This is a genomic window from Sorangium sp. So ce590, from assembly GCF_051521365.1.
Taxonomy (GTDB): Bacteria; Myxococcota_A; Polyangia; order Polyangiales; family Polyangiaceae; genus Sorangium.
Map to the genome: position 1 here is coordinate 2,478,853 of NZ_CP150346.1, position 57,671 is coordinate 2,536,523.

Genomic DNA, 57,671 nt, shown 5'->3' on the forward strand with positions numbered 1-57,671 from the left:
TGCTTCGTCTCGCCATCTCCTGGTCAGGGCGAAGCCGCCTGGCTCACCTGTTACGGCTTGGTCACCTCGAAGGAGGCGACGTTCACCGATCCGCCCAGAGACTGCGTGGCGTAGTTGAAGATGCCAAAACGATAACCAAGGAAATACTGCCAGTCCTTGTTCATGTTGAGCGTGTTGCCCAGGCTGGTGAATCGGCTGCCATCCGTGCTGTAGGAGAAGCGCGCTTGCGCGCCGCCGGCATCCGTGCGGACGTTGGCCTCCACGCGCAGCCAGATCTTGTCGCCGGACACGTCGGCGCCGGCGACCTCGGTGCCCGTGCTCGTCGTGGTCCAGGAGGTGTTCATGTTGACACCATTGGTCATCACGACGCGTGTCGCCCCGTTCGCTCTCTTGACCCCGATCCACGCCGACGCGTCACGCAGGGCAGCGAGGCCGGCTACATCGCCGTTCTGCATTTTGCTATGGTCGAGCTCGATCGTCGCGATCGAGACCGGTCCCTCGATGCGGCGCGTCAGCGTGTTTCGAGCCGCATAGAGATCGCTGGTCACCGTCGCCGTTCGCAGGGTGAGCCCGGCACCGGAGGACCACTTTGTGTTGTCGGGGTTGTGGTTCCACTCCCACTCGTGGCCCAGGGTCTCCTCGGTGAAGGCCTCCTTGCTCGCAGGCGGCTTCACTCGATTCGAGCCGCAAGGCAGGTCCGGGAAGGGGTACGTTCCACCCCATTTGCCGTCCACCAGGGTGACCGAGGGCCAGCCGTTGGTCCAGGTCATCGGGGCCATGACCGGCAGGCGGCCGCCTGGGAACGAGTCGTTGAACGCGAGGTAGTACCAGTCGCCGTTTTGCGTCTGGACGATGCCGCCTTGATGCGGGCTTCCACCGGAGCCCGCAGCGCCAGCGTAGGGCAGCTTGACCGCGAAGGGGCGCAGCTCGTAGGGACCGAAGGGGCCGTTCGTCGATCGCAGCACATACTCGCCATTCGCGTATTGCGTGACGAAAATGTAGTAGTCCCCATTGATCTTGTAGAAGCGAGAGCCCTCCAGCGGTCCGGAGATGTTATCCGGCGTCCGGAATACGGCCTGATTCTTGACTTGGCTGAAGCCATCTGCGCTCAGCTGGGCCACGCTGATCGTGCCGTTTCCGTAAGCCACGTACATGGTGTCGTCGTCGTCGACCAGCAGCCCCATGTCGTAGTAGCAGCCGCCTTTGTGCTTTTCCCACGGACCTTCGGGGGACTTGGCGGTAAAGACCCAGCCGCCGCCCACGTTGTGCATGCAGCCCATCCAGTAGAAGGTCTCGTTGCTCTTCCGATACTGGAGCGTGGACGCCCAGATGCCGTTTACATAGGATCTACCCCGGCTCAGGTCGTACGACGCGTCGAAGTCCAGCTGGGGAACGGAGTGTGAGAGGTATTCCCAATGGACCAGATCGTAGGAGCGGAGGAGGGGCGCTCCAGGCGAATGGTGGAACGTGGACGCCGTATAGTAGTAGGTGTCGTCGACGCGAAAGACCTCCACATCGGGGAGGTCTTCCCAGATGAGAGGATTGGAGTAGGTCTCAGGGCAGACGGCAGGGGCGCCTCCACCCGAGCCACCGTCACCGCCGCCGCCGCCGCCCGCGCCGCCGCTGCCGGTCGCCCCGCTGCTGGTCGCCCCGCTGCTGGTCGCCCCGCTGCTGGTCGCCCCGCTGCTGGTCGTTCCGTCGCCGCCCGTGCCCCCCGCTCCTGCCCCGGACGAGGTGCTCCCCGTTCCCGGGGAGGGCTCTGTATCCGACGAGCCGCACCCGATCAGGCTCAATCCAGCGAGAACAACGATTTGTGCTGCGTATGAACGCACATCAGCCTCCGCGAGGTTGGTTGTGGTCGGGCGAGGTGAGAATGACCCCGATACGCGCACGGGTCCCAGGTGAGACCTCGCGTCCAGCGCGGTACGACGCGAGCGCGGCCCAAGAAAAGATACCCCGAGAGGCCAATGTGAGCGTTCACATGGCCGGTGTCAACAAAATTGACCGGCGAGCGACCGTCCTCGGGCTCGGCGGGGGCCGGGCCGGCGGGCCTACGCCGGAGGCTCGAGTGGGCTCATCGGTCCCGGCGGAGCGCGGCGGTGCTCCTGCGCAGGACCAGCTTTGTCTCGACGACGACGCGCGAGCCGGTGCGCTCGCCGCTCTCGATCAGCCCGAGCAGCAGGTGGAGGCACCTTCGGCCGAGCTCGGAGAAGTCCTGGTTGACGGTGGTGAGCGGCGGCGTGAAGTAGGCCGCCTCCGGGATGTCGTCGAAGCCGACGATGCTGAGGTCCCGCGGCACCTCGTGCCCGATCTCGTGGAGGCAGCGGAGCAGGCCGAGCGCCATCTGGTCGTTGGCCACGAACACGGCGGTGACGCCCGGCGTGCGCGCCAGCTGCGGGGCGAGCTCGTAGCCGGAGCGCGCGCTCCAGTCGCCGCGCAGGAGAGGCGGCGGCTCGACGCCGGCGGCCTCCAGCGCCGAGCGCCAACCGTCGATGCGCTGATCGGCCTCGAGCCAATCGAGCGGACCGGCGATGTGCCACACCGTCCGATGGCCCAGGTCGAGGAGATGGCGGGTCGCGGCCGCCGCGCCGCCGTACTGGTCGACGGCGACCACCGGGACCGAATCGTCCGGCCCACCCTCGACAGCGACAAGCGGCACGTTGGAGGTGACGTGGCGGAGCGCGTCCACCGCCGACCGCTGCGGGGCGATGACCACGATGCCGTCGGCGCCGTGATCGCACAGCCACTTCACCGCATCCACCACCGGCGCGCGGTTGAGCGACTTCACGCTGGCGATGCTGACGCCGTACCCGGCGTCGTGCGCCGCCTGCTCGAGCCCGTGGAGCGTCGACGCCGGGCCGTAGAGCGTCGTGTCGAAGCTGACCACCCCCAGCGTCCGCGAGCGCCCAGTGACGAGCGCCTGCGCCACGGAGCTCGGGCGGTAGTCGAGCTGGCGGATCGCCTCGAGCACGCGCTCCCGCGTGTCGCTGTGCACGTGGGGGCTGTCGTGCAGGACCCGCGAGACGGTCTGGTGCGAGACGCCGGCAAGCTTGGCCACATCGACCATGACCGCGGCGCGGCGCCCGCCTCGCTTGACGCGCCGCTCCGGGGGAGACTTCTCTGCCATCAGGGGGCGAGCTTAGTCGCGAACGGGCGGATTGGAATCCACATTACCCATGATCGCGGCGCGGCGCCCGCCTCGCTCGACGCACCGCTCCAGAGGCGACGCGCCAGCCGCCTGGCCCCCCGAGCTCAGCAGCGGCGGATCGATCCGCGTCGACGTCATCCGTGTGAGCGTTCACAATCTGGCCTCACGCCGGTGAAGAGCTGCACGAGCGACGGCTGCGCCCCCTCTGGCGCAACCGCCCCAGGCTCCCCGAGCTCGACATCCGGCCGCACGCCCGTCGCGTGGATCGTCTCTCCGCCCGGCAGGACCATCATCGCCGCCGGCGCGAGCACCGGCGCGCGCTCCTCCGGATCCTCCACCACCTTCAGCGCCGTCCCCTTGCCGTACGTCCGCTCCCCCGCGACGACCGCCCGTCCGTGCCACTGCAGGCAGCCGGCGAAGAGCTCCGCCGCCGACGCCGTCCCGCGGTCCACGAGGATCCACAGCGGCGCGCGGCACGGGTTCCGGTGGCTCGACCGGTACACGGTCTCGTCGCCGTCCGCGTCGATCGCCCGCGCGAGGACGCTCCCCGGCTCCAGGAAGTCGCCCGCGAGCTCGAGGAACGCCGTGAGCTCCCCTCCGGGGTTGTCGCGCAGATCGAGCACGAGCGTCTCCAGCCCTTCCGCCTCGAGCGCGCTCACCGCCGTGTGGACCCGGGCGGGGACGTCCAGCGAGAAGCGGCGAATCCGCAGGTAGCCGATCCCCGGCCCGATCCAGGCGCTCTCGACGGGCGACGCGCTCCCGCAGGGATGGAGCGAAGCGACGAGCGCATCGAGGTCCGCCAGCACCGGGGCGCCGGCGGGACGGGCGCCGCCCGCGCTCTCCGCGTTGTAGGCGTAGAACACGTTGGTCCGGCTCGGCAACACCTGCAGGCCGAGGAAGCAGTTGAAGTTGTTACCGACCCTCGCGGACAGGAGCATCGTCCCCGGAAGGAAGTTGATGCGGATCGGGAAATAACCGAGTATGTGCCGCGCTGGCCCCATGAACGTCGGGTGCAGCGTGCCCGCCTGATCGCCCGTCGTGAGAGGGCTGGTCGACGCCTGGTTCACGGCGGGCGCCATCGATAACCACACGTTGAACGAGAACGGGAACAGCGTCCCGTTCGGGTTGATGTTGGGGAAGGGGAACAGGCCCAGCACCGGCGACAGGCACACGTCCGGAAAACCGGCGCTCATGCCGACGGCCTTGTTGTTCGCAGTGAGCATCGCGCGGCCTCCTAACCCAGCAGGATCTGCTTGCCGTTCACCGTGACCGTCTCCTCGGTCAGGATCGTGGCGTTCTTCGCCTTCGTGAACGAGGTCTTCTCCACCACCGTGTGCGACTCGCTGGCCTGGACGCTCAGGAGCGCGCTCACCCGCTGGTAGACCGACGTGAACTTCTGGACCATGGCGTCGGCCACCATCCGGATCTTGCCGGCCTGCACATCGAGCTCCGGCCCCCGGATCTCGACGCCCTTGTCGCCGCACAGCGAGAGCGCGCCCTCCCGCGCGTGCACCGCCACGTCGCCCTGGAGCGACAGGACCGACCGCCCCCGCCCGTGGAGCACGCCGATGGCGTAGTAGCCCTCGTCCCTGCCGATGACGAGCAGCGTGTCGTCCAGGGCAGGCTCGTACGGCAGCGCGAGCGCCATCTGGACCGCGACCGGCTGGCCGCCCGGCAGCTCCACCGCGATGGCGCCCGCCTCCGCCGAGGTGACCCGCGCCGGCCCCAGGTACTCCCGCGGCAGCGCCGCGGCCCTGCCCGGGCCCGCCTCGTCCGCAGCCGGAACGCCGGCCCGCGCCAGGCCGATCCTGGGCACCTCCGCGCCGCGCGCGTGCTCCTCGCCCCTCGGCCCATCCACCCGCACGGCCGCCGCGCGATCGCTCTCCTTCATGGCTCCCATCGACATGGCTCCTCCTCTACGAGCGCCGCTCGGGCGGCATCCAGGCCTCGGCCTCAAGCCGGTCCACGTCCGTGCGCCTCGCCGTGGCGAGGTTCGCGTCGAGATAGCGTGTCTTCTCGTCGCGGATGTGGTGCAGGTTCGCCCACGTCAGGTCCGCGCCGGTGAAGTCGGCGCCGGAGATGTCCGCGTGCGAGAGATCGGCGTAATGCGCCTTGACCCCCACGAACAGCGCCCCGGCCGCGCGGGCCTCGGTGAACACCGTCTCGCGGACATCGGACCCCGCGAGGTTCGCCCCCGTGAGATCGGCCTTCACGAAGATCGCGCTGCGGAGCATCGCCTGCGTCATCACGGCGCCGGCGAGGACGCTCTCGCCGAAGAAGGCGGCCTTGGCCATCGCGCCCGACAGGATGGCGTGCCGCAGGTTCGCCTCCTTGAAGTTCGCGTTGGCTAGGATGGCGCCCTCGAGGCGGGTGCGCTCCAGGTTGCACTGCGTGAAATCGCAGTTCGACAGGTTGCACCCCGAGAGGTCCATCCCCGAGAGGTTGCCGAGCGCGAAGAAGCACCGCGAGATGGTCAGTCCCGAGAGGGACGTACGGGTCAGGTCCACCCCGGAGAAGTCCACGCAATCGAAGATCGCCTTCTCGAAGAGGATGCCCTCCACGCGCGCGGTCCGCAGCGACGTCTGCGAGACGAGCGCGCGGGTCAGGTCCGCGCCTGCGAGGTTCGCCCCCTCCAGGATGCAGCGCACGAGCCGCGACCCGGACAGGTTCGCGCCGGAGAGGTCGGCCTCGGTGAAGACCACCATCTCGAGGTCCTTGCCCGACAGGTCCGCGCCCGGCAGCTGCGCCCTGTACAGCATGCACGACCTCAGCGTCGCGCCCCGGAAGTCCGCGCCGGTGAGATCGCAGTTCGCGAGCGTCGTCTGGTCGAGCGTCGCCCCCCGGAAGCTCGCGCCCCGGAGGTTCGTGCCCTGGAGCGACGACAGCGTGAGGTTCGCGTTCTCGAAGCTCACCCCGGCGAAGTCCATCTCCTCCAGCGCCGCGCCCGCGAGGTCCGCCCCGGAGAGGTCCAGCTGGCCGAGGCGCGCGCCGTCGAACACCGTCTTCGTGAGCTTCTTCGGGAGCACGGCCTCGCGGAGATCGGCCTTCAGGAACACCACCGTGTCGAGCTCGGCGCCCGAGAAATCGGCCCGCGCCAGGTTGGCCTCGGCGAACGACGAGCCCTCGATGCGCGCCTGCGAGAGCGAGGCGCCCGAGAGGTCCGCCCTCGTGAACGAGCTGTGCGAGACGGTCGCGCCGTCGAGCGCCGCGCCCGACAGGTCGGCGAGGTCGAGCCGCGCGTTCGACAGGGTCGCCCTCGATAGCTCCGCCCCCGCGAGCCTCGACTCGGCCAGGTTCGCCCCCTGGATCCGCGCGCCGCTCAGGTTCGCCCCGCCGAGCTGGCCCCGCACCAGGCTGACCCCCGTGAGGTTCGCGCCGGACAGGTTCGCGCCCGAGAGATCGCTCTGGGCGATGGCCGCCCCCTCCAGATCGGCGCCCGACAGGTCCGCGCCGCCGAGCGCGCACCAGGCGATCCTGGCGCCGCGGAGGTCGGCCCCCGAGAGGTCCGCGCCGCCGAGCTGCAGCCAGCCGAGCTTCGCGCCGCGCAGCCGCGCCTTGCGGAGGTCGGCGCCCCGCAGATCCATCTGGCCGAGCGTCCTGCCGTCGAGCGGCTCGCCCGCCTGGACCAGCGCCTTCAGCTCGTCCGGCGTCATCGATCCCGCTCCAGGGTCGACTTCTTCAGGTTCGCCCCCCTGAAATCGCAGCCGGAGCCCGCGGTCTGGTAGAATTTTGCATCGTAGAGGTTCGCGTCGACGAACTTCGCCTCCGGGACCCTCGCCTTGAGCAGGTCGGCCTCGAAGAGGTTCGCCCGCGTGAAGTCGGCGCGCGTGAGGTCGGCCCGGTCGAACCGGGAGCCTCGCACGTTGGCGCCGAAGAAGTTCGCCCCTTCGGCGGTGGCCTCCGAGAAGTGGGCGCTCGTCAGCACGGCGAGGCTGAGATCCGCGCCGGTGAGGGTCGCGCCCAACCACACGCTCCCTTCGCCCCGCGCGCCCGTGAAGACCGCCCGGGTCAGGTCCGAGCCGGAGAAGCTCGTGCCGGTGAGGGTGGCGCCGGCGAACGTGGCGGAGGCCGCCTTGACCTTCGACACGAACGATCGCGTGAGCGAGGCCTGCGACAGGTCCGCGCGCTCGAGCACGGTGTCCTCCAGGAACGCCACGGCCCACGTCGCCCCTCTCGCGGTGGCCCCGGTCATGTCCGCCCGCGAGAGCACGAGCTGCGTCCCCCGCGTGCCCGACAGATCGGCCTCCATGAGCCGCGCGCCGTCGAACGAGGTGCCCTCCAGCGTGGCGCCGCGGAAGACGGCGCGCTCGGCCCAGGCGCTCTGCAGGGTCGCGCCGCTCAGGTCCGCTTCGGTGAAGTCCGCCTCCCTCACGTCGGCGTCGAACAGCACGGCGTGCTTCAGCGTCGCGCGCACGAGCTTGGCGCCCCGGAGGTTGGCCCCCGTGAGGAGGGCGCCGGAGAGGTTCGCGCCGGTGAGGTCGCGGCCGCTCAGGTCCTTGTCGCTCAGGTCCTGGTCCGAGAGGTCGCTCCCCGGCCCGATCTCCCCCGGAATGCGCGGCGGGTCCGTCGAGAGGCCCATCGACGCGAGCTTCGGATCGCCGACGAGCTTGTCCCACGCCGCGAGCGCCGGGACCGGCGCTCCGCGCGCGGCCGCCAGCGACTTCGCCTCTTCCACGGCCCGCGCGACCCTCCGGAAGGCCGTCCGGAGCGCCGCGTCCGTCACCATCGGCGCCGCTTCGGCGAGCGGCGGCGGAAGCGCCTGGGAAGCCTTCGGCAGGTGGCGCAGCGCCTCCGCGATGACGCCGCCGAGGACCTTCCCCCCCGGCACCGCGACGCCCGCGAGCGCGGCCATCGCCCGGCGAATCTTGTCCTGCTGCGGCCTGGCCACGTCGCCGAGCCGCGCCTTGAGCATCGCCGACAGCGGGTCGAGCCCCGACGCGTCCGGCGGCGTCGCCGCCTCGTCGCCCTTCCGTTGCAGCGCTTGCAGCGCCTTCCACTCCTCCTTGAGCTCCGGCGAGATCTGCGCCTCGATCTCGAGCGGATCGGCCTCGAACCGCGCGAGGATCTCCCGGTAGTGCGCCTCGGGCAGCGGCGGCGCGTCGAGCGGCTCGGAGGCGACGAGCGTCGTGACGGGCGACAGGTCGTCGTCGGCCACCTCCGTGAGGCCTCGCCAGGTGAGGAACAGGGCCTCTCTGTCCAGGTCGGCGAGGAGCGTGTCGAGGTGCATCGGCACCTCGCGGAACCCGCGCTCCGCGTCGTTCGCGAAGGCGCGGATCCGGAGCCCCGGCAGCCGCGACCGGAACACCTCCGCGTCCGGGTGGAGGTTCTGGAACAGGAGCTCCTCGTCGCCGCGCAGGTAGGGGAGCTGCTGGTCTGGCCGGGCTGCGTTGAAGTAGGTCCAGTCGAGGTCGTCGGCGTAGTACGGCGCGCGCTTCTCGCGGTACGCCTTGCCGTAGTTCTTCCCGACCTTCGCGCGCCGGTCGGGGCGGTTCGGGGACAGGGGCCCGAAGCCCGCGGGCGCCGGCCGATCCGAGCGCGACAGCAGGAGATCGTCCGCGCCCTCGACGTTGGGGAGCTCGCGCGTCCCGTGGCCCTTGCCCACCGGGTTCAGCGGGTGTCCGGGCCCCCCGAAGCTGTGCCGGTCGCCGAGCGGCATCCGCTCGAACGGCACCGGATCGCTCATGGCCGGCCCGAGCAGGCCATCCATCCACACGCGCTCGCCGACCACGCGCAGGATCTTCGACCAGGACCCGACGCCGAACCGCACAGGACACTCGGTCACGCGCGCCTTGCCCGGCGTGTGGCACGTGCCGAGCAAGAGCACGTCGGCGTGAGGCTTGTAGTCCGCGAGATCGCTCGGATAGAGGCACTCGCCGGTCTGGTCGTGATCGTCGTCGTCGAACACGTTGCCCCGCAGCGTCTCCTGCGCGAGCACCGGGTGGCCCTCGGGCAGGGAGAGCGGCGCTCCGGGCCTGAGCGTGAATTTCGCCCGGACGATCAGGGTCATCTCCGGCTGGGGCGGCCTCCGCGAGGTGACCTTGCTGCCGAAGAGGAAGGGGGTGAGGTTCTTGTTCGCCATTCGTGGGCTCGCCGCTCCTCGGGCATCACACGATGAGGTGGGCCGCCGAGATATTCGTGCGGACGGGCGCGGCCTTGCTCCGGTCCAGGGACACCTTCTCCCGCGCCGGCCCCATCGAGAGCTTGGGGCCGACGCTGGCCTCGAGGGTCGCGGTCACGCTGATGGACGCCTTCAGCCCGAACGTCGCGTCGACCGTGGCCCCGATCGACAGCGTGGCCTCCCCGCCGAGCGTCGCCTCGATCATCGCCCCGAGGACGACCTCGTTCACCACGCCGAGGTTGATCGTTGTCTCGATCCCGTCGACGACGGTCTTGCTGTTGCCCTGCGTGTACGAGTCGGCGTTTCCATACATCTCGTCCTCGGTGTCGGCGCGCGTCTCGGAGATGATCTTGTCCGCCGTTGTCTTGTTCCTGATGGTCCCGGCCTTGGTGGTATCCGAGAGGGTCTGTTCGACCGTGGTGGTGGACGTGATCGACCCGGCCTTCATGGCCTCTTTCGACGGTCCCTTGACGGTCGTCTCGTCGGTCATCGTCTTGACGTGGGTCGTCGACTCCATCGTCTCGGCCCAGGTCTCTTCCTTGATCGAGGGCACGGGCAGCTTCGCCGAGCCGGTATAGGACGAGATGCTCTTCGCCCACGTCCTGGCGATCATCGTGGGGTTCTCCGTCATCACCGACGGGTAATCCTCGATCGGGGTCGGCGTGTCCTCGTGGCCGGTGCGGCTCACCAGCTTGGGGCCGTAATGGTACTCGAAGGAGTCGCCGTGGTAGGTCGAGTGCACCTCGCCCTTCACGGTCGTCTCGCGGATCTTCCTCTGGCCGCGGGCGCCCTTCACGAACTCGATATCGCTCCGCCCCTGGAAGGTGATGCCGCCCTCCTTGATCCGCCCCTCCTCCACCTCCGTGGTGGCCTTGAAGGCCCGGCGGCCGAGGACCTTCATCGAGTAGGTGCCCCCGATGACCTCGATCTTGTCGCCCCGGGTGGTCGTGATCCGGTTGCCGTCGGTCTCGTCCCGCCAGGTGTTGTCGTCGTCCGGGGTCGCGCCGACGCGGAGGTACGACGACATGCCGTCGCCGAAATCGGGGACATGGAGGATACCGTACTTGCCATCGCCGGCCATGGGAGCTCCGTCATCCGGTGGGCGCGTGGAGCGTCGTGCTCGCCGCTCGCGCCCTCAGAAAAAGAGGTTGAACGGCGAGATGACCTTGTTCGTGAGCGAGACCTCCGTCTTGCTGAGGTGGAGCTCCACCCCGGTGGTCCCCAGCTCGCGCTTGGGACCGACAGAGAAGTCGACGCTCGCGGTCATGCTGAGCTCCACCTTGGCGCCGACGGTCACGTCGAGGGAGCCCCCGGCCGTGAACGTCACCTCCCCGCCGAGCGTCGTCTCGATCATCGCCCCGAGGACGACCTCGTTCACCACGCCGAGGTTGATCGTCGTCTCGATCCCATCGACGACGGTCTTGCTGTTGCCCTGCGTGTACGAGTCGGCGTCGCCGTACATATCGTCCTCGGTGTCGGCGCGGGTCTCGGAGATGATCTTGTCCGCCGTTGTCTTGTTCCTGATCGTCTTCGCCTGGGTCGTGTCCTCCATGGTCCCGTCGACCGTGGTGGAGGACGTGATCGACTCGGCCTTCATGGTGGAGATCGACGCTTCCTTGACGGTCGTCTCGTCGGTCATCGACGTGGCGTTCGTCGTCGAGACCATCACCTCCGCCCAGGTCTCGTTCGTGATCGTGGGCACCGGCAGCTTCTCCGAGCCGGTATAGGACGAGATGCTCTTCGCCCACGTCTTGTCGATGATCTCGGGGTTCTCCGTGGGGATCGCCTGGGGCGAGGGCGGGTTCGTGTCGTCGAGGTAGTCGTCGGCGACCTGCAGCGTGGGGAACGTGTCCGTGCCGGTCTGGCTCTGCTTGAGCTTGCCGTAATACGTGTCGTAGACATCGCCGTGGTAGGTGGTGTGCACCTCGCCCTTGATGGTCGTCTCGACCACCTTCCACGTCCCGCCGTAGTTCTGCACCCACTCGATGGTGGTGCCGCCGCCGAAGGTCTCGCTCACCTCGGTGAGGTGCCCTCCCGAGATGTCCCAGCCGGCCTGGGTCTTCCCGTCGCCGTGGCCGAGGATGAGCAGGCGGTAATTCCCCCCGATCACCTCGACCTTGTCGCCCCGGGTCGTCGAGATCCGGTTGCCGTCCGAGTGGTCGCGCCAGCCGCCCTTCGTGTGCAGCTTCGCCGTCTCGGCCTGGCGCTCGCCTTCGGGCACGAAGTCGGGCGAGCCGTCGCGCTTTCGCGTGTCGTCGGTGAAGGTCTGAATCCGCTCCGCGAGGTCGTCGCCCGCGCTCTCGCCGAGCGGCGCGGCCGCCCCGAGGCGCAGGTACGACGGCTGTCCGCCATTCAGATCCGGTACTTCGAGGAGAGCGAACTTGCCTCCGGGCACTGGAGCCTCCGTGTCGAGCGTGATGAACGGCGCATGGCGTCGCCCCGTCGCGAGCGCCCTATCCTAGGTCACGGTGAGCCGGCCGTCCATGCCGAACCGCTCGCCGCGCCCTCCCGCACGGCGCGCGGTCGGTCGCCATGCGCCATGCGGATGCCACGCGGCTCAGGAGGCCGCGGCGGCGCGCTCGGCGATCGACTCGGCTGCTTGGTGCACGACGGCCCACGCGAACTCGGGGAGGAGCGCGAGCGAGTGCGGGTCCTGCGTGACGCCGATCAGGCCGCTGATGAACTCCATGCGGTGCGCGCGGCGGCCCCGGTCGACGAAGCGCAGCTGGGCGCTCGTCAGGCCGGGCGGCAGCTCGGAGAGCCCGGGCCCCTGCGGGTTGCCCAGCCGCCCGAGCGCGTCGCTGCGGGCCTCCGCCTTCAGCCATCGCTCGTGCCAGGCCTCGATATAGGGGTTCGGGGCGAAGTAGTCGTTGGGCCAGGCGCGCAGGTAGGGAAACAGCACGTGGATCCACCCGGTGATCTCGTCCGCCGGGTTCTCGTACCTGAAGAAGGCGCGCCAGAACGCCCTGTCGGCGCGCCCCTCCGAGGAGGCGGCGATCTGGTCGAGCACGGGCAGGAGGGCGCGCGTCCAGCGCTCCTGCCCGACGGCGCCGAGCATCGCCACGCGCTGGCGCACCCAGCGCCAGTCATCGGAGGTGCCGAGCAGGTACACGCGCGGGATGCCGCGCTGCGGGCGCGCGAGATCGCCCGGAAACGGCGGCTCCCAGTCGAAGTGCGGCGCGAGCGGGGTCGCCACCGTGAGCTCCGACGACACCCGCTCGACAGGACCCGTGGTGGAGAAATTGCCTGCCACGAGATCCCGCAGCGGGCCGACCCGCGCCGAAACCTGCCTGGAGAAGTCCGGAAACAATGCGGGCCACGGGTTCACCTCGCCGAGGGTGAAGTCCGGCCGCTCGACGACGAGCTCGAAAGGGTGATCTTCTGCGAGGAAGCGGCGCCGTTGCTCGTTGTTCGCGGCGAGGTGGAGCGTGAAGCCGCGCGCCAGGCAGAACCAGATCACGTCGGGCGAGATCACGAGGGGATAGCGCCGGGTGAAGGCGGTATAGGCCGCCTGGACGAGCGGGTGCAGATCCGTGCGTCCCACGAGCGGCAGCCGGTGACGGTAGGTGGCCTCGATCGGCGAGACCAGCAGGCTTTGCACGGCAGCTTCGCTCTCGAACCCCGGCAAGGGCGCCGTCGCTGGCTCGACCTCCGCGACGGCGATCGTCGTAACGTTCATGACCCCTCGTCCTCCTGGCCCGGCGCGACGCCGTCGTGATCTGGCGCTGTCCTTTGTCCTTCCGTACACGAGCGTGCTGCGCGCGACAACCTGACGGGTCGAGCGGCCCACGTCGTCGGCGCAGCATGAAACCAAGGCGAAGCGTCCCCGGAGGCCCGTGATGCGAAGGCCGCGCGATGGCCGGTGGTTTCGCGGACCCGACACCCCGCCGGGGCGCCCCTCGGGCGAGGTCCTCCTCGGGCCCGCGGCGCGCCGTTCACGCCCCGCCGCCGCCCGCGCCGCGCGGATAGGTAGGTGGTAGGTGGGTGGGCAGCGCGTCAGGGGGTGTGATTTTTCGTGGATGGCGGACATTTTTGGGGCCGCGCCGCGGCGGTGTTGCGCGTCCGTGGCGAATGGTGCACGACTAGACGATCGCGCAGCCGCGGCGATCAACTTGAAGGAGGAGCGCAGCAGATGAGTTCACGCCAGGCGGGGTCGTACGTGGCCGGGGCACCGGCCAACCCGAAAGCGGCGCTGCGGATCGACTTCCTCAAGAAGGTGTATGGGCTCTTCACTGCGAGCCTGGTCGTGTCCTCGCTGGGCGCCATGTGCGCGCTGTACATCGGGGCGCCGGACGCGGACGAGGCGGCCCCGGGGGGCGCGATGCCGCCGGTGATCGAGCTCTTCGCGGCTCACCCGATCCTGTCGATGGGCGTCGTGTTCGGCGTGATGTTCGGCGCCCGCGCCGTGCGCCGCGTCCCCGGCGTCAACGTCCTCGCGCTCTTCGGGATGGCGGCCATCCTCGGCGTCACCATGGCGCCTGCGCTCTACATGGCCCAGGTCGCCGCGGGCCTCGGCGGCACCCTGTCGTCGGCCCCGGTGCGGGACACCTTCATCCTGACGGTCCTCACGTTCGGCAGCCTCACGCTCGGTGTCTTCCTCTCGAAGGAGGATCTGTCGTTCCTGGCCAGCGGGCTGGTGATGGGCGCCATGGTCGTCCTCGGCGCCATGCTGCTCAACGTCCTGCTCGGGAGCACGCTCCTCGGACTGGCGATCGCCAGCGTGTCGGTCCTCGTGTTCGGGGGATATGTACTCTACAACACGTCGCGTCTGCTCCACTCGGACGACGAGGACCCTGTCGGCGGCGCGCTCGACCTCTACCTCAACTTCATCAACCTGTTCTCGTCGATTCTGCAGATCCTCTCGGGCCGCCACGTCTGACCGGCCGTTGCCGCGGCGCGCCCGCCTGCGCCTTTTCGTGCGTGCCCGGGGCCCGGGCCTCGAGCGCGCCCCGGGCGGACGCCGGGGAGGGCGGCTTGACGTCCCTTTTCCGCTGGGTAAGAACGCGCGGACCATGGGTCGTCCGCTCCTCATCGCCGCGCTTGCCCTCTCCCTGTCGCCGCTCGCCGGCCTCGCTTGCAGCAAGCCCGCCGAGGAGACGAAGGCGGCGGCGGCCGAGGAGACGAAGGTGGTGGCGGCCGCCGAGCTCGCCGCGCCGGCGAACGTCAAGCGCGTCGACATCGCCGTCAACGACAGCGGCTTCTCCCCGTCGACCATCGAGCTGAAGAAGGGGGAGCCGGTGGTGCTGCGCTTCACCCGGACGACGAAGAGCGAGTGTCTGAAGGCGATCGCGATTCCGGATCTGAAGATCGAGAAGGACCTGCCGCTGAACACGCAGGTCGAGGTGGCCGTCACCCCGGAGAAGGAAGGGAAGATGGTGCTTCAGTGCTGGATGGCGATGATCAAGGCGACCATCAACGTGGTCGGCTCGTGACGCGGCCGCGCCCTCGTCCGGGGCGCGGCGTCGCGCGGAACCGTCAGAGGATGAGCCAGAGCTCGGCGTCGTAGCGCCTCGCGCCGCCGCCCGCGTCCCGCGCGGCGCGGCGCGTCCCGGAGGCGGGCGCCTCGGCGCGGCCCGGCTCGCCGGGGGAGCCGGCCTCGCGCGCCGCCGGCGCGCCGGTGTGGGCCAGGTCGATGCCCGAGGCGGCGCAGCGGGCCACGGCGAAGCGGAGCATCTCGCGCACGTCGCTCGCGGCGAGCATGCCGCTCGTCCGGTGGCGGGCGAACGCGGCCGCGCGCTCCACGCACGCGACGCAGGGCGCCGACTCCGACCTGAACCTGAAGAGCAGCGTCCCCTCGGGCCATCCGAGCCATGTCGCCTCGATGCTCACCACGACGAACTCGCCGTCACGGACCACCTGCGTGCCGGCCACGCCCGCGCCGTCCTCGCCGGCGCCGGGCCCGCCGCCTCTCAGCAGAAACAAGCAACGTTCCATGAGGCGCTCGACGTCGCGCGGCTCACCGTGAGCGATGATGTCTGTCATCCATGACCTCCGACGTCGGAATTTGAGGCCTACTTCCCGGTTCGGCGATGCCGCGGAGAGTCAGGAAATGTCCGCCGAGACGGACAATGTCCAAGCGGCATTTGTTGTGATAAAAATCACACCAGGCGTGTATATGTGATCTGGATCACGTCAGAAGCCGAAACTTTCGCTTCCCTTTGGGGTTGCCGTGGGTAAGCTCTGCGCCCCCCAACGCACCCGGCGGGCGACCGCCCCGGTTCTTCGCTCCGAACCGGCTCGTACAGAGGCGTGCCGAGGGGATCGTGCTCGCGGCGCGCTGCGCGCGCGGAGCCAGTCCGAGCCACCCCCAGACGGAGCGAAGAGGCAATCGCATCATGAATCAGCATCCCGGCATCATCGGCAAGAAGATCGGCATGACGCAGATCTTCAGCGAGACGGGCGAGGTCCTGCGCTGCACGGTCGTGCAGGCGGGCTGCGTCGTCATCGGCAAGCGCACGCTCGAGAAGGACGGCTACAGCGCCCTCATCCTCGGCCTCGGCGAGCGGGCGGAGCGGCACACGACGAAGCCGCTCGCCGGCGCCTTCAAGAAGACGGGGCAGACGCCGAAGCGCGTCGTGCGCGAGCTGCGCTGCAGCCCCGAGCACGCGGCGAAGTACGAGCTCGGGCAGGCGCTCAAGGTGGACGAGATCTTCGAGGTCGGCCAGCGCGTGGACGCGCAGGGCCGCTCGCGCGGCCGCGGCTTCAGCGGCGTCATCCGCCGGTGGAGCTTCGCCGGCGCGGTCAGCTCGCACGGTACCCACGAGTACTTCCGCCACGGCGGCTCGATCGGTACGAACATGACCCCCGGCCGCACGCTGCCCGGCCTGAAGATGCCCGGCCACTACGGCGACGAGACGGTGAGCGCGCTCAACCTCAAGATCGCGAAGCTCCTCCCCGAGGACAACCTCATCCTCATCGAGGGCCCCGTCCCCGGCCCGAAGAACCAGGTGGTCACGATCCGTGGCGCCGTGAAGAAGCGCGGCGGCAAGGGTCTCCCCAAGCCGGTGCAGCCGACCGGCAAGAAGAAGATGGGCTGAGCCCCGGCCGCTCGGTGGAGCGCGCGCGCCGCTGAGCGAGCGCGCGCGTCCCGCCGGCGGAGCCCTCCGGTCCTCCCGTGCCGCCGAAGTCCAGGAACCCGTACCAGCGCCCCGACGCCTTCACGAAGGCGGCGAAGGCGCAGGGCTATCCTGCGCGCAGCGTCTTCAAGCTCGAGGAGATCGATCGCCGGGTGCGGCTGCTCCGCCCCGGCCAGCGCGTGCTCGACCTGGGCGCGGCGCCCGGCTCGTGGTCGATGTACGCGGCGCAGCGGATCGGCGCGGCGGGCAAGCTGCTCGCGGTCGATCTCTCGCCGATCACCGCGGCGTTCGGCCCGCAGGCGACGGTGGTGCAGGGGGACGCGCTGTCGCTGACGAACGAGGCGCTGGCGCAGTTCGCGCCGTACGACGTTGTGCTGTCGGACATGGCGCCCTCGACGAGCGGCAGCAAGATCGCCGACCAGGCCCGGAGCTACGAGCTGTTCATGCGCGCCGTGGCCGTGGCCGAGGCGCTGCTCGCGCCGGGCGGCGCGTTCGTCGGCAAGATCTTCATGAGCGAGGACTTCGTGAAGGCCCGGGACGCGCTGCGGAACCTGTGCGAGGAGGTCCGGAGCATCCGGCCCGAGGGGACGCGCTCGAACAGCGTGGAGCTCTTCCTGGTGGGGCTGCGGCGCAAGGCGCCGGGGAAGACGGGATAGGCGCGCGGGGCTAACCCCCCTCAGAACGCGTTGTGCCCCGTGATCGCGTTCCCGAGGATCAGGCAGTGCACCTCGTCGGTGCCCTCGTACGTGTACACGCTCTCGAGGTTGAGCATGTGCCGGACGACCGGGTAATCGAGCAGGATCCCGTTGGCGCCGAGGATGCCGCGCGCGGTCCTCGCGATCTTGAGCGCCCAGCCCACGTTGTTCCGCTTGCAGAGGGAGACCTGCACCGGGCTGATCCCGCCGGCGTCCTTCTGCCGCGCGAAATGCAGCGCCATGATCTGCCCCTTCGCGATCTCGGTCGCCATCTCCACGAGCTCCGCCTGGATGAGCTGCCGCGACGCGATCGGCTGGCCGAACTGGACGCGCTCGCGCGCATAGGAGACGGCGGTCTCGTAGCAGGCGCGCGCGGCGCCGAGCGCGCCCCACGCGATCCCGAAGCGCGCCTGCGTCAGGCAGCCGAGCGGGCCCTTCAGGCCGACCACCCCCGGCAGCACGTTCTCCTCCGGGACGCGCACCTCGTTCAGGACGATCTCCCCGGTCGGGCTCGCGCGCAGGCTCATCTTGCCGTGGATGAGCGGCGTCTCCAGCCCCTTCATCCCCCGCTCCACCACGAAGCCGCGGATCGACTCGGCCCCTCCGTCATCCACCTTCGCCCACACCACGCAGAGGTGCGCGATCGGCGCGCTCGTGATCCACATCTTCGTGCCCGTGAGCACATAAGAGCTCCCGTCCTTCCGGGCGCGCGTCTTCATCGAGCTCGGATCCGAGCCGCTGTCGGGCTCGGTCAGGCCGAAGCAGCCGATCAGCTCGGCGGCGGCCATCCCCGGCAGCCAGCGCTGCTTCTGCTCCTCGGAGCCGTATTTCCAGATCGGATACATCGCCAGCGAGCCCTGGACGCTCACGAAGCTGCGCAGGCCGCTGTCGCCGTACTCGAGCTCCTGCAGCGCGAGGCCGTAAGCGACAGAGTTCATGCCGGCGCAGCCGTAGCCGGTCAGCGAGCCGCCGAGCAGGCCGAGCGCGGCGATCTCGGGGATCAGGTCGGTCGCGAACTCCTCCCGGGCGAACAGGCTCGCGGCGCGCGGGAGGTACCGCTCGCGCACGAAGCGACGGACGGCGTCGCGGACCATGCGCTCCTCGTCGGAGAGCAGCGGATCGATCGCCATGAGCTGATCGAGCGAGAGGGGCTCCTGCGTGGCCATGGAGCCAGCGTGTAGCGTGCCTTCGAACGGCGCGGAAGACGGAAGGGGCACAGCGCCGGCGAGCGCCGCGGCTCACGGGCGGATGGGCCGGCTCACGGACGGATGGAGACGAGCGTGCCCTTCCGCAGCGAGAGCGCGCCGTGCCAGTCGGCCGGCACCTCGGGGGTCGTCCACTCGAACAGCCAGGCGGCGTCGAGCGGCGAGAGGTTCACGCAGCCGTGGCTGCGTGGGGTGCCGAAATCGTCGTGCCAGTAGGCGGCGTGGAACGCGAAGCCCCCGGTGAAGTACTGGACGAACGGCACGTCGCGGAAATCGAACGGATCCTCCTCCTCCTCGTCGCCATCCATCGTGACCGTGACGTGCTTCGTGTGGATGCGGAACAGGCCCTGGATCGTCGAGCGCGTCGTCTCGGGGTCGCCGAGGCCGTCCGCCCCGGCCGAGACGAGGGTCACGTAGACAGGGCGGGTGCCCTCGTACGCGACGAGGCTCTGCTGGTTGATGGAGACGTCGATCCACTTGCGCCCGCGCACCGCCCACGCGGGCGTCCTGGGGAGCGGGTCGATGCGCACGAGGTCGTCGGCGCGGACGAGCGAGCCGTCCCGCGCCTCGTGGTAATCGATGCCGCCGACGCGCCGGGAGGCGCCGGACAGCGGGATCGCCTCGCGGAAGCGAAGCGGGGCGCGGGTGAGGCCGCCGCGCTCGCCCGGGACGAGGCGCGCGGCGTGGCGGCGCCGGGAGAAGGCGACGGGCAGGGGGACGCCCTCCGGGAGCAGGAGCCCGGCGAAGGCGCTCGGCCGGATGACGCGGGTGCGGTCGAGCGGCAGGGCGGCGAGGTCGGTGGTCAGGCCGAAGCGGCGCCCGTCGTGCTCGAAGGTCGAGAGCAGCGCGAAGCCGGAGCGCGTCCGGGCGCGGCCCAGGACGAGCGCGTCGGGCGCTCGGCGGTCGCCGGCGAGCCCGGGCGCCGGACGGCCGTAGAGCAGGACCGAGGGGGTCGCGTCGAGGGGCGGCGGCGCGACGAAGTCCGGCGCGCGGGCGGCGGTCGCGGCGCGGAGCAGGTGCGCGGCGAGATCGGGCTCGGCGCTGCGCTGCTCGTCCTCGCTCGGCAGGCGCGCATAGAGCGGCGGGGTGGGGGAGCGGGACATCACGTACGTGTAGGGCAGCCCGCCGAGCAGGGCCGTGATGTCGCGCGCCTCCGGCGCGGTGTCGTCCGCCTGCGTGGCGCCTGGCGCTGTATCGCCCGTCTGGAGAGCGGCCGGCGCGTTATCGCCCGTCTGGAGAGCGGCCGGCGCGTTATCGCCCGTCTGGAGAGCGGCCGGCGCGTTATCGCCCGTCTGGAGAGCGGCCGGCGCGTTATCGCCCGTCTGGAGAGCGGCCGGCGCGTTATCGCCCGTCTGGAGAGCGGCCGGCGCGGTATCGCCGCCCTGCATCGCTGCCGGTGCGACCTCGCCGCGGACGTCCGGTAAGGCGGGCGAAGCGAACCGGCGGACCGGACGGCGCGACGAGGCCTCGACCGCGAGGTCGTGAATGTTGAGCGTCGCGCTGGCGCCAATGCAGACGTAGCCGTTCGGCTCGATGCGGTACCAGCCCCCGGCGCACGACTCTCTGCCGGATGGCTCGGGCCGGCGCGCGACCACGGCGCCGGCGCGCAGGTACCCGATGCGCCGGCCGGTCCAGCGCGGCTCGGCGAAGATCCACGTCTCCCGGGCGATGCTCGCGAGCTCGTGGACCTCCTCGGCCACCGTCGGCGAGGTGGCCGGGGGCGGATCCAGCTCGGGCAGCTTGTCGGATCCGTCATCGACGAGCTCCGGCGGCAGCTCCTTCAAGGCGAGCGGGTCTCCGCCCGGCGTCGCGGCGTCCGCGGGCGGCGGTGTCACCACGGCGCCCGCGCCGGTCAGCGCGGCGTCCTCCGCGGCGGCGGAGGGCGCCGGGGCAGCGACGGCGGGCACCGCCACGACGAGCGGCGCGGTGACAGCGGACGCCGGCGCAGGGGCCGGGGACGCCGCCGTCGGCTCGGAGGCAGGGCGCGGGCAGCTCGCGCTCAGCGTCGAGAGCGCAACCGCTGGCAGCAGGAGAAAGCCTCTCACGCGCATGGAGCGCGCGTACCAGGAGGCGCGGGCGAGGGCCAAGTTCAAGAGGGGAGCCGCGAACCGCGCGCGGGGCCGCGAGCGAGCGCCTCGCCGGCGGAGGCGCTCGCCTGGCGCTCCAGGGCGCGGCCGGCGGCGGGGGAGGGAGGGCGCGGCGGACCCGCGCCCGGAGGGCCTCAGCTCACAGATCGCGCGCGCACGTGGCCGTGACGTAGTAGCGGCGCGAGTTGCTCGCGTAGGAGACCTGGTAGTCCGTCGTCTGCTTGAACCCGGCGGCCAGGAAGCTGCCGCCATGCATGAAGCGCGCGACGGAGTTGTTGTCGAGCCGCGAGCAGTCGTTGCAGGGCGTGAGCAGCTGATAGATATCCGATCCGTCGCGGGTGGCCTTGTACGCATTGCCGGCCAGGTCCATGTGGCCCCACCGCCCGGCGCCGTTCGGGAACTTGCCGACGTCGGTGAGGTCCGTCTGGCTGCACGGGTAGAGCGAGGGATACGACATCTTGCAGGAGCCAGCGACGCTCCCGTCGCCCTGGCAGCACCACGAGGCGTCGTCGATCTCGATGTCCTCGACGCTCGTGCCGCCCCAGGGATAGATGCGCTGCTCGTCGCCGCCGGCAGACGCGTAGTTGATCTCCGCCTGGGTCGGCATCCGGCCGCCGTCCCACGCGCAGAACGCGAACAGCTCGAACCAGTTCGCGCAGACGATCGGCTTGTGCTCCTTGGCCCCCGGGGTGTTGCTCCAGGACGGCCAGCCATACGGATCGCAGATGAGCGCCGACTTGAGCGCGCTCGTGTCGGCCGCGAGCTGCGAGTTCCACGACGGGTCCCAGCCGCTGTTCGGGATCTTCGGGTGGGCGCCCGAGCCGGCGGGCGGCGGGTTGGCCTGCGTCGGGCCGCCGGTCTGCGCGATGTACTGCCGGAAGCGCCCCACCGTGATCGTGTACTTGTCGAGATAGAAGTCGCTGACCGTCGCCGGCAGGCCCGCGTTGTTGAGCCGGTTGAACGTGCCCCCAGGGACCGGGAGCGTCGAGCAGCAATCATCGTTCCCGTTCACGCCGCAGTTCTCGCCGGCGCCCGGCGTGTTGCTGGCGCAGCTGATCGGCGGGCCAGGCACGCCGCCACCACCGCCGCCGACCCCGCCCGAGCCACCGGTGCCACCACCCGAGCCGCCCTCACCGCCAGAGCCCGACGTTGTGGTGGTTGTGGTCGAGCTGGAGCTGGAGGCCGTCGTCGAGCTGGAGCTGGAGGCCGTCGTCGAGCTGGAGCTGGAGGCCGTCGTCGAGCTGGAGCTGGAGGCCGTCGTCGAGCTGCTCGTCGTGGTGGTCGAGCCGGTGCCCGTGGCGCTGTCATAGCAGACCTCGAGATACGGCCGCCGCTCCAGCGCGGCGTTCTCGCTCGCCCTGATGTGGGTGCGGTTCGTGGTCTGCTCGAAGAGGATTCCGTGGTTCGTGTAGGTGCCGTTCACCCAGCTTTGTACGAGTGCGGTGAGGCTGAGCGAGTGGTAGCTGTAGGAGTACCCGGCGCTCGCCGTGAGGGTCCCCAGGTTGCTGCGTTCACCTTCAGGCTTAGTCGCATCGACCCACGCTTCCGCGTGCGTGTTCCAGCTCACGGTGCTCTCCTCCCAGGCCGTCGTGATCCGGTGCGCGCTCATCACCTCCTGGGCCGCGGAGCCCATGTGAACGAAGAGGTCCGCCGAGGTGATGACGGCGTCGGCGGGGATCGACGAGAGGTCGAACCCGATCAGCGAATACAGGCGCTTGCCGTTGCTCTCCGCGCCGGCGTACATGTTGGCGTCGTTCTGCCGGTCCTTGGGCAAGGACTCCTGGATCATCGCGTCTTTGATCACGCCTGTCGTCCCGGTGCGCTTGAGCGTCACACAGACCGTCGCCGCCTGCTGCGCCTCACCGAGCAGCTCGCTGCCCGCGTCCTCTGCGCCGACGCACCCGGCGAGCGCCGCGCCGGAGGCGGCGGCGAACGAGGCAAGGAGCAGATGCCGAGACCCTTTGACGAACGTCCGATTCCTCATGATGCTCTCCGATCCGCGTCGTCGGGCGTGCTCCGCCCGCGAGGCCACATGTGATGCCGTCGCGCAGGAGCGCCAGAGAGCGCACCTGCAAAGCCATCATCTGCCTGCGCGCCGTAAAGCATCACCTTCATCAGGTCAGCCCTCGGATCGTTCTGGCGTTGAATGGCGCGCGAGGAAAACGATACCGTTGTACGGCGTTGAGCGGAATGCGTCAATTGCGAATCGATATTCGTCGTCAAAAACCTGTTGGGGTCACTCGTGACATCGGCACAAAATCTACATTATTGCTCGGTCTCCTCGTGGTTGTCCAGCGCCGCGGACGCATGATCGGCGACGTCGGCGACGTCGCCGACGTTCTCCTCCGCCTGCTCAGCCGCCTCTGCTTCTGCTTCTGCTTCTGCTTCTGCTCAGCTCGCCACGGTCCCGCCGGTCGCGAGGGCTGATGGCCGATTTTGCCGGTCAACAGGTATGAGCGGATGGCGTAGGCGCAGAGAAGCTTGGTTCCGCCTACCTGCCTGCCTGTTTGCCCACCTGCCTGCTCAGGCTGCTTGTCGGCCCATCTGGCGCACCTGCCGCGGCCTATGGGTCGCCTTGTCCGGGCGCGGGATCGTGGCCGGCGGCCGTGGTGAGGCCCTCTTCGACCTCCGTGACGATCATCGTCGCGAGGAGATCGAGCAGCGCGCGGCCCTCGTCCTCGGAGGCCTCGCGCGGAGCGCCGGTGTACGCGGCGTCCATACCCAGCTCGCGGAAGCTCTTCACCCCTGCCTTGATGCCTTCCGCCAGGCTCAACTCGAGATCCGGCAGGTCCCGGGCGATGTCCGCCCGGACGAGCGCGGGGGTCGCGGCGAGGACGAGCGATGTCTCGTAACGTCCGGCGTGGCAGGCGCCGCTCCGGAACTCGGCGGAGAGCGTCCGCGCCCAGCGGCGCGCGAGCGGGCAGGCCACCGACGCGCGGCCCGGGGGCAGGCCGCTCGCGGCGGCGCGCACCGCGCGGTCGTGCTCCGGCTCGAGGTGGTTGTTGATGAAGCAAACGTGCGACAGGCCGGCCGACAGGTGGGCCTCCGCGACAGCGCGCAGGAAGGCGGTGAGCGCGGGCGCCGGGATCGAGATCGCTCCGGCGAAGCCCGCCGCGAAGTCGGTGACGCCATAGCCGACGGGCGGCGCGAGGAGCGCGGCGACGCCCCGCTCCCACAGCCGGCGGCCCGCCCGCTCGGCCGCGGCCTCGCCGATGAGCGTGTCCGTTCCGAGCGGCAGGTGCGGGCCGTGCGGCTCCACCGACCCGACCGGGACGAGCGCGACGCACGGGGCGCCGGCCGACAGGAGCGCGGCGAGCTCCGCCGTCGTCAGCTCGGCGAGGCGCGGCGCGGCCTGCATGCGCTACTGGCCCGCCGGTGTCTCGCCGCCGGCCTCGCGCTGCCGGAGGGCCTTGCGATCGACCTTTCCGCGGTCGTTCCTGGGGACGTCATCGACGAAGACGACCCATCGCGGATACTTGTGCTTGCTCAGCCGGTCCTTCACGAACGCCTTGAGCTCCGCGGCGAGCTCGGCCCGCCCCGCCCCGGTGGCGACGCGGCCGCGCGCGTCGTCGCGGACCACGATGAACGCCTTCGGCTTCACGAGGCCCGCCTCCTCGGCGCCGATCACCGCGGCGAGGCTGACGGCGGGGTGCTCGGTCAGGCACTCCTCCACCTCGACCGGCGCGACCCAGACGCCGCCCACCTTGAGCAGCTCGTCGGCGCGCCCGCTGAACCAGAGGTAGCCTTCGGCATCCATGCGGAAGAGATCCCCGGTGCGGCACCAGTGGCCGTGGAAGGTGCTCCAGCTCTTCTCGCGATCCTGGAAGTAGCCGAGCGCGACCGAGTCGCCCTTCACCCACATCACCCCGGTCTCGCCCGGCGCGAGCTCCGGCGCGCCCGGACCGATCGCGTCCGAGGGGAGGATCTTGATCGTGTACCCCTCCACGACGCGGCCGAGCGACCCCGGGCGCACGTCGCCGGGGCGGTTCGTGCAGTAGATATGGAACATCTCGGCGGAGCCGATGCCGTCGTAGACGTCGGCCTGGAAGCGCGCGCGGAAGCGCTCGAGGAGCGCGGGCGGGAGCGCCTCGCCCGCCGAGAGGTGGAAACGGACGCTGGAGAGGTCGAGGCGCGGCTCGCCGCGCGCCGCGCTGGCGTCGTCGTGCTCGAGCAGCTTGCCCATCATCGTCGGGACGTTCGTGACGACGGTGGGGCGGTAGCGCTCGATGTACCGCGCGAGCGACTCCGGCGTCGGCCGCTCGACGAAGAGGCCGGCGGTCGCGCCGACGGCGAACGGGAACATGAGGTTGGTGCCCGTGGCATAGCCGAAGAACAGGCGCGGCACCGAGACGGTGATGTCCTCCTTGCGGTAGCCCGCGGTCGCCTTGGCGTAACACTCGGTGTTGAAGGCGAAATCGCGGTGCGTGTGGACCGCCGCCTTGCTCCTGCCGGTCGAGCCGGACGTGAACAGCCAGAGGGCGATGTCGTCGCGCCGCGTGGGGCGGGGGCCGATCGGAGCGCTCCGCGGCACGAGCGCGGTGCGCCCTTGCGCGAGGGCGTTGCGGAGCGAGATGCACCTCAACGGATCGAGGGCCGGCGAGGCGGGGAGGTCGGCCTCGAGGTCGCCGCCGGTCAGGACCTCCGGCACAAGCACGAGCGTCCGGAGGTCCGCGGCCGCGAGCGCGTCCTGGATCGACTCGGCCACGCGCTGGATCGTGACGACCGCCGCGGGCCGCGTGTACTCGATGAGGTACGCGAGATCGGCGGCGGGCGCCTCGGGGTTGCCCATCGCCACGACGGCGCCGTGGTGCAGCGCCGCGAAGAACGCCCAGACGAACGCGGGCGAGTCGTGCAGGACGATGAGCACCCGCTGCTCGGGCGCGACGTCCTCGACCGCGAGGTGCGCGCGGAGCCGGCGGACCTGCCCGGCGACGTCGGCGTAGGTGTGCCGCTGATCGCCGAAGAGCAGGGCGACCTTGTCGCCGAGCCCCTCGCGCAGCCGATCGAACAGGTAGTAGTCGGCGAGGTTGAACTCTTCAGGGAATGTCGGTGCGTCCATGGTCACGCCTCCTCGCGCCTCCACGGCGGCGCCGTGAGCCGCCGCTTTCCTCCGTCCGTCGTCGCCACACCCGGCTCGTCGAGCCCCTCGCGATCCCAGAGCTGGCACGTCACGGGCCGGTGCCGCTGATCGAGCGCCTCGCAGTAGTTGGAGTAGATGCAGCGGCGCACCTCGCCGCCGCGGCCGAGGCGCGCCTTCAGGAACCAGTCCGGATCGGCCAGCGTCTGCCGGGCGGCCCCGATGAGGTCCGCCTCGCCGCGCGCGAGGATCGCCTCGGCCTGCGCGAACGTGCAGATCCCGCCCGCCACCACGACCGGCGTGTCGAGGCCGGCCTCGCGCACGGCCCGCCGGATCTGCGCCTGCTTCGGGACCTGCCGCCCGAACGGCCCGGCCGCGTCCGAGAGCGCCGTCGGCATGCACTCGTACCCGCTCGGGCCGGTGTAGGGGTACGCGGCCTCGCCGACCTTGGGCTGCTTCGCGTCCTCGAACTTGCCGCCGGTCGAGAGCGAGAGGAAGTCCATGCCGGCGCGCGCGAAGGCGAGCGCGAAGAACGCCGCGTCGTCGACCCGGTTGCCGCCGGCGATGACGTCGTCGCAGACGAAGCGGCAGCCCACCGTGAAGCGGGAGGACACGGCGTCGCGCACGGCCGCGTAGACCTCGAGCGGGAGGCGCGCGCGGCGCTCGCGATCGCCGCCGTAGCCGTCCGTCCGGGTGTTCAGCGCGGAGAGGAACGAGGCCATCGTGTAGGCGTGGGCGTAGTGGAGCTCGACCCCGTCGAAGCCCGCCTCCCGCGCCCTCGCCGCCGCCGCGGCGAAGAGGTCGGGCAGCGAGCGCGGCAGGTCGCGGATGTGGGAGAGCGCGACGTCGGTGACGCGCTCGCGCTCGCCGAAGCGCAGCGCCTCGAGCTCGCGCGGCGCGAGCACGGCCTCGAGCCGCGCGTCGTCGAGCGCGAGCAGCCGCGCGCGCACCTCGAGCTCCGGGGCGTCCCGGAGCGGCGGCTCCCCGAGCACCGCGGCGAGGGCGCCCCGGTGCGCGCCGGTGATCTCCAGGAACTGCCGCAGGAACCGCTCCTTCGGCGGGCGCCGGCGGATGCGGAGGAAGTCGATGAGCTGGAGGAGCAGGCGCGTCCGGCCCGCGCTCCGGGCGCGGACCGTCCGGACGAGCTCCCGGAGCCCCGGGACGAACCGATCATGGCCGGCGCGGAGCAGCGGCCCGCTCGGCACGTCGCGGATGCCGGTCGCCTCGACAACGAGGGCGCCGGGCTGGCCGTCGGCGAAGCGGCCGTACCAGTCGAGCACGTCCTGCGTGACGATCCCCTCCTCCGTCGCCCGCCAGGGGACCATCGCCGGCACCCACGAGCGCTCGGCGAGCTCGAGGCCCGAGGCGAGGCGGAGCGGCGAGAAGAGGCGCGCGCCCGCCGCCTCGCCCGCGGTCGGGGGCTCCTCGCGGGGCAGGGCGTGGCGGATCCTCTCGGGCGGCTTCCACATCGCTACCGCGCCTCTTCTTCTTCTACGCCGCGCGCGGGAGCGTCCTCCGCGAGCTCCGCGGCGGCGCGCTCGAGGATCCCCTTCGCGATGATGAGCTTCTGGATCTCCGTCGTCCCCTCGTAGATGCGCAGCGGCCGGATCTCGCGGTACAGCCGCTCCACCTCGGTCCCCTCGATGACCCCGAGGCCCCCGTGGAGCTGGACCGCGCGGTCGATGATCCGCTGCGCCGCCTCGGTGGCGAACATCTTCGCCATGGCCGCCTCGGTCGAGACGCGCGCGGCCGCGCCGCCCGCGTCGCGCTTGTGGGCCGCGCGGGCCACGAGGAGGCGGGCCGCGTCGAGCTCGGTCGCCATCTCGGCGAGGTAGGCGCGCACCATCTGCTGCTCGGACAGCGGCGCGCCGAACTGCCTGCGGCGCGTGACGTGCGCTACCGCCTCGCGGAGCGCGCGCGCCGCCATGCCGTTCGCCGCCGCGCCGACCGAGATCCGGAAGGCGTCGAGCGTCTGCATCGCGAGCTTGAAGCCGCCGCCCACCTCGCCGAGGCGCGCGCTGTCCGGCGCGCGGCAGCCCTCGAAGCGGAGCCGGCCGATCGGGTGCGGGACCGACATCGGGAGCGGCTCCGCGGCGACGCCGGGCGCGCCGCTGTCGACGAGGAACGCCGTGATCTCGGCGCGCCCGCCGCCGCGTCCGCCGCCGCCGTTGTCGCCCGTGCGCGCGAAGACGACGAGGTGGTGCGCGAGCGGGACGTTAGAGATCAGCACCTTCTCGCCGTCGAGGACCCACCCGTCGCCCTCGCGGCGGGCCTCCGTCCGGAGCGAGGCGACGTCGCTGCCCGCCTCGGGCTCGGTCAGCGCGAAGGCCCCGATGCGGCGCCCCGAGAGCACGTCGGGCAGGATCGCGCGGCGCTGCGCGTCGCTGCCGGCCAGCACGATCGGGTACGAGCCGAGCCCCTGCACCGCGAAGATCGCGTCGGCGAGCGGAGAGACCTGGCCGAGCGCCTCGCGGATGAGGACCAGCGACCGCACGTCGACGGCCATCGGGTCCGCGGGGAGGCCGCCGCCCGCGGGCGCGCCGCCGAGCGCCGCGGGGACGAGGTGCGCGTAGAGCCCGAGCGGCTCGCCGAGGCAGCGCGCCACGGCGGCGGGGTCGCGCGCGCCCGCGAGCGGCGCGAGCGCCTCGGGGGTGAGCCGCGCGGCGAGCGCCGCGTGGCGCTCCTCGAAGAAGACCGGGAGATCGGCCGAGGAGAGCGCGAGCCGGTTCATGTGCGGGGCGTCGCCGGGCCGGTGGACCTCGGGGTGGGGGCCGCGTCCGCGTCTCCGGACGCTGCCGCGGCGTCGCCCTCGAAGCGCGGCGGGCGCTTCGCCTTGTTCGCCTCGTAGGCCTCGCGGAAGTCGGGGTGCGCCATGCAGAGCGCCTGCGCCTGCGCCTCGGCCTCGATCGCGGCGGCGAGGGGCATCGTGCGCTCGCTCTCCAGCATCTGCTTGGTGATCGCGTGCGCGAACGCCGGCCCGCGCGCGAGGCGCTCGGCCCACGCGCGCGCCGCCGGGAGCGCGTCGCCGTCGGGGACCACGCGGTTCACGAGGCCGATGCGGAGCGCCTCGTCGGCGCCGACGAGATCGCCGAAGAAGAGCAGCTCGGCGGCGCGCCCGTGGCCGACGATGCGCGGCAGGAGGTAGGAGGCGCCCATGTCGGCGCCGGACAGGCCCACCTTGGGGAAGATGAACCCGAAGCGGGCGCTCGCCGCGGCGATGCGCAGGTCGCACGCGGCGGCGATCACCGCGCCCGCGCCGACGGCGACGCCGTTGACGGCGGCGATGACCGGGCGCCGGAGCTCGCAGATGCTCTGGATCAGCGCGCCGGTGGCGCGGGTGAACTCGAGCAGCCCCCGCGCGTCGCGCGCGAACAGCTCGGCGATGATCCCGTCGACGTCGCCGCCCGAGCAGAAGCCGCGCCCCTCTCCGGTGAGCACGACCGCGCGCGCGGCCGAGCGCTCGAGCGAGCGGAACGTGGCCGTGAGCTCGCCGTAGATCTCGAAGGTGAGGGCGTTCAGCCGGTCGGGGCGGCTCAGCGTGATCTCCGCGACGCCGCGGCTGACCTCGAGCTGGAAGGAGCGGGGAGTGAGGGTCATCGGGGGGTCTCTGTTCGGTGCGCTGCTCTGGGACGGGTCCGCGCGGTCAGGGCTTGGTTCGCGTGCGCCGCGGCGGGCTCCGCGCGCTGCGCTCCGCGTGCGCGCGGCTGCTGCCGGGGCGGGACGGGACGGGCATGTCCGGCGCGCGGAGCGTGGTGCGCAGCTTGTCGAGCAGCCGCGTCAGGGTGGAGATCTCGGCCTGGCTCAGCCCGGAGAACACCTTGGCGACGCGCGCGGCGTGGCGCCGCTCGGCGTCGCGGAACGCGCGCTGCCCCTTGGGGGTCACGTGCACGCGCCACGCGCGGCGGTCGCTCGGGTCGGCCCGCCGCTCGACCATGCCGTCGCGCGCCGCGCGGTCGACGAGCCCGGTGAGGTTGCCCGCCGTGACCAGCATGCTGCGGGAGAGCGACGCGAGCGTCTGCCCGTCGCTGCGCACGAGGTTCGCGAGGAGGTCGAAGCGCGGGAGGGTCATCTCGTGCTCCAGGTCCTCGCGGATGGCCGCGAGCGCGCGCTTGTGGACCGCGAGGATGCGGACCCAGGCGCGCACGGCCGCCTGATCGCCGCGCGCGCTCTCGGGCGGGGGGGCGGCGAGCGGTCGCCTCGCCGGCGCCCCGCGCCTCACAGGCCGCCCTCGTCGTCCACGCCGCGCGCGCCGGGCGCCGCGACGGCCTCGATCTCGACGAGCGCGCGCGGCTCGACGAGCCCCGCGACGCCGACGAGGGCCATCGCCGGGAAGTGCTTGCCGAACCGCGCTCGCCACGCGGCGCCGATCGCGGCGCGCGAGCTCCTGTACGCCTCGAGGTCGGTCACGTACACGGTCATCCGCGCGACGTCGCCCGGCTCGCCGCCGGCGGCCGCGACGACCGCGAGCACGTTGTCGAGCGCCTGCGCGAACTGCTCGGCCAGATCGTCGCTCCGGATCTGCCCCGACGCGGCGTCCCACCCGATCTGCCCCGCGACGTGCAGCGTCGTCCCGCGCGTCACGACGCCGTTGGCGTAGCCTCGCGGCGCCGGCCACCCGGCCGGCTGCACGATCTCGAGGCCGCCCTTCACCGCATCACCTGTCCGCCGTCGACCGGGATCGCCTGGCCGTGGATGCTGCGCGCCTCGTCGCTGCAGAGCATCGACACGACGAGCGCGACCTCCTCGGGCTCGACCATCCGGCCCTGGGGCGACATCGCCTCGAGCGTCCGTCGCGCCGCCTCCTCGCCGCGCCCGGTCTTCTCGGCGATGCGGGCGATCGCCTCGTCCGCCATTCTCGTGTTCGCCCACCCGGGGCAGACGCAGTTGATGGTCACCGGCGTCCGGGCGATCTCCAGCGCGATGGCGCGGGTCATCCCGACCATGGCGTGCTTCGACGCGCAGTACGCGGTCGAGTAGGCGCACCCGGCGAGCCCCGCGGTGGAGGCGACGTTGACGACGCGCCCGAACCCGCGCGCGATCATCTTCGGGAGCAGGGCGCGGCACAGCACGAAGGCGCCGGTCACGTTGACCGCGAGCATGCGGTCCCAGAGCGCGTCGGTGGTCCTGTCGAACGGCGCGCTCTCGGCTGCGCCCGCGTTGTTGACGAGCACGTCGACGCGCCCGACCTGGCCTTCGAGCGCGGCGAGCGCGGCGAGCGCGCCCTCGCGATCCGCCACGTCGAGCCGGACGGCGACGCCGCCGACGGCCGCCGCCGTCTCCTCGATCTCGGCCTGCGTGCGGCCTGCGACGGCGACGCGCGCGCCGTCCCGCGCGAGCCGCTCGGCGATCGCGCGGCCGATGCCGCGACCCCCACCCGTGACGAGCGCGACCTTGCCTTCCAGGGACATGCGGAGCACCTAAATCATATATATATGAAGTACAGGCCGAAGTCACCCTCGACGCGGCTCGCTGCGGCCTCCCGCTCGCCGGGGCGCCGCGTCTTGCGCGTTCCGGGCGCCTCGTTGCTCTGCCCACTCTGCTTGCTCTTCACTCTCCTTAATCTCCTTACTCTGCCTACTCTGCCTACTCTGCCTACTCTGCTTACCGTGATAGCGCGCATTCATTGATAGCGCGCTTTGCCCTGATGGCCTGTCGCGTAGCGGACGGAATGTGACTGTGCGGAGGACCTGAAACGCGAACGGAGCGGGCGCACCGTGCGCTCTGTCACGCTCGCGTCCGCGACGTAGGCGAGCGCGTCGCGAGGAGGCGAGCGCGTCCGTGACAAAGCGCCTTCGTAAAACGCATCGTGTCGCGCCTGCTCGACTGCTTCTTCGCGCGCTCGGCCTGTCGATCTCGACGGGTGCGTACGCCACCATCTCGTCATGCGTCCCTCCTTCGCGGCGGTGGTGGCCGTGACATCGTCGCTCGTCGCAGCGCTCGGCTGCGGCGACGCGCGCCCGAGCGTCTCGTCGATCTGGATCTCGCCGGCGCAGCACCGCGAGCTCCGCGGGGAGCGCTTCTTCGACGCGCCGTGGCCGAGCGATCTGCGCCGCGAGGGCGGCGCGGTGCGGCTCGACGGCTACCACAACCCGCGGCGGCTCAGGATCCTCGACGAGTACGTCCGCGAGATGGACTCGGTCCTCGACGGCTTCTCTCCGGCGGCGGCGGGGTTCATGCGCTTCGCCGGGCCGATCGACGTCTCCTCGCTCCCCGCGACGCCCGCGTTCGCCATGAGCCCCGTCGCCGCCGTGCAGCTCATCGACGTCGATCCGGGCTCGCCGGCGCGCGGAGAGCGGCGACAGATCTCGGTCCATTTCCGGCGCGAGGCCGGCGTCTACTGGCCAGAGAACACCCTCGCCTTCATGCCCGTCATGGGCTTCCCGCTGAGGCCGCGGACCCGGTATGCGCTCGTCGTCACGGACGCGCTGCGCGGCGAGGGCGGCGGCCTCGTGGAGGCGAGCCCGGCGCTGCGCCAGGCGCTCGGGATCGAGCCGGCCGGCGCCGATGTCGAGGCCGCGCGGGACGCGCTCGCTCCGGCGGTGGACGAGATCGAGGCGGCCGGCGTCGGCCGCGAGCGCATCGTCCACCTCGCGGTCTTCACCACCTCCGACCCGACCGCGGAGCTCTTCGCGCTGCGCGATCACCTGCTCGCGAGCGTCCCGCCGCCGGAGGCGCGGCCCGCGCTCTGGCAGGTCGTGAAGCACGCGCCGTCATGGGACGAGTACACCGGCGTGTACGGGCCGTCCCCGATCTACCAGAGCGGCCGGGCCCCGTACGCGAGCCACGCGGACGGCGGCGGCTTCGCGAGCAAGGCCGGCGAGCCGGTGATCTCCGGCTACTTCGACCTGCGCTTCTCGATCACGGTCCCCGCCGCGGGCCGCTGCCCCATGCCGGAGGCCGGCTACCCCGTCGTGCTCTACGCCCACGGCACGGGCGGCGACTACCGCTCCTACGTCCGCAGCCACACCGGTCCTTCGCTCGCGGAGCGGTGCCTCGCGGTCATGGGCGTCGACCAGATCTTCCACGGCGCGCGCCCGGAGGCGCCAGAGGACGCGGGGCAGGCCGGGTTCCTGTTCTTCAACGTGCAGAACGTGGCCGCGGCGCGCACGAACGCGCGCCAGTCGGCGCTCGACGAGGTGCAGCGGGCGCGCCTCTTCACCGAGTCGCGCATGACCGTGCCCGCCGGCGTCTCCAGCACGGGGGCGGAGATCCGGTTCGACCCGTCGAAGATCCTGTTCTTCGGGCACTCCCAGGGCGGGCTGAACGGCCCGCTCTACCTCGCGGCGGACGACTCGGCGCGGGGCGGGGTGCTCTCCGGGGCGTCGGCGGCCATGTCGGTGACCCTGCTCGAGAAGACGAACCCGCCGCCGAGCATCGCGGCGCTCGTCAAGTCGGTCTTCCTCGGGCTCATGGACGAGGAGGCGGCCGAGGTGAACGAGTTCCACCCCGCGATCTCGCTCGCGCAGTCGATCGTCGACGTCGTCGACCCGATCCACTACGCTGCGCGGCTGTTCGTCGCGCCCCGCGACGGCTTTGCGCCGAAGAGCATCTACATGACCGAGGGCATCAACCCGGACGGCAGCGGCGACACGTACGCGCCGCCGCGCGGCATCGAGATGCACGCGCTGGCGATGGGCTTGCCGCTGCAATCGCCCGCGCAGCGTCTGATCCGCGAGTACGGCTTCGGCGGCCCCGCGCCGGTCGAGGTGCCGCCCGGGGGCCTCGCCGAGAACCTCGCTGGCGGCCGCGCCTCGGGCGTGCTCGCGCAGTGGCCGGTCGCCGAGGGGAGCGATGGTCACTTCGTGATCTTCGACGTGCCCGCCGCGGCCGCCCAGGCCCACGGCTTCCTCCAGAACCTCGCGGCCGCGCCCCGCGGGCGGGTGCCGGCGCCGTGAGCGCGGCCGGCGATCTCGCGTCGCGCGTCGCCGCGCTGCTCGCGCACTCCGGCGTGGAGGCGCGGCCCGCGCCTTCGGACGCCGACGCGTGGCCCCACGGGCTGGCCGAGCCGCCGGACGTCGCGGCGCTCTACGCGGCGACGGACGGCCTCGCGCTCCCGGACGGCACGCGGATCCTGCCGCGCGGCGAGCTCGCGCGGGCGACGGCGTGGCTCGCGGAGGATCGCTCGCTCGACTGGGCGCGCGACCTCCTCGTCATCGGGGAGCGCGAGGATCTCGTGATCGTGCTCGACCTCGACGCCGAGGGGGCGCGCGCCGGGGGCGGCGTGCTGGAGGTGCCGACCGACGGGCTCGCCTCGTTCCAGCGCGTCGCCCGCTCGGCGGTGGGCTACCTGGAGCGGCGCCTCGGCGTCGCGTGGGCCGAGCCCGCGGCGCCCGAGGTGCGGGCGCGCGAGGCGGGGGCGCGCCGCGACCTCCCGGCGCTCCGCGAGGCGCTCGCGGAGGCGATGTATCCGGGCGCGGAGCGGCAGATCGCGCACGCGGCGCTCACGCTGGGTGCGCTCCTGTCGGAGCGCGGGGACGAGGCGGCGCTGGACGCCTTCGCGCGCTCGGTCGAGGCGCGGGTCGCGGCCGCGCCCCGCGGCGCGGGGGCGCCGGAGCGGCGCGCGGCGTGGCGCGCGTGCGAGATCGCGGCGCGGGAGGCCGGGGCGGAGGCGATCGCGGCGGCGTGCGCGGCGCGGGGCAGGGCGTAGGGGAAGAGACGACGCCCCGCCGCTCAGCGGACAGAGCTCACCTCGGGCCCCGCTCCCGGAGCCTCGCTCGCCACGCGCGCACCACCGTCGTCTGGTCCCCCTTGCGCAGCATGAGCTCCGTCAGCTCCCCGACGTCGAGCCCCGGCAAGAACCGGCTTTGCCCCGCCTCGGCGTAACCCTCCGGGCCGAGGAGGTGAATGGAGAGCTTCCCCTTCTTCAGGAACCAGACCTCGGGCACGCCGAGCCCCGCATAGACGGAGAGCTTGTCGATCGTCCCGCTCTTTTCGATCACCTCGATCGCGAGCTCCGGGATCTCCCCATCCTCCGCTGTTCCGAGCACGTAGCACTCATCCGGCTCCACCCCCCGCGCCGCGAGCCGCTTGCGGAGGGTCATGCTGCCGTACCCGCTGAGCGGCAGCTCCGCCTCCTCCGCGTAGGCCTCGACGAGGCGGGCCAGGATCTTCTTTCGCCCCTCGTGCGGTCCGCCCGGGCTCATCAGCTCCAGCACTCCCTCGCAGTACGTCACCCGCACGCCCGCGCGGTCGCCGAGGACCGCCAGGAGGGCCTCGTACTCCTCCCACGAGACGTCGTGGACGACGAAGAGCTGGTCTTCCGAGCCGTCCGCGACCGCGAGCGCGCGTTCGACAGGGGGGGCGAGGAGGGGTGCAGCGGCGGCCATGACAGCGTGCTCCTCCGGGGAGTATCACCGCCGCGCCGCGCGCTGGCAACCCCGGCTCGAGCGCCCGCGCGGCGCTGCCCCGCTGGACGGTCCCGACGCGCGCCATGGTCTCGCCGAGCGCCGCTCGGGGCGATCCCGGGGGGCTCCCCTCAGAACACGCGCCCCAGCCCGTCGAGCGCCGCCACCCGGTAGGCCTCGGCCATGGTGGGGTAGTTGAACGTCGTGTTCACGAAATACCGGATCGTGTTGTTCGGCGAAGGCTGCGACATGATCGCCTGTCCGATGTGGATGATCTCCGCGGCGTTCTCGCCGAAGCAGTGGATCCCGAGCAGCGCGAGCGTCTCGCGGTGGAAGACGAGCTTCAGCATCCCGACCTGCTGGCCCGTGATCTGCGCGCGGGCGAGCGTCTTGAACGTCGACTTCCCCACCTCGTAAGGCACCTTCTCCGCCGTGAGCTCCCGCTCGGTCTTGCCGAGCGACGAGATCTCCGGCGTCGTGTAGATGCCCGTGGGGATGTCCCGGACCAGCTTCTCGTCGGCCTGGCCGCAGAGGTGGCTGGCCGCGAACCGGCCCTGGTCGTAGCTCGCGCTCGCGAGCGCCGGGAAGCCGACGACGTCGCCGACCGCGTAGATGTGCGGCTGGCTCGTCTGGAAGGTCTCGTTGACCTCGATCTGACCGCGCTTGTTCGCCGTGATGCCGAGGCTCTCCAGGCCGAGATCGGCCGTGTTGCCCGACCTCCCGTTCGCCCACAGGAACACCTCGCTCCGGAGCTTCTTCCCGCTCTTCAGCGAGAGCACGACGCCCTCCTTCGTGGCCTCGACCTTCTCGTGCTCCTCGCCGTTCAGCACGCGGATCCCGGTGTCGCAGAAGTGGTACCCGAGCGCGTCGGTGATCTCGTCGTCGAGGAACTCCAGGAGATGGGCGCGCGTGTTGATCAGGTTCACCGCGACCTGCATGTTGCGCAGCATCGACGCGTACTCGCAGCCGATGACCCCCGCCCCGAAGATCGTGATGCTGCGGGGGGTGCGATCCATGCGCAGCAGCGTGTCGCTGTCGAAGATGCGCGGGTGGCTGAAGTCGATGTCGTCCGGCCGGTACGGGCGCGAGCCGGTCGCGATGACGAAGCTGTCGGCCGTGAAGCGCCGGCGCTGGCCCCCGTCGCTCTCCACCTCGATCGCGTGCGGATCGACGAACCTCCCCCGCCCCGGGATGAGCCGGACGCGGTTCCTGTCGTAGAAGCTCTCGCGCAGATCGACCTGGTCGTCGATCACGCGGTTCGCGGTCGCGAGGAGCTCGCCGAACGGGTACTCCGGAACCACATCCATCCGCTTGTAGATGGGGCTCTGGTTGATCAGGTTCATGTGGTAAATCGCGCGGCGCAGCGCCTTGCTCGGGATCGTCCCCCAGTGGGTGCAGCCCCCGCCGACCCGCGTGTAGCGCTCGATCGCCGCGACCGATTTGCCGTGCTTCGCGGCCGTCATGGCGGCGCCTTCGCCGCCTGGCCCCGTTCCGAGGATGATGAGATCGAAGTGCGGGGTGGTCGCCATCGCGTTCCTTGCCTCCGGGGTGCGCCGCGCGCGCACGGGAGAGGCTACTCGAACTGGAGCGGCTCGTCGTCGCCCCCGACGCCGAGCATCTCCAGGATCTGGCGCACCTCCATCGCCGCCTCGACCTCGGGGCCCGCTTCCAGGAAGCCCTGGAGGTGCTTGCGGGCGAGCGCGCGGTTCCCGCGGGCCGCGTAGGCGAGGCCCATCGCGTGCATCGCGTCGCCGTCCTTCGGGAACCGCCGGAGCGCCTCCTTCGCCTGCGCGATCGCCCCGTCGGTGTCGCCGAGGCGCCGGAGCGCGTGCGACAGGGCCACCCGCGCCCCGAGGAAGCTCGGCGCGAGCCGCACGGCGGCGCGGTAGGCGTCGCGCGCCGGCTCGACCTGGCCGAGCTCGTAGAGCGCGTGCCCGAGCAGGCTGTACGCGTACGGGTTCGACGGGGAGGTCTTGATCACGTCGCGCAGCGCGACGAGCGCCTCCGGGATCTGCTCCGTCTGCAGGAGCTCGGCCGCCTCCTCGACCGCCTCCCAGTGGGCGGCGTCCACCGATTCGTCCACCACAGCTCTCAGCACCATGGCCGCAGTTTAACCAGAATCGTCGCGCCGTCCCGGCCCCTTCGTGGTACCGGCCGGGCCGTGTGGCGCGCGCCCCGGATCCGGCTGCTCCTGTGGCACGCGAGCGCCGCGATCCCGGTCCTCGGCGCGGCCGCGGCGTTCTACGCGCCCGCGCTCGCCAGGACGGGCGGCGTCTGGCCGGCGCCGCTCGACGACGTCTACATCCACTTCGGCTTCGCCCGCGCCGCGGCCCTCGGCCACCCGCTCTCGTGGATCCCCGGCAACGGCTACTCCTCGGGCGGGACCAGCCTGACGTACCCCCTCGTCCTCGCGCCCGGGTACCTGCTCGGCTTCCGCGGCACCTGGCTCGGCCTCTTCGCTGCGCTCCTCGCCTGCGCCGCGCTGCTCGACCTGTGCCGCTCGCTCCGGCGGCTCCTCGCGCCGCGCGCCGGGCCCGGCGCCGCCTCTTCGGGCTGGGTCGCCTGGGTCGCGCCGCTCTTCGTCGTGGCCGTGCCGCTGCTCGACTGGAGCTGGTTCTCCGGGATGGAGGTCGCGCTGCTCGGCGCCGTGCTGGGCCGGGCGCTCGTCGCGGTGCGGCGCGTGGAGCTCGCCCCGCCGGCGCGGCGCCCGGCCGAGCAGCTCCGGGTGGGGCTCCTCGCCGCGCTGCTCGTCGCGACGCGGCCCGAGGCCATCGCGCTGGCGGCGCCGCTCGCCGTCGCCGCCGCCCACGCGGCGGGCTCGCTCGGCGCGGTCGCGTCGCTCGCGCGCGCGTCGCTGCCCGCCGCGCTGCTCCTCGGCGCGCACGCCACGGCGAACCGCGCGCTCACGGGGGAGTGGGGCGCCGCCGGGGCCGTGCGCAAGCTCATCCTGGCGAACCCGTACCCCACGCCGCTCGAGAAGGCGGTGGAGGTGATCAAGAACCTCGCCGCGCTCCGGGTGCAGGCGCTGGAGAGCGCGCTCGGCGGCCCCTCCTGGGCGCTCCTCTTGCCGCTGCTCGGCGCGATCGCGGCGCTCGCTCGGCGCTCGCGGCGCCTCGCCGTGCCGCTCTTGATCGGCGCTTACGGCTCGCTGCTCCTCGTCGCGCTCAACACGACGGCGCGCTACCAGAACCTCCGCTACGCCGCCCCGTCGCTCGCGATGCTGCTCATCGCCGCGGCGCTCGGGGTCGAGGCGCTCGCGCGGCGGGGCCGGCTCGCCGCGGGCGTCGCGGCGGCGCTCGCCTTCGCGGCCCTCGCCGCGCCCTCCGTGTGGTTCGCGCGGCAGATCGACCACTTCGCCCGCGCCTCGGCGAACATCGCCGGGCAGCAGGTCGAGGTCGCGCGGCGGCTCGGCGCGCGCGCGCCGCGGCCGCGGCGGGTGCTCCTCGGCGACGCGGGCGCGATCCCGTACCTGTCGGGGATCCCGGCGATCGACGGGCTCGGCCTCGGCGGGTACCGGGGGATGCCGTTCGCGCGGGCCTCGGTGCACGGGGTGCCTGCGGTGGTCGAGCTCATCGAGCGGCTCGACGCCGCCGAGCGGCCGGACGTCTTCGCCCTGTACCCGTCCTGGTGGGGCGGGCTCGCGGACGTCTTCGGCAGGCGCGTCGACGCGGTGAAGATCGAGGACAACGTGATCTGCGCCGCCGACGAGAAGGTGATCTACGAGGCGGACTGGTCGGCGCTCGCCCCGCCGGGGGAGCGCCGCGACGGGGTCGTCGACGAGGTGGACATCGCCGATCTCGTCGACGAGCGGGCGCACCGCTACGCCTTCCCGTCGCCGCGCGGCGGCTGGGTCATCGGCGCGGTGCTGCCGGGCGGCGGCGACGGCGGCGACAGCGCGCCGCGGTTCGACGCGGGCAGGATCATCCCCGAGGGGCGCGAGCAGTCGTTCGCGATCGGCTCGGCCGCCGCGATCTCCCGGGGGCCCGCCGTGCTCGTGCTGCGCACCGACGGGGGCGGCCCGATCGCGCTCGGCGTCGCGGTCGCCGCCGGCGGCGAGGTGCGCGTCGAGGTGCCCGAGCGCCCGGCGGACCGCTGGTCCGAGATCCGGGTGCCGCTGCGCGACGTCGCGCCGGGCGATCGGATCCGGATCCGGTCGCTCCTCGGGACGTTCCGCAGCTTCCATGTCTGGCTGCTGCGGCCGTGATCGGCCGGATCGGCCGGGACGCAGCGCGTCGGGAGGGCGCGGGGGGCGTCGCGCGACGGATCCATGGTAAGAGCCACCCTGTGGTGAGGCGGTTCCGTGCGTCGGCCTTCGCCGCGAGCGCAGGCAGGGAGGTGGCCTCGTTTGCGCGGCAGGCGGTCCTCCTGCCGTACGACACCCTCGCGCCGGTGATCCCCGCCGGGACGTCCGACGGCGACGACGTGGTGATCATCCTGCACGGGCTCTTCGCGTCTGCCGGCGTGCTCCGGCCGTTGCGAACGGCGATCGAGCGCCACGCTGCCACGTCGCGGGCGCCTGGCCGGCGGGGCCCTGCGCGCGCCGGGCTTCCGGCCGGGTCGGTCCACACGGCGACGATGTCGTACGCGCCGGGGCCTGGCGTCGAGGAGCTCTCGGCGCGCCTCGCGGGCCTCGTCTCGGCGTTGCCGGACGGGGCGCGCTTGCACCTCGTCGGCCACAGCATGGGCGGCATCGTGTGCCGCTTCTTCGCGCAGGAGGTCGTCGATCCTCGGATCGTGCAGACCATCTCCATGGCGAGCCCGTTCGGCGGCATCCCGCGCGCCGGGCTGCTCGGCTTCGGGGGCGCGCGGGATCTCGACGCCTCGAGCCCGCTCCTCCGGCGTGTCCTCCTCGGGACGGCGCGGTCGAGCGTCCCGCACCTGTCGATCATCGCGGGGGCCGACACGCTTGTCCGCTCGCCCATCGCGCACGCGCTGCCGGGCGGCGAGGTGCGCGTGATGGAGGCGCGGGGGCACAACACGCTCCTCTTCGACCCCGAGGTGGCGGCGCTCGTCGCGCGGCGGATCGTCGAGCGGTGGGGCGGCGCGCGCTGACCTATCGCCGCTCGGCGCTTCGTGGTAGCTCGCTCGCGTGCGTTCGCCGATCGCCTGTCTCCTCGCCCTCGGGGCCCTGCTCACCCCGCTTGCCTGGTCATCGCCCTCGCGCGCGGACGCCTCCGCGTGGACCTTCGTCGGCGCCGGCGCGGTCGGCTGGAAGCAGGGGGACGGCGATCTCGTCCTCGACAGCGCGCTGTCGCTCGACGTCGGCGTCGGCACGACGCCCGACGCGCCCGTCATCGTCGGCGGCCTGATGCGCGCGACCCCCCTCCTCGACAGCGGTATCGATCTCGCGTTGCTCGCCCGCGTCGCGACGCGCGGCTTCCAGGCCGGCCAGCTCGGCTTTGCCCTCGACGCGGGCGGCTACCGGCGATTCTGGGGTGCGGGCTCCACCGGCGTGGCCGGCGCGCTCACGCTCGGGGCGCCGCTCGGCATCAGCCTGTCGCTCCAGGGGAGCTACGGGACCGACGACGCCGTGGCGTTCGGCGCCATCGCGGGCATCGACCTGCTGCGGCTCACCGTGTACCGAAAGGCGCTCCTGCCGGTGTGGCCGAACCCGTTCCCCGCGCAGGAGCGCGGCCGGGACGTCGCCTCGCGCTGAGGGGCGCGCGAGAGGCTCTCCGGACAGGACGACGGGGAGACATCAGCTCATCGACGGGACGCTCCGCCGCGACGAGCGCTGCTGGAAGGGGCGCAGGCGACACCGCTCGACATCGATCACGGCACGTTCCCGTTCGTCACGTCGTCGTCGGCGATCGCCGGGGCGCGTGCGTCGGCGCCGGGGTCGGCCCGACGCGCATCCGCCGGGTGCTCGGCCTGGCGAAGGCGTACTGCACGCGGGTGGGCGAGGGCCCGTTCCCGACGGAGCTCGGCGGCGGGCTGGGCGAGCGGCTGCGGTCGGTCGGCGGGGAGTACGGCTCGGTGACCGGTCGCCCGCGGCGGACCGGCTGGCTCGACCTGCCGGCGCTGCGCGACGCGGCGCGCGTGAACGGCCTGGACGGGATCGCGCTCACGAAGCTGGACGTGCTGACGGGCATGCCGGAGCTCAAGGTGTGCGTCGCCTGCGACACGCCGTCGGGGCGGACGCGGGAGTTCCCGATCGACGACATCGCGACGGCGAAGCCGGTGCTCGAGCCGGTGACCGAGTGGAGCGAGTCGATCGACGCCGCCCGCTCGATGACCGAGCTGCCGGCGGCGGCGCGGCGGTACGTGGAGCTGGTCGAGAGGGAGACGGGGGTGCCGGTCGACGTGGTGTCGGTCGGCGCGGACCGCGAGGCGACCATCGTGCGGCACAACGCTTTCGCTTGAGGGGAGCTACGGCTCTCTTCTCATCTGTTCGATCGAGGCACCAATCTCGTCGAGGGTAGGGAGTTCGGCAGCGAGGTCTCTCGCTAGTGCCGCGCCGCCAAAGATCGTCCCTGGGTGCGCTCGGGTCTCGCCGAGCTGCCCGGTCCACGGAGAGGGCGTGCGTCGCGCGGCGCGGGGACCCCGGTCGCGCGGCGCGGGGACCCCGGTCGCGCGGCGCGGGGACCCCGCCGGACTCTCCTGGGGCATCTCTCCCCCGGTCGAGCCGTGGGAGAGATGCCCATCGGGCTCAGAAATCGGCCCTCTGCGCGCCGCGCGACGAACCCCGTCTCCGTGGGCCTACGCGCATCGTCTACGGTTTCGGCGAAGATATCCGCGCCCGTAGACGCTCGCAGCCGCCTCGCGCCCACTCGGTGAGCTCTGGATCGCCGCCTGTCTGCGATTCAATTTCTGCCGCACGTTCATACGCAGCAAGCGACTCACTCAGCAGACCAACACGCTCCCTTGCTCCTGCAACCGCCAGATAGTTCTGACTACTGGGCTCCTCCAACAGAAGGCGCTCTGCATACTGATCTATCCATTCTCGATCCGACATTGCCATAAGAAGAAGCCGAGCGCTGAGGCTGGCGCAACGAATGTCGCCGACACGCAATGCGCGGTCACGGATCGAAGAAAATTGCTGCAATGCGACTTCTGGATGGTCGGCGACCAGCCGAGTTGCCGCACCGAGCTCGTCGATCAACGGATTCGTCTTGTCCGCCACGACTCACCCACCTTGCATGCATCTCTGAAACACGCGGTCCACTTTCTCCACGCATTCAGCCGTATCCCCTATATGCTTCATGCAATCCTCGAAGGCCCTGAGGGCTCTCTTCATGCATCGTTCCCTTCGATTCTTATCGCCATCGGATCGACCATTGTCATTCGCTGGACAGGTACCGAATCCGGGTTGTCGTGGGAAACCAGGCCCCGACCCGGCCCCGGGCCCGGGTCCAGGCGCCGGCCCCGGATCGGATCCAGAATCAGAACTGGCCTTGGCCATCTCTTCAAGCACGCAGACCGCCAAGTCACGTCCGCTCAGGAGGCACGCGAAAAACCCGATGGGACCGAGGCCATTCGGATCCGTGAAGCTGATCGGATCGTTGAGCACGTATCCGTACAGGTTCGTGTCCCCACCGTCAAACCGGATTGGATCCTTCGCTGTCCACCTTCCCACCTCCGCGTCGTAATCTCTCGCTCCGAAGCGCACCAGCTTCGTGTCGGCGTCGTACAGCCCGCCGGCGAAGCCGAACGGCTGGAAGCCCGGGCTTGTATCCTGGAGCACACGACCGAACTCATCGTAGTCGATGCGCTGCGCTATCGCTCCGGTTGCGGTGTTGACGACCAGTCGCGGGCTGCCCCGATGGTCCGTCAGGATCCGGTAGGTCGCCGCACCTTTCAGGATGAGATCCGGGACATTGCGATCCTGACCGTAGACGAACTGCGCCACCACCGCGCCCGCGGCATTGAGCTCCGCCACGGGTCGCAGGTCGTCGCGGTAGATGAACCCCTGCACCGCCGCGCCGTTTTTCGTCTTCCAGATCCGGCGGTCCTCCCCATCCACCAGGTATTCGATCACGTCACCGGCGCCCAGCACCACCTGGCGGAGGTTACCGCGCGCGTCGTACGTGAGCGTCGTCGTCGCTCCCGTGGCCGTATCGGTGATGCTCGTGAGGTCGCCCGCCGAGCTCACCCCGTAGGTCTTGAGCGCATAGCTCAGGAGCCGATCCTGGTCATCATAGGTACCGCTCTCCGTCCCCACGGACGACGTTCGCGCCAGACGGCTCCCGTTCGCGTCGTAATCATAGTGCGCCGCGATCACGCCGCCGCGAACCACGTCGGTAAGGCGGCCGGTGAGGTCGCGAACATACTCGTACGTCGCGGTCTCCCCTTGTATCGTCTCCGTCATGCTCTGGATGCGCCCTAGAGCGTCGGGCGTAGTTGTCACCTCGTACAGTGTCGAGCCGCTCGCCTGCGCGACGTACGTCGCCACGGCGCCGTACGCGTCGTGGGTGACCGTATCGCTCACGACGCCGATCGTGCTCCCGGTGTACATCCCGTTGTCGGGGTGTCGGTAGAGCGTGAGCCCGCCAGCCTGGGTGAGGAGGCTGTCTGCGTCGTAGTCGAAGTTGATGGTCGCACCGCCGCCCACCGTCTCCGTATCGATGCGGAAGTCGTTGTCGTAGACCCACTGCACACCCGCGGAGCTGCCCCCGAACCCGGTTCCTGCCCACGTCAGACCGGTCAAGAGCATGCCATCGTAGGCAAAGTTGAGCGAGATGCCTGAAGGACCGGAGACGGTCGTCAGACTTCCAGTCGTCGGATGATAGCCATAGCCGATGGTACCCATCCCCAGCGGCAGCGCAACCTGGCTGAGGCGACCCGTGGACGGGTCCTGCGTGTAGACCGTCGCGGCTTCACCCGGGCGGGCCGAGCTCGTGAGCAGGCCGTCCAGATCGTAGGACCACGAGGCATCCCTGGGAGCAGCGCCGACGGCTGGAGCCAGGTACTCCTCCAGGAGATCTGCCGGCGTGTAACTGAATGTGTGCCCCGGTCGGTCCGGCGGCGTCACCGTGTGGACGAGTCCGCCGGGGTAGTAGCTCGTTCCGGACACCTCGTCGTCGGCCCTCGTCACCTGCGTGGAGCGGCCGACCGCATCGTGAAGGAAAGAGACGGTGTTGAGCAGCGGATCGGTCACCGTCGTGAGCCAGCCGTTGTCTTCGTACGTGTACGTCCACGTCCTGGCTCCCTGGGTTCGCGCGTTCAATCGACCATCTGCATAGTACGTGAAATCGATTGGCAGGATCGCGGGCACCTCGATGCGCTGGGTGCGCCCCTCGGGTGTGAGGGTGAGCGTGGACTGGCGCCCCTCCGGGGATGCGTAGACGGTCGTCCTCGTGGCCTTGTCGAATGTTTGAGAGAACGTGTTCCCGTTGATGAGCGTGAGATCGATCAACGAGCTCACGCTCAGCGCGTCGCTCGGATCCGAGAGGGTCGCCGAGCGCGACCGGATGACCTGCTTTGTTCGTCCAAGGGGGGTCGTCGTAATCTCGCTGCTGACGAACGGCGACTGCATGCCGAAACGCGGGTCTCCCTGCACCATGACTGAGGTCAGGGTTCCGTCCGGTGTCGTCGTCGTGTTGGCCCCGCTCGTGCTGATTTGCTTCACGGTCGAGAACCCGTCCGATCCGGTGCGGATGCGTTGCTTGCTTCCGTCCGGGAGCGTCGCGATCTCGTACCTGCGGGTCAACCCCATCGCGGTCGTGATCGTCACACGGTAGCCGTTGGGGGTCTCGGTCCGGGTGAGTTGCTTGTAGCCACCCGCCGGCTCCTCGTCCCTGACGAGGCGTCCTTCCGCGTCGAACTCGAACTCGTGCAGGCGTCCGAGCGGGTCCTCGAGCGACTGAAGCAGGCCGCTGTTCGGGTAGTACAAGAGCGTCGTCGTCTCGTTCGCCGGATTCGTGACCGTCCAGAGGTTGCCCTCGGCATCGAGTGTAAGCGAGGTGCTCTGTCCGGTCGGCGCAACGATGGCCACCGGGTCGCCGTTCGCATTGCGCTGGATGGTCGTGACCTGCGCGTCGACATCGGTGATGGTCACCAGCCGGCCCGCGACGTCGTAGCCAAACGCGTAGCGCACGGTGCCGAGGAGCGCGTCGCGGGTGGTGAGATGCCTGCCCTGCTGGTCGAAAGTGTACACCTCAGTCCCGTCTTCGTTCGCGACGGAGGTGTCGGTCGCCTTGACGTCTGGGAGCGACCTCTCCACGCGGCCGATGATATCACCGGTGAAGTCGCGGTTGATGACGGGGTCCGTGTACACCAAGGTGCCATCCGGAGCGAGCGCCAGCGCCGTCGGCCACCGGAGCCAGGTCAAGGTCGCTGGGCCGCCGAGACAGCTGGCGACGTAGCACTGCGGAGGCAGAGTAGCTCGGTTGCCAACGACCGTGGTGAGGAGGAGCCCAGCGGGCGAGATGCGCCGGATGAACTTGGCCGTCGGACTGCTCAGATTGTTGGTGTGGTCTGCGACGAAGTACACGCTGCCGTCCGGTCCAACGGCCAACGGGCCGGGAACACCGATCGGAGCCGATGCGGCGGACACGCCGTCGTCCGAGATGCTCGTCCCGCCGTTGCCCGCGAACGTGGTGATGATGCCGTTGCGATCGATTCGCCGGATCCGGTTGTTGACCACTCCTCCCGCAGATGCATCCGAGAGGTAGATCGCCCCATCCGGCCCGAGCGCCAGACCCCGGATCGCAGTGAACCGAGCTTGGACAGCGGGCCCGCCGTCGCCGGAACTCCCAGCAGGTACGCTGTCCAACGTACCTGCAATTGTCGTGATGGTCCCGTCAGCTGCCACCCTGCGAATTGCCCTGTCGAGTGCCAGGAACAGGCTGCCGTCACTGGATACGGCGATGCCATGCACACCGCTGAACGGGGCCATCGAACCGGAAGTGGCAAGCGCACCATCGGGCGGCGGCGTCCCCACAGATCCGTTACCTGCGATGGTGGCAATGATCCCATTGGGCGAAATCACGCGGATACGATAACTATCAACGATATAGATGCTACCGTCAGGCCCAATCGCAACTTCCTTGGGACCGCTCAAGTTCGCCTGTGTCGCCGGTTGATTATCGCCGTTATATCCACCGGGTATGCCGCCGGCGATCGTGGCGACGATCCCATTGGGTGTGATCCTTCGAACACGGGGGGTTGAATGCTCGGAATAGTAGATGCTGCCGTCCGGTCCTACCGCGACTCCGAAGGGGCGTTGAACATACACCGAATCGGCGCGAATTCCATTGGTATCCAAGCCACCTATGGGAGGAGATGGATTGCCGGCGATGCGCCGGACTATGGGGAACATGTTCCGGCCCGTGCGGCGCCCCCCATCGCCACGGTAGAGCGTGGAGTTGCTGGGATCGAAGATGTGGTGAGGGCTCAGGCTGAGGCCGCCGAGCGCAAGAGAGTCGTTGGTCCATGCGCCGAGCTTGCTCTCCCAGCGCCGGCCCAGGGTGATCTCATCCCGCGCGCGATACCCGGCGAGGATCACATCGGAGGGAAAACCGAAGGACCGGCCCGACGATACCAGCGCGGCCGGCTCGTAGTAAAAGGCTTCGTACACGTAATCGATGTCCACCGTAACCGTCTGCCCTCCAAAGGTCAGGCGCCCGAACGCGTCTCTGCCGTCCCACTCGAACGTGTACTGCTGGCCCGGCCCGCAGGGGCAGGCGATGCTCGACCCGAACGTCCTCCCCGCCACGGTCACCTTGAGCTCGATCCGCTTGATGCCGGGGGGCACGGTCGACGCCGTCAGGGGGATCGCGAGACGACGGAACTCCCGGGTACGCCCCGCGGTTCGATCGCTCTTGTAGTGAAGGTCGAACGGCGTCCCGGCGATGGGCAACCGCTCCCCGAGCGTCTGCGTTTCGCATTCGATGATGGATCCACACTCCTTGTTCGGGTCGTCCGGATCCCCGCCGCTGCCCCCGGAGCCGCCGCTGCCCCCGGAGCCGCCGCTGCCCCCGGAGCCGCCGCCGCCCCCGGAGCCGCCGCCGCCGTCGCCGCCAGGACCGATTGGCGGCGGCCCGGCGCCGGGACCCGGGCCGGCCGGCCAGTTGCAGTCCCACGGCGTGAAGTGCGTGACCTGAGACCGCCAGAGGCTCGTCCCCGCCGTATACTGCGCGCCGAGCTGCCCGAGCTCCTCGGCGCTGATCCCGAGCGCGGTGAGCTCGTTCGCGTCGTCGGCCGCGCCGTCGCCGTCGATGTCGACCGACGCCTCTCCGCCGCTCACGGCGAGGATCTCGATGACGCGCCCGTCCTCCGCCGGCACCCACGCCCCCTTCTCCGCGTCGTAATAGCCGAGCGGCACGTGCATCCCGACCGGGAAATCGAGGAAGTTCTCGACATAGAACGGAATGGGCTGGTTGAACTCGACCTTCGTAGCCCCGGCGGTCACGGCCTCATCCAGCCCGAGCTCCACCGCATACGTGTACCCGCTGGTTGGCGGCAAGGTCCCCGGCATCGCCTCGGGACCGTTCGGCCCGACCGTGTATTCGGTCGCGCGCACGTGCACCTCCGCCGGCAGCGCCACCGTCATCGTCGCCCCTGGCGGGCCGCTCGGATCCGGCACGGTCATCGTTCCCGTCGTACCCGAGGGGAAGAGCAGCGTCGCCTGGCGCGTGCCGCTGTCGTCCGTCTGGACGCTCCCGCGCGCGACCTGCGCTCCGGCCGAGCTGCCCAGCGCGACGGACGTCACCACCGGATCGCTCTCGATCAGCACCACATCGGGCGCCTCGGACCAGCGCTGCCACTGGGTGCCCACCTGTCGCTGCACCGGCAAATAGCCGGCTTTCTCGTACTTCATCGTGAGCGGCTGGCCTCCCCGCACGACCAGCTCGAAAGCCCCGTCCGCGCGCGTGAGGACCTGCCCGTAGCTCTCCGCGTCTCCCGCGTCGTGGTGCAGCACGCTCACCTTGGCGCCCGAGATCGGAACGCCCGCTCGCGTCGCGACCTTGCCCTTGACGACCGCGACCGAGGCAGGGGCGATCGTCGCGGTCACGCCCGTCTGCGGCGCGTTCGGCCCCTGGTAGATGCAGCCCACGGCATCGATGAGCCTCGTGGCTACGGTCGGATCCAGCGCCGGACAGGCGACGTGCACGACGGTGCCTGTCGCCGGATCGCACGTATCGATCGTGGTTGGATCACTGTCGTCGGTCGAGATGGGCGTGTGCAGAATGCCCAGCACCGGATCGCAGGTATCGGTCGTGCACGCGTCGTTATCGTCGAGCGTGCCGGTGCAGGTCGTCGCGGTCGTGTAACAGACCTCGAGGCTCGGCCGGTCGTCGACCTGCGGATCGTCGCTGCTCCGGAAGCTCGTCGTGAGGACCGGCGGCTCCTCCAGCAGCATGCCGTGGTTCGGGACGGTCCCCGCGAGCCACGCCGCGGTGAGCGAGGTCAGATCGGCCGTGCGGATCCCGGCGCCGGGCAGCGACTGGAACGAGGCCGCGATCGCCGGGTCGAAGTCGCTCCCGTTTCCCAGGTTCTGCCATGTCACCGTCGACTCGGTCCACGGCGAGAGCAGCCGGTGAATGTTGATGGTGCTCGAGGTGGTGTCGTCCCGGTAGATCTGCTCGAGCCGCAGCGTCGCGGAGACGACCGTCGCGGCGGCGGGCACCGGTGAGAGGTCGAAGCGGAGGACGGCGTGCCGTACGCCGAACCCGTCCAGGGTGCCCGTGCGGAAGAGCACGGTCGAATCGCTCCAGGTCGGGAAGGTCTCCCAGATCGTCGCGTCCTCCACCGCGCCGGCCGTCCCGCGCTGGATCGTCACGCAGGTCGGGTCCTCGGTGCCCGCCGCGAGCTTCGCGGTGCCGTGCAGCTCCTCGTTCGGCGAGCCCGAGCTGCAGGCGGCGCTGAACGCGATGGCGCTCAAGAGGATGCCGCTCTTAAAAGGAATGTGCTTCTGCCAAGGGGGGCGTGAGCGCCTGAATAGCTCCAGCTTGCGAAGAAATAATGGATCGTGCTGTTTCACCCGAGTCTCCTGGTTAACGCGGAGGCGCTGCAGAGCGTCACGCAAGAAGTCCGACGCATGGATCTGCAGATCCATAACGACGAGCGGTCTTCGCCCGTGTATCTTGTCACTTCATTCTTCACGTTCGGTGATACTGGCCGACCGTGACAGGGAACGCAGCTTACGTCGCGTCGGGATGCTCCGCGTATAATAAAATAAGAAGAAAGAAGCTTCGCGATTCCTCATGCAGTGTGAACCGAAATGTGTCGTGCTTGCATCCACATGAATGCTCAAATGCCCACTTTCTGTCCGTTCAGGCAGCCGGGAAAAGCGTGATGCGTGTCGCTACCGGACGCCAAGCTCGGTGGCGTCGCCCGCGAAGGCGACCGATGGGCGGCTGCTCGTGTCGGATCGCGCGCACCTTCGGCGAGCGGTTGCGGTTGGTCGGCGGGGAGTACGACTCGGTGACCGGTCGCCTGCGGCGGACCGGCTGGCTCGACCTGCCGGCGCTGCGCTATGCGGCGCGCGTGAACGGCCTGGACGGGATCACGCTCACGAAGCTGGACGTGCTGACGCGCATGCCGGAGCTCAAGGTGTGCGTCGTCTGCGACACGCCGTCGGGGCGGACGCGGGAGTTCCCGATCGACGAGATCGCGACAGCGAAGCCGGTGCTCGATCGCTGGGGGCGGCGCGGGCGGGTGTGGGGCCCCCGCGGGCGCGCGGCCGGCGTTCGTGCGTCGGTGACGGCTTAACGCAGCCGCAGCCCGTGATAGCTCATTCCTGGTCAGAGGGGTTGGAGGAGGGGGCTACGTTGAAGAGGTAGGATCCTGCTTCTCCCAATTGAGTATCAAGCTCCGAGCGATGGCCCGTCCATTGGCCAGATGATAGGCGACCCATGCATCGAGGCCGTCGGCAGTTCTCTCATTGGGATCTAGCCAACTCGTAAAGCCACCAGATACGGAACCCGCTGACTCCTCCAGCTCGCGCTTGATCGACGCTGGATCAACTTGGACCCGAACGAACAACGATTCGAGGTATTCGGCCAAGGCGGTGCATGGATGATTCCCGATGGCCCGCAGTCGCTCGACAATCTCGGCGTCGCTCAGCGAGAGGATCCAGACCTCCTCTGGACCATACAAACTGGTGAACTCAGCAAGAATCTCGTCGATCGACTTGGCCATCTCTCGCTCGCAGTGCTCATTTCGCTATACATTGACCAAAGAAAATAGGTCTTTTGCTGCGATCAATACCAGGCCTGCTCCCAGGATACGAACTGCTTCTGCCTCGTCGGCTGCTTCTACAAGGGGAACTCGGTCGAGACCTGCACCAGCCCCGCGCACTGCGGCGCGGCGTCGTTCACCTCGATGGCGACGGCGGAGTGCCTCAACCTGGCCTGCGGCGACTGCTCGGGCGCCGCAGGCCTCGGCGAATCCCTCTGCCCCGAGGCACCGCCCGACCCCTCGTGCACGGGCTCTTCCCTGGGCGGCGAGACGTGCTCGCGGGACAGCGAGTGCATCTCCTGTTTCTGCGACCCGGTCACCCGGACCTGCGATTGACCGCAGCCCGGCGGGGCTGCCGATCGCCGGCGGATCGGCCAGATGATGCGGCTCCGGCCCCGCCAAGCAGGGCCGCCGTCGCCCTCCGGAAGCCCTGTCGGGCGGTCCGGAAGGCCACCTCCTGCGGTCCGGAGGCCAACTCGGCGGGCCTCAAAGGCATGCATGGAGCAGTTTATTTCACAAATCCGGCTCCGAGCAGGCCGGATAGAGAGTTTAACTTCACGCCGTGGACCTCGGACATCCGGGATGGAGAATTTAACTTCACGCCGTTGGCTTCGGACATCCGGGATGGAGAATTTAACTTCACTATCGTGACAATTTTCTTCGACCCATGTGAAAATAACCGCACAAACAGGTCCAATTCCCGGCGAAACCCGGCCTCGATCCTGTCAAGATTCATGGCAGCTTGCCGCTTTCCCAGGCTATGCTCTGTCCGAGGAGGCAGCCCATGCCGAGGAACGACGGGTACACCATCGGGGAGATCGCCGAGGAAGCCGGAGTGAGCGAGCGCACCATTCGCTACTGGTACAAGCGGGACCTCTTCGTGCCGCCGCCGTTCGCCGGACCGGGGACGCGGTACTTGCGCGAGCATCGGCTCCAGATCCTGTCGATCCAGAAGCTCCGCGAGCGGGGGCTCAAGCTGCCCGAGATCAAGCGGAAGCTCGCGACGATGTCCCCCGCCGACATGGAAGCGCTGCTCGCGCCGCCGCCCCCTGCGGTCCGGCCCCCGCCGCCCGAGCCGACCTACGCGGCGGAACGCTGGGAGCGTGTCGTGCTGGTGCCCGGCCTGGAGCTCCTCGTGAGCAGCGCGGGCGGGCCGATCCTGCGGCAGATCGCGCAGCAGATCGTGAATCACTTCGGCGGCGCGGCCCCCGGACCGCACCCGCGCTAGAGCACCGAACAGGCCGGTGCTCCCCCCCCCGCCGCGCCGTGTGCCTCTTCAGCCCGGGAACCCCGCGAGCGCCTGCACGAGCCGGTCGAGGTCCGCGCGGCTGTGCCGCTCGGTCACGGCGACGAGGAGCTCGTCCCGCCGCCGGGCGTCGATGCGGCCGAGATCGAGCCCCGCGATGACGCCCTGCTCGGCCAGCGCCCGCGTGAGCTTGCCGGCGTCGCCGCCGCGGACCTTCACGACGAACTCGTGGAACGTCGGCGCCGGCAGCGGCAACGCGTACCCGTCGAGCCGCGCGATCTCCCGCTTGAGGTGCTCCGCCTTCGCGAGGCACTGCCGCGCCGCCTCGACGAAGCCGCGCTTGCCGAGCATGCACATCCGCATCGTGACCGCCGTCGCGCACAGACCGCTGTTCGTGCAGATGTTGCTCGTCGCCCGCTCCCGGCGGATGTGCTGCTCGCGCGTGGCGAGCGTCAGCACGTACCCCCGGGTCCCGTGCTTGTCGACCGTCTCGCCGACCAGCCTGCCGGGCACCTGCTGGAGGTACTTGCGGTCGTTCCTGCACGCGAACAGCCCGACGTTCGGGCCGCCGTACTGCGGCGGCAGCCCGAGAGGCTGGCCCTCCGCCACCGCGATGTCGGCGCCGAGCGCGCCCGGCGACTCGAGCAGCGCGAGCGCGTACGGATCCAGCGTGACCGTGACGAGCAGCGCGCCCTTCTGGTGGCACGCCTCGGCCACCCTCCGGATGTCGCCCACGGCGCCGAAGAAATTCGGATAGCCGACCACCACGCACGCGGTCGTGTCGTCGATCGCCCGCGTCAGCGCGTCGACGTCCGCCGCGCCGTCGCGGCCGACGCCGACGCGGACCAGCGACGCCTTGCCGGTCCCGATGCCGTGCACGTACGTCTCGACCGTGCCGACATAGTCGGGGTGCACGCCCTCGGACAGGACCGTGCGCTCGCGCCCCGTGAGCCGGCGCGCCATCAGCACGGCCTCCGCGACCGCGCTCGCGCCGTCGTACATCGACGCGTTGGCGACCGGCAGCCCGAGGATCTCGCTCACGATCGTCTGGAACTCGAAGATCACCTGGAGCGTGCCCTGGGAGACCTCCGGCTGGTACGGCGTGTAGGCGGTGTAGAACTCGCTGCGGAGCAGCAGCTGATCGGCGGCCGGCGGGAAGTGGTGCTCGTAGGCGCCGGCGCCCAGGAACGAGAGCATGCGCCCGGCGCGGTTCTCCTGCGCGAGCTCCTCGAGGTGCCTCATGAGCGAGGCCTCGTCGAGGGCGGGATCCATCGAGAGCGGGCGCGTGAGGCGCGCCTCCTTCGGGATCGCGCTGTAGAGCTCCTCGAGCGACGACAGGCCGACGGCCTGCAGCATCTCGGTGATTTCCTCGGGCGTGTGGGGCAGGTAGCGCATGGTGTCGTGCAGCGGGAAGGGTGATCGGGAGGGGCTCGGCGCTCAGTGCGCCGCGGTCTTCAGGAGCTCGGCGTAGGCGGCGGGGTCCATGAGCGCGCCGAGCTCGCCCGGGTCCGAGGGCGCGACCTCGATCATCCACGCCGCGCCGTAGCAGTCCTCGTTCACGAGCTCGGGGCGGCTCTCGAGGTCGCCGTTCACGCGCGTGACCTTGCCGCTCACGGGCGCGAACAGGTCGCTCAGCGTCTTGACGCTCTCGATCGTGCCGAAGGCCGTGCCCGCGGTGATCGTGTCGCCCGGCTTCACGTCGAGGTTGACCAGCGTGATGTCGCCGAGCTGATCGACCGCGAAGGCGGTGATCCCGACGACGACGTGGTCGTCCTCCTGCTTTGTCCACTCGTGGTCCTTCGAGTACCGCCGGTCCGTTCGCACATCATCGCTCGCCATGTGACTTCTTCTCCCTTTGCCTTGCCAACCTGGGTCTCTGGTCGTCTCGGCGCGGCCGCTCGGTCAACGCGCCGCGCGCCCGCGCAGCCGCGCGTCAGGCCCGCTTGTAGAATGGAGTCTTGACCACGACCGCCTCGACCGTGCGCCCGCGGCAGTCGACCTGGAGCGCGGTCCCCACCTTGGCCATCGACGCCGGCAGGTAGCCGAGCCCGATGTTCTTGCCGACGGTCGGCCCCGGGCTGCCGCTCGTGCAGACGCCGACCTTCTCGCCGCCGGCGTCGAGCAGCGGGTAGCCGTGGCGCGCGATGCCGCGCCCCACCATCTCGAAGCCGATCAGCTTGCGCGCGGGCCCCTCCTCCTTGATGCGCTGGAGCGCGGCGCGCCCGACGAAGTCGCCCTTGTCGAGCTTCACCACCCAGCCGAGGGCCGCCTCGATCGGGTTCGTCGTCTCGTCGATGTCGTTGCCGTACAGCGACAGGCGCGCCTCGAGGCGGAGCGTGTCGCGCGCGCCGAGGCCCGTCGCCTCGAGGCCGAGCGGGCCGCCGAGCTCGACGAGCGCGCGCCAGAGCCGCTGCGCGTCGGACGGGGAGCAGAAGATCTCGATGCCGTCCTCGCCGGTGTAGCCGGTGCGGGCCACGGTGCAGCGGACGTTGGCGAGCGTCGCGTCGCGGAAGTGGAACGGCGGCAGCTCGCGCAGCGCCGGGCCGTCGCCGCCCGCGAGCGCGACGATGTCGAGCGCCTTCGGCCCCTGGAGCGCCATCATCGCCGTGCGGTCCGACGCGTCCTCGAAGCTGCAGTGGCCCTGCGCCGCGCTCCGGACGTGGGCCGCGATCTTGTCGCGGTTCGACGCGTTGCAGACGATGAGCCACTGCCGCGCGTCGATCCGGTAAACGATGAGATCGTCGAGGATCGTGCCGGCCTCGTTGCACGCGCACGTGTAGAGCGCCTGGCCGTCCTCCAGCTTCTTGACGTCGTTCGTGACGAGGTGGTCGACAACCTGCCCGGCGTGCTCGCCGCTCAGGATGATCTCGCCCATGTGCGAGACGTCGAAGAGCCCGGCGGCGGTGCGCACCGCCCGGTGCTCCTCGGTCACGCCTTTGTACTGGACCGGCATCTCCCAGCCGGCGAACGGGACCATGCGGCCGCCGAGCTTGATGTGCTCGTCGTAGAGCGGGGTCCTGCGGAGCGGAGCGGTGGGGAGCGGCTTGGTCGACACGGGCGCGATCTACTTCGAAAGGTCGGGGATGTCGACCGGCGCGGCGGCCCCCCGCGGCGCGCCATGTCGAGGCCGCCGCCGACGCCGACACCGCGCGCAGGCGCCGCCGGTGCTGCGCTCACTCGAGGCGGGTGGGATCGAGCACCTTGCCGTCCGGCGTGAGCCCGTTGCGACGCCAGCGCTCCTCGACGGACAGCCCCCGCTCCGCAGGCGCTCGGGTCTCGTCGCGGACGACGAGCTCCGAGACGTGCGCGCGCGAGACGACCTCGATGCGGATCATCCGGTGCGGCGCGCTCTTCACGGTCGCGCGCGAGAAGATCGTCTTCGCCGGCCCGGTCTCGACGTTGCCGGCGAGCACGCGCGTGCGCACGTAATTGGCCACCCGCTCGGCCGGGATTTCCCCGACCGCGAAGACGGCATCGGAGAAGCGCGCGCGCACCTTCATGCGCCGCGGGATGGGCAGGCCGAACGCCTGCTCGACGCCCTCGGCGAGCTCGCCCGGCAGCGCCTTGTCGACAGGCGGCCTCGGCGCCGCGGCCTCGCTCGGCGGCGGCGGCGGCGGCGCCGGCGCGCCCGCGTCGCTGCGGCAGGCGAGCGCGGCCGACGCGCACGCGAACGCCGCGGCGAGCGCCACGGCGGCGCGCGACAGGACGCCGCGCTTCATTCGACGAGGGTCGCCCACGAGTCGATCTTAACGACCTTGCGCGGCGGCTGCAGCGTCTTCGTGCTCGTGCGCGTCTCGCCCCCCTGGGCGTCCTGCTGGCCCGCGGCGCCGGTGTGGAACACGAGCTGGAACTCGGGCGGGCTGGACTGCCGGCTGATCGTCTGCACGCCGAAGTACGGATCGTTGTACTCCTCCGTGTCCACGCAGGTCGGCTTCTGGGTCACGGCGACGCCGAAGACGACCGTGCCCGGATCCTGAAGCTCTTCGTGTTGGGGACCCGCGAGCGGATCGACGACGAGGCAGGGGTTCGGGGTTCCCTCCTCCTCGGTGTCGAGCAGGTAGTCGACGCCCCAGATCGAGCCGCGCCCGTCGGCGCACGCGTAGGTCCCGGGCGCCGCGGGCGTGAACGTCGCGAAGTACGCGCAGCCGTTGAAGAGGGAGATGGGCCCGGTCACCCGCTTGCCGTTCGTGAAGGGCACGACCCAGTTCTCGGTGAAGCGCAGGGTCGTGTTGTGCGGCTTCTCGGTGATCGACCAGACCCGCGTCTGGATGCCGCCGCCCTCCGTGAACGCCTCCTGATCGCCGGTGGAGAACAGGATGACCGTGTTGCCGAGCGGATCGGTGGTCACGACCGGCGTCGTCTCGATCGGCTGGCTGCTCGCCGCGGTGTCGCTGCTCGGGAACGAGTACGCGTCCCAGGCGAGGGACACGTTCCAGTCGTTCGGGTTCGTGCTCGACAGGCTGACGCGCCAGAGCGTCCCGTCGGCGTCCCCGACGTAGATGCGCTCGGCGACCTCGCCGACCCCCGCAGGGAACGGCACTGGGACGCCGGTGATCGGCGAGTCGAAGTCGGCCTCCTTGGTCCGCGATGAGAGCCCGGCCGGCGCCTCGGCGGGGAGGCCCTGGAACGTGCGGAGCACCTCGCCGGTGTCGAGCCGGACGATCGTGAGCGAGCGCGCCGGCCCGGCGGGGCTACCGCTGCCCGCGTCGCCCCAGCACCGGACCGAGCCGCGGACCTGCAGGTTGTCGGTCGGATAGAAGAGCGGGGGGGGCATCGTGCCCTTCCGGGGGCACGCGGGCTGGCTCGTGTCGAGCGGGGCGGAGCCGCCGGGCAGGATGGCGACCGCGATCTCCCGGATCACGCCCTTGAACTCCATCTCGACCATGCCGATGGCCGGCGTCGGGGTCGTCTCGCCGAAGAGCGCCTTGCCCTCGCCGTCGGTGGAGAGCTGCCAGAGGAACCGCGGCGCGTGGGGGTTCGTCACGTCGAGCGCGTAGTAGAAGCCGCCGCCGAGGCCGCCGCCGGCGAGCAGCACCGTGTTCCACGTCGCGCTGGCGCCGCTGATCTCCGCCGGCGTGCGCTCGAAGACGACGTTCTTCACGACGGGCGCGCCGTCGAGCAGGATCGATTGCTGGTTGAACGTCTGGAGGAGCCGGGGCAGGACGTAGGGCGGCAGGAAGGACCAGAGCTCGTTGTTCTGGACCCGGTCCACCTTCAGATCGTCGTCCGCGTCCGCCGCCGTCACCTGGAAGGCGTGCAGCTGCCCGTCGGTCGTGGCGGTGTAGAGCACGAGCGGCCGGTTCGCCTGGGCGGGGTGCTCCGCGAAGAGCCTGTATGAATCGTCAGGGATGTAATCGCGCGGCGGCCCCACGACGACCGGGGTGGAGTGATAGATGCTGCCGAGCTCGTTGCCATCGCGGGAGGCGACGTTCGCGGGCATCGCCTCGCCGATCTCCCACTCGATGAGGCGCTCGGCGCAGCTATCGGCGGTGTTCTCCAGCAGCCCGCCCGAGCACTGCGGGGGGACGGCGGCGCTGGGATCGAGGTTGAGCGCGCGCGGCGCGTTGCGGAGCTCGCCCGCGAACGTCGCCGCGATCGCCGGTGCGCCGCCGCCGGTCACCGTGCCCGTGTAGTCGCTGAGCTCGTCCTCGTTGTCGGCCGCGGCCGCGGGGCGGATGCTCCGCTGCGACCAGATGCGCTGCGTGGTGGCGTCGAGGTCGCCGATCACGCTGAAGAACCTCCGCGGCCGATCGTTCGAGCTGACGTTGGCCGCGAAGTCGTCGCCCTTGGCGGGGTCGAAGTCCTCCAGCTTCGTCGTCATCCCGCCGCCGCTCACCGACTCGCAGACGAAGCGCTTGCGCTCGAGGTTGCCGCTCCAGAGCGAGCCGTCCGGCGGCGGGCTGAACGAGGCGCCGAACTGGTAGGCGACCCCCGCGGCGGTGCTGCCGTTGTCTGCGGTCGTGGCCGCCGTGGCGAAGACGGGGAGGGTGCGGCTCGTCGAGTTCGCGGCGATGCGCGCGAAGATCTGCGACATCACGGCGGACAGCTCGTTGGCGTCGTTCGGGAAGTAGCCGCGCTCGGTCCCGCCCTCGATGGCGATGCGCGAGAGCGTGCAGCACGCCTTGAGCGCGCCGGTCGCATTGTCGCAGCGCCCGCCGGTCAGGAAATCGGACGAGGAGATCGCCGAGCAGTCGGTGCCCGCCTCCGTGGAGAGGCCGAACCCGACGGTATAGGTCGGCACGCGCCGGTTCGGGTTCACGTGGGTGTTGAGCTCGTGCGCGATGACGTGCGGCTCCTCGTAGGGGCAGCCCGTCGATTCCGGACCGGGGCCCGGGCCCTGCGCGCAGGTCGGGCGCAGATCGAGGTTCGGCTCGCCGTCGGAGATGAGCACGACCGAGGTTTTGCGGCAGCCGCCGCTGATGTACGGATCGTCGCGCGGCCCGAGCGGCTGGCCCTCCCAGATCGAGATGTCGTGGAGGACGTAGTCGCGCGCGTCGGACAGCATCCCCGCGAGCGGCGTGGCGCCGTACGGGCGCGTGGCGATGAGCGCGT

Annotated in this window: 45 protein-coding genes and 2 pseudogenes (1 of these 47 running past the window's edge); 13 read left to right on the forward strand and 34 right to left on the reverse strand. The window is 70.9% G+C overall.

Annotated elements, in window-relative coordinates:
• Window positions 1-50 precede the first annotated feature (50 nt).
• From WMF28_RS09445 to WMF28_RS09485, 9 genes are all read right to left on the reverse strand, one after another.
• The gene (locus WMF28_RS09445) at window positions 51-1,832 is read right to left on the reverse strand and encodes a glycoside hydrolase family 43 protein (protein WP_437601797.1); all 1,782 of its coding nucleotides are present in this window, start codon (window positions 1,830-1,832) and stop codon (window positions 51-53) included.
• Between the two features lie 242 nt (window positions 1,833-2,074).
• Window positions 2,075-3,127, reverse strand: a complete 1,053-nt coding sequence (locus WMF28_RS09450; protein ID WP_437601798.1) for a LacI family DNA-binding transcriptional regulator — start codon at window positions 3,125-3,127, stop codon at window positions 2,075-2,077.
• Window positions 3,128-3,282: 155 nt separating this feature from the next.
• Complete coding sequence (locus tag WMF28_RS09455) at window positions 3,283-4,371, reverse strand: S41 family peptidase (RefSeq protein WP_437601799.1); 1,089 nt, start codon at window positions 4,369-4,371, stop codon at window positions 3,283-3,285.
• 11 nt (window positions 4,372-4,382) lie between these two features.
• Window positions 4,383-5,054, reverse strand: a complete 672-nt coding sequence (locus WMF28_RS09460) for a DUF3540 domain-containing protein (RefSeq protein ID WP_437489133.1) — start codon at window positions 5,052-5,054, stop codon at window positions 4,383-4,385.
• A 10-nt stretch (window positions 5,055-5,064) separates the two neighbouring features.
• The gene (locus WMF28_RS09465; protein ID WP_437601800.1) at window positions 5,065-6,801 is read right to left on the reverse strand and encodes a pentapeptide repeat-containing protein; all 1,737 of its coding nucleotides are present in this window, start codon (window positions 6,799-6,801) and stop codon (window positions 5,065-5,067) included.
• Window positions 6,798-9,227: a DUF2169 family type VI secretion system accessory protein gene (locus WMF28_RS09470; RefSeq protein WP_437601801.1), complete on the reverse strand. Its 2,430-nt coding sequence runs from the start codon at window positions 9,225-9,227 to the stop codon at window positions 6,798-6,800. Before WMF28_RS09470 ends, WMF28_RS09465 begins: the two co-directional genes overlap by 4 nt.
• 25 nt (window positions 9,228-9,252) lie before the next feature.
• Window positions 9,253-10,347 (reverse strand): hypothetical protein, encoded by a 1,095-nt coding sequence (locus WMF28_RS09475; RefSeq protein ID WP_437601802.1) that lies wholly within the window; start codon window positions 10,345-10,347, stop codon window positions 9,253-9,255.
• A 54-nt stretch (window positions 10,348-10,401) separates the two neighbouring features.
• On the reverse strand, window positions 10,402-11,661 hold the full coding sequence (locus tag WMF28_RS09480; RefSeq protein WP_437601803.1) for a hypothetical protein: 1,260 nt from the start codon (window positions 11,659-11,661) through the stop codon (window positions 10,402-10,404).
• Window positions 11,662-11,823: 162 nt separating this feature from the next.
• Window positions 11,824-12,945 (reverse strand): DUF4419 domain-containing protein, encoded by a 1,122-nt coding sequence (locus tag WMF28_RS09485; RefSeq protein WP_437601804.1) that lies wholly within the window; start codon window positions 12,943-12,945, stop codon window positions 11,824-11,826.
• A 453-nt stretch (window positions 12,946-13,398) separates the two neighbouring features.
• On the opposite strand from WMF28_RS09485, the gene WMF28_RS09490 reads away from it, so the two are divergent.
• Both WMF28_RS09490 and WMF28_RS09495 read left to right on the forward strand, forming a co-directional pair.
• On the forward strand, window positions 13,399-14,145 hold the full coding sequence (locus WMF28_RS09490) for a Bax inhibitor-1/YccA family protein (protein ID WP_437601806.1): 747 nt from the start codon (window positions 13,399-13,401) through the stop codon (window positions 14,143-14,145).
• A 133-nt stretch (window positions 14,146-14,278) separates the two neighbouring features.
• Window positions 14,279-14,698 (forward strand): cupredoxin domain-containing protein, encoded by a 420-nt coding sequence (locus WMF28_RS09495; RefSeq protein WP_437601807.1) that lies wholly within the window; start codon window positions 14,279-14,281, stop codon window positions 14,696-14,698.
• A gap of 43 nt (window positions 14,699-14,741) precedes the next feature.
• Here WMF28_RS09495 and WMF28_RS09500 read toward each other — a convergent pair whose 3' ends face one another.
• Entirely contained in the window at window positions 14,742-15,248 is a 507-nt protein-coding gene (locus WMF28_RS09500) for a hypothetical protein (RefSeq protein WP_437601808.1), read from the reverse strand.
• Between the two features lie 353 nt (window positions 15,249-15,601).
• Here WMF28_RS09500 and rplC point away from each other — a divergent pair, with 353 nt between their 5' ends.
• Both rplC and WMF28_RS09510 read left to right on the forward strand, forming a co-directional pair.
• Window positions 15,602-16,303 (forward strand): 50S ribosomal protein L3, encoded by a 702-nt coding sequence (rplC, locus tag WMF28_RS09505; RefSeq protein WP_437601809.1) that lies wholly within the window; start codon window positions 15,602-15,604, stop codon window positions 16,301-16,303.
• Window positions 16,304-16,380: 77 nt separating this feature from the next.
• The gene (locus tag WMF28_RS09510) at window positions 16,381-16,998 is read left to right on the forward strand and encodes an SAM-dependent methyltransferase (RefSeq protein ID WP_437601810.1); all 618 of its coding nucleotides are present in this window, start codon (window positions 16,381-16,383) and stop codon (window positions 16,996-16,998) included.
• 20 nt (window positions 16,999-17,018) lie between these two features.
• Here WMF28_RS09510 and WMF28_RS09515 read toward each other — a convergent pair whose 3' ends face one another.
• The 3 genes from WMF28_RS09515 to WMF28_RS09525 form a co-directional block, all read right to left on the reverse strand.
• Window positions 17,019-18,203, reverse strand: coding sequence for an acyl-CoA dehydrogenase family protein (locus tag WMF28_RS09515; protein ID WP_437601811.1), 1,185 nt, complete (start codon window positions 18,201-18,203; stop codon window positions 17,019-17,021).
• Between the two features lie 92 nt (window positions 18,204-18,295).
• Window positions 18,296-20,293, reverse strand: a complete 1,998-nt coding sequence (locus WMF28_RS09520) for a L,D-transpeptidase family protein (RefSeq protein WP_437601812.1) — start codon at window positions 20,291-20,293, stop codon at window positions 18,296-18,298.
• A gap of 175 nt (window positions 20,294-20,468) precedes the next feature.
• Window positions 20,469-22,313: a DNRLRE domain-containing protein gene (locus WMF28_RS09525; protein WP_437601813.1), complete on the reverse strand. Its 1,845-nt coding sequence runs from the start codon at window positions 22,311-22,313 to the stop codon at window positions 20,469-20,471.
• Between the two features lie 53 nt (window positions 22,314-22,366).
• On the opposite strand from WMF28_RS09525, the gene WMF28_RS09530 reads away from it, so the two are divergent.
• A complete protein-coding gene (locus tag WMF28_RS09530) occupies window positions 22,367-22,756 on the forward strand; it encodes a hypothetical protein (protein ID WP_437601814.1) in 390 nt (129 codons plus the stop codon).
• Between the two features lie 136 nt (window positions 22,757-22,892).
• Here WMF28_RS09530 and WMF28_RS09535 read toward each other — a convergent pair whose 3' ends face one another.
• The 9 genes from WMF28_RS09535 to WMF28_RS09575 all read right to left on the reverse strand — a co-directional run bounded on the left by WMF28_RS09535 (window position 22,893) and on the right by WMF28_RS09575 (window position 30,957).
• Window positions 22,893-23,687 carry a creatininase family protein gene (locus WMF28_RS09535; RefSeq protein ID WP_437601815.1) on the reverse strand — a complete coding sequence of 265 codons (795 nt, stop codon included), beginning with the start codon at window positions 23,685-23,687 and terminating at the stop codon, window positions 22,893-22,895.
• A gap of 3 nt (window positions 23,688-23,690) precedes the next feature.
• Window positions 23,691-25,388 (reverse strand): benzoate-CoA ligase family protein, encoded by a 1,698-nt coding sequence (locus tag WMF28_RS09540; RefSeq protein WP_437601816.1) that lies wholly within the window; start codon window positions 25,386-25,388, stop codon window positions 23,691-23,693.
• Between the two features lie 2 nt (window positions 25,389-25,390).
• Window positions 25,391-26,875, reverse strand: coding sequence for an NADH:flavin oxidoreductase (locus WMF28_RS09545; protein ID WP_437601817.1), 1,485 nt, complete (start codon window positions 26,873-26,875; stop codon window positions 25,391-25,393).
• Between the two features lie 2 nt (window positions 26,876-26,877).
• Window positions 26,878-28,137 (reverse strand): acyl-CoA dehydrogenase family protein, encoded by a 1,260-nt coding sequence (locus tag WMF28_RS09550; RefSeq protein ID WP_437601818.1) that lies wholly within the window; start codon window positions 28,135-28,137, stop codon window positions 26,878-26,880.
• Window positions 28,134-29,003 (reverse strand): enoyl-CoA hydratase family protein, encoded by an 870-nt coding sequence (locus WMF28_RS09555; RefSeq protein ID WP_437601819.1) that lies wholly within the window; start codon window positions 29,001-29,003, stop codon window positions 28,134-28,136. The genes WMF28_RS09550 and WMF28_RS09555 overlap by 4 nt, the downstream gene beginning before the upstream one ends.
• Window positions 29,004-29,049: 46 nt before the next feature.
• Window positions 29,050-29,550: a MarR family winged helix-turn-helix transcriptional regulator gene (locus WMF28_RS09560; protein WP_437601820.1), complete on the reverse strand. Its 501-nt coding sequence runs from the start codon at window positions 29,548-29,550 to the stop codon at window positions 29,050-29,052.
• Between the two features lie 71 nt (window positions 29,551-29,621).
• Window positions 29,622-30,056 (reverse strand): RidA family protein, encoded by a 435-nt coding sequence (locus tag WMF28_RS09565; RefSeq protein WP_437601821.1) that lies wholly within the window; start codon window positions 30,054-30,056, stop codon window positions 29,622-29,624.
• Window positions 30,053-30,814: an SDR family NAD(P)-dependent oxidoreductase gene (locus tag WMF28_RS09570; protein WP_437604233.1), complete on the reverse strand. Its 762-nt coding sequence runs from the start codon at window positions 30,812-30,814 to the stop codon at window positions 30,053-30,055. The genes WMF28_RS09565 and WMF28_RS09570 overlap by 4 nt, the downstream gene beginning before the upstream one ends.
• Window positions 30,815-30,828: 14 nt before the next feature.
• Window positions 30,829-30,957 carry a hypothetical protein gene (locus WMF28_RS09575; protein ID WP_437601822.1) on the reverse strand — a complete coding sequence of 43 codons (129 nt, stop codon included), beginning with the start codon at window positions 30,955-30,957 and terminating at the stop codon, window positions 30,829-30,831.
• Between the two features lie 331 nt (window positions 30,958-31,288).
• Between WMF28_RS09575 and WMF28_RS09580 the strand changes: the two genes are divergently transcribed.
• Window positions 31,289-33,301, forward strand: coding sequence for a hypothetical protein (locus WMF28_RS09580; RefSeq protein ID WP_437601823.1), 2,013 nt, complete (start codon window positions 31,289-31,291; stop codon window positions 33,299-33,301).
• A complete protein-coding gene (locus tag WMF28_RS09585) occupies window positions 33,298-34,053 on the forward strand; it encodes a hypothetical protein (protein WP_437601824.1) in 756 nt (251 codons plus the stop codon). The genes WMF28_RS09580 and WMF28_RS09585 overlap by 4 nt, the downstream gene beginning before the upstream one ends.
• Before the next feature lie 37 nt (window positions 34,054-34,090).
• Here WMF28_RS09585 and WMF28_RS09590 read toward each other — a convergent pair whose 3' ends face one another.
• From WMF28_RS09590 to WMF28_RS09600, 3 genes are all read right to left on the reverse strand, one after another.
• Complete coding sequence (locus WMF28_RS09590; RefSeq protein WP_437601825.1) at window positions 34,091-34,732, reverse strand: Uma2 family endonuclease; 642 nt, start codon at window positions 34,730-34,732, stop codon at window positions 34,091-34,093.
• Window positions 34,733-34,881: 149 nt separating this feature from the next.
• The gene (gene sthA / locus WMF28_RS09595; protein ID WP_437601827.1) at window positions 34,882-36,279 is read right to left on the reverse strand and encodes a Si-specific NAD(P)(+) transhydrogenase; all 1,398 of its coding nucleotides are present in this window, start codon (window positions 36,277-36,279) and stop codon (window positions 34,882-34,884) included.
• A gap of 44 nt (window positions 36,280-36,323) precedes the next feature.
• Window positions 36,324-36,851 carry a tetratricopeptide repeat protein gene (locus tag WMF28_RS09600; protein ID WP_437601829.1) on the reverse strand — a complete coding sequence of 176 codons (528 nt, stop codon included), beginning with the start codon at window positions 36,849-36,851 and terminating at the stop codon, window positions 36,324-36,326.
• A 60-nt stretch (window positions 36,852-36,911) separates the two neighbouring features.
• Here WMF28_RS09600 and WMF28_RS09605 point away from each other — a divergent pair, with 60 nt between their 5' ends.
• The 4 genes and pseudogenes from WMF28_RS09605 to WMF28_RS09620 all read left to right on the forward strand — a co-directional run.
• Window positions 36,912-38,954, forward strand: a complete 2,043-nt coding sequence (locus WMF28_RS09605) for a hypothetical protein (RefSeq protein WP_437601831.1) — start codon at window positions 36,912-36,914, stop codon at window positions 38,952-38,954.
• An 83-nt stretch (window positions 38,955-39,037) separates the two neighbouring features.
• Window positions 39,038-39,802, forward strand: coding sequence for an esterase/lipase family protein (locus WMF28_RS09610; RefSeq protein ID WP_437601832.1), 765 nt, complete (start codon window positions 39,038-39,040; stop codon window positions 39,800-39,802).
• Window positions 39,803-39,839: 37 nt separating this feature from the next.
• Window positions 39,840-40,406, forward strand: coding sequence for a hypothetical protein (locus WMF28_RS09615; protein ID WP_437601833.1), 567 nt, complete (start codon window positions 39,840-39,842; stop codon window positions 40,404-40,406).
• A 43-nt stretch (window positions 40,407-40,449) separates the two neighbouring features.
• Window positions 40,450-41,113 (forward strand): annotated as a pseudogene (locus WMF28_RS09620) (adenylosuccinate synthetase); the annotation flags it as partial.
• Between the two features lie 349 nt (window positions 41,114-41,462).
• On the opposite strand, the gene WMF28_RS09625 reads toward WMF28_RS09620, so the two are convergent.
• Complete coding sequence (locus WMF28_RS09625) at window positions 41,463-41,873, reverse strand: hypothetical protein (protein WP_437601834.1); 411 nt, start codon at window positions 41,871-41,873, stop codon at window positions 41,463-41,465.
• Window positions 41,874-41,876: 3 nt separating this feature from the next.
• Window positions 41,877-48,749, reverse strand: a complete 6,873-nt coding sequence (locus WMF28_RS09630) for a DNRLRE domain-containing protein (RefSeq protein WP_437601835.1) — start codon at window positions 48,747-48,749, stop codon at window positions 41,877-41,879.
• Between the two features lie 239 nt (window positions 48,750-48,988).
• Here WMF28_RS09630 and WMF28_RS09635 point away from each other — a divergent pair.
• Window positions 48,989-49,330: pseudogene (locus tag WMF28_RS09635) on the forward strand (adenylosuccinate synthetase); the annotation flags it as partial.
• Window positions 49,331-49,459: 129 nt separating this feature from the next.
• Here the strand turns inward: WMF28_RS09635 and WMF28_RS09640 are convergent.
• On the reverse strand, window positions 49,460-49,834 hold the full coding sequence (locus tag WMF28_RS09640; protein WP_437601836.1) for a hypothetical protein: 375 nt from the start codon (window positions 49,832-49,834) through the stop codon (window positions 49,460-49,462).
• 116 nt (window positions 49,835-49,950) lie between these two features.
• Window positions 49,951-50,169: a hypothetical protein gene (locus tag WMF28_RS09645; RefSeq protein ID WP_437601837.1), complete on the reverse strand. Its 219-nt coding sequence runs from the start codon at window positions 50,167-50,169 to the stop codon at window positions 49,951-49,953.
• 488 nt (window positions 50,170-50,657) lie between these two features.
• Here WMF28_RS09645 and WMF28_RS09650 point away from each other — a divergent pair, with 488 nt between their 5' ends.
• Window positions 50,658-51,101 carry a helix-turn-helix domain-containing protein gene (locus tag WMF28_RS09650; protein WP_437601838.1) on the forward strand — a complete coding sequence of 148 codons (444 nt, stop codon included), beginning with the start codon at window positions 50,658-50,660 and terminating at the stop codon, window positions 51,099-51,101.
• Between the two features lie 48 nt (window positions 51,102-51,149).
• Here the strand turns inward: WMF28_RS09650 and gcvPA are convergent, their stop codons facing one another.
• The 5 genes from gcvPA to WMF28_RS09675 form a co-directional block, all read right to left on the reverse strand.
• Complete coding sequence (gene gcvPA, locus WMF28_RS09655; RefSeq protein WP_437601839.1) at window positions 51,150-52,514, reverse strand: aminomethyl-transferring glycine dehydrogenase subunit GcvPA; 1,365 nt, start codon at window positions 52,512-52,514, stop codon at window positions 51,150-51,152.
• A gap of 42 nt (window positions 52,515-52,556) precedes the next feature.
• The gene (gcvH, locus tag WMF28_RS09660) at window positions 52,557-52,958 is read right to left on the reverse strand and encodes a glycine cleavage system protein GcvH (RefSeq protein WP_437601841.1); all 402 of its coding nucleotides are present in this window, start codon (window positions 52,956-52,958) and stop codon (window positions 52,557-52,559) included.
• A gap of 94 nt (window positions 52,959-53,052) precedes the next feature.
• Entirely contained in the window at window positions 53,053-54,174 is a 1,122-nt protein-coding gene (gene gcvT, locus WMF28_RS09665) for a glycine cleavage system aminomethyltransferase GcvT (protein WP_437601842.1), read from the reverse strand.
• Between the two features lie 118 nt (window positions 54,175-54,292).
• Window positions 54,293-54,838: a hypothetical protein gene (locus tag WMF28_RS09670; protein ID WP_437601843.1), complete on the reverse strand. Its 546-nt coding sequence runs from the start codon at window positions 54,836-54,838 to the stop codon at window positions 54,293-54,295.
• A protein-coding gene (locus WMF28_RS09675; RefSeq protein WP_437601844.1) for a hypothetical protein crosses the window boundary here: on the reverse strand, window positions 54,835-57,671 show its 3' portion. The gene runs 790 nt beyond the window's last position; the window shows 2,837 of its 3,627 coding nt (coding positions 791-3,627); its start codon lies beyond the right edge, outside the window; it ends in the stop codon at window positions 54,835-54,837. The genes WMF28_RS09670 and WMF28_RS09675 overlap by 4 nt, the downstream gene beginning before the upstream one ends.

Coding starts and splice junctions, on each gene's coding strand:
- WMF28_RS09515 (WP_437601811.1), bottom strand. CDS start 18,203: ATGGCCACGCAGGAGCCCCTCTCGCTCGATCAGCTCATGGCGATCGAT.
- WMF28_RS09580 (WP_437601823.1), top strand. CDS start 31,289: ATGCGTCCCTCCTTCGCGGCGGTGGTGGCCGTGACATCGTCGCTCGTC.
- WMF28_RS09455 (WP_437601799.1), bottom strand. CDS start 4,371: ATGCTCACTGCGAACAACAAGGCCGTCGGCATGAGCGCCGGTTTTCCG.
- gcvPA (WP_437601839.1), bottom strand. CDS start 52,514: ATGCGCTACCTGCCCCACACGCCCGAGGAAATCACCGAGATGCTGCAG.
- WMF28_RS09520 (WP_437601812.1), bottom strand. CDS start 20,293: ATGCGCGTGAGAGGCTTTCTCCTGCTGCCAGCGGTTGCGCTCTCGACG.
- WMF28_RS09475 (WP_437601802.1), bottom strand. CDS start 10,347: ATGGCCGGCGATGGCAAGTACGGTATCCTCCATGTCCCCGATTTCGGC.
- WMF28_RS09600 (WP_437601829.1), bottom strand. CDS start 36,851: ATGGTGCTGAGAGCTGTGGTGGACGAATCGGTGGACGCCGCCCACTGG.
- gcvH (WP_437601841.1), bottom strand. CDS start 52,958: ATGGCGAGCGATGATGTGCGAACGGACCGGCGGTACTCGAAGGACCAC.
- WMF28_RS09570 (WP_437604233.1), bottom strand. CDS start 30,814: ATGTCCCTGGAAGGCAAGGTCGCGCTCGTCACGGGTGGGGGTCGCGGC.
- WMF28_RS09465 (WP_437601800.1), bottom strand. CDS start 6,801: ATGACGCCGGACGAGCTGAAGGCGCTGGTCCAGGCGGGCGAGCCGCTC.
- WMF28_RS09535 (WP_437601815.1), bottom strand. CDS start 23,687: ATGCAGGCCGCGCCGCGCCTCGCCGAGCTGACGACGGCGGAGCTCGCC.
- WMF28_RS09450 (WP_437601798.1), bottom strand. CDS start 3,127: ATGGCAGAGAAGTCTCCCCCGGAGCGGCGCGTCAAGCGAGGCGGGCGC.
- WMF28_RS09485 (WP_437601804.1), bottom strand. CDS start 12,945: ATGAACGTTACGACGATCGCCGTCGCGGAGGTCGAGCCAGCGACGGCG.
- WMF28_RS09495 (WP_437601807.1), top strand. CDS start 14,279: ATGGGTCGTCCGCTCCTCATCGCCGCGCTTGCCCTCTCCCTGTCGCCG.
- WMF28_RS09525 (WP_437601813.1), bottom strand. CDS start 22,313: ATGAGGAATCGGACGTTCGTCAAAGGGTCTCGGCATCTGCTCCTTGCC.
- WMF28_RS09550 (WP_437601818.1), bottom strand. CDS start 28,137: ATGAACCGGCTCGCGCTCTCCTCGGCCGATCTCCCGGTCTTCTTCGAG.
- WMF28_RS09530 (WP_437601814.1), top strand. CDS start 22,367: ATGCCGTCGCGCAGGAGCGCCAGAGAGCGCACCTGCAAAGCCATCATC.
- WMF28_RS09670 (WP_437601843.1), bottom strand. CDS start 54,838: ATGAAGCGCGGCGTCCTGTCGCGCGCCGCCGTGGCGCTCGCCGCGGCG.
- WMF28_RS09540 (WP_437601816.1), bottom strand. CDS start 25,388: ATGGACGCACCGACATTCCCTGAAGAGTTCAACCTCGCCGACTACTAC.
- WMF28_RS09545 (WP_437601817.1), bottom strand. CDS start 26,875: ATGTGGAAGCCGCCCGAGAGGATCCGCCACGCCCTGCCCCGCGAGGAG.
- WMF28_RS09640 (WP_437601836.1), bottom strand. CDS start 49,834: ATGGCCAAGTCGATCGACGAGATTCTTGCTGAGTTCACCAGTTTGTAT.
- WMF28_RS09630 (WP_437601835.1), bottom strand. CDS start 48,749: ATGGATCTGCAGATCCATGCGTCGGACTTCTTGCGTGACGCTCTGCAG.
- WMF28_RS09645 (WP_437601837.1), bottom strand. CDS start 50,169: ATGCACTCGCTGTCCCGCGAGCACGTCTCGCCGCCCAGGGAAGAGCCC.
- WMF28_RS09470 (WP_437601801.1), bottom strand. CDS start 9,227: ATGGCGAACAAGAACCTCACCCCCTTCCTCTTCGGCAGCAAGGTCACC.
- WMF28_RS09500 (WP_437601808.1), bottom strand. CDS start 15,248: ATGACAGACATCATCGCTCACGGTGAGCCGCGCGACGTCGAGCGCCTC.
- rplC (WP_437601809.1), top strand. CDS start 15,602: ATGAATCAGCATCCCGGCATCATCGGCAAGAAGATCGGCATGACGCAG.
- WMF28_RS09590 (WP_437601825.1), bottom strand. CDS start 34,732: ATGGCCGCCGCTGCACCCCTCCTCGCCCCCCCTGTCGAACGCGCGCTC.
- WMF28_RS09490 (WP_437601806.1), top strand. CDS start 13,399: ATGAGTTCACGCCAGGCGGGGTCGTACGTGGCCGGGGCACCGGCCAAC.
- WMF28_RS09650 (WP_437601838.1), top strand. CDS start 50,658: ATGCCGAGGAACGACGGGTACACCATCGGGGAGATCGCCGAGGAAGCC.
- WMF28_RS09460 (WP_437489133.1), bottom strand. CDS start 5,054: ATGTCGATGGGAGCCATGAAGGAGAGCGATCGCGCGGCGGCCGTGCGG.
- WMF28_RS09555 (WP_437601819.1), bottom strand. CDS start 29,003: ATGACCCTCACTCCCCGCTCCTTCCAGCTCGAGGTCAGCCGCGGCGTC.
- sthA (WP_437601827.1), bottom strand. CDS start 36,279: ATGGCGACCACCCCGCACTTCGATCTCATCATCCTCGGAACGGGGCCA.